Annotated in this window: 48 protein-coding genes (1 of these 48 running past the window's edge); 14 read left to right on the top strand and 34 right to left on the bottom strand. The window is 32.8% G+C overall.

The annotated features are described in order from the left end of the window. The 14 genes from ACJBCC_RS09515 to metG form a co-directional block, all read right to left on the bottom strand. Positions 1-2816: the 5' portion of a type ISP restriction/modification enzyme gene (locus tag ACJBCC_RS09515; RefSeq protein ID WP_407557058.1), read on the bottom strand. Its footprint begins 370 nt before the window's first position; only the first 2816 of its 3186 coding nucleotides appear in the window; it begins with the start codon at positions 2814-2816; its stop codon lies off the left edge, out of view. Further along, complete coding sequence (locus ACJBCC_RS09510) at positions 2813-3853, bottom strand: DNA cytosine methyltransferase (RefSeq protein WP_407557057.1); 1041 nt, start codon at positions 3851-3853, stop codon at positions 2813-2815. Before ACJBCC_RS09510 ends, ACJBCC_RS09515 begins: the two co-directional genes overlap by 4 nt. Further along, the gene (locus ACJBCC_RS09505) at positions 3850-5157 is read right to left on the bottom strand and encodes a DNA cytosine methyltransferase (protein WP_407557056.1); all 1308 of its coding nucleotides are present in this window, start codon (positions 5155-5157) and stop codon (positions 3850-3852) included. Before ACJBCC_RS09505 ends, ACJBCC_RS09510 begins: the two co-directional genes overlap by 4 nt. Further along, positions 5117-5419, bottom strand: a complete 303-nt coding sequence (locus ACJBCC_RS09500) for a helix-turn-helix domain-containing protein (RefSeq protein WP_407557055.1) — start codon at positions 5417-5419, stop codon at positions 5117-5119. The genes ACJBCC_RS09505 and ACJBCC_RS09500 overlap by 41 nt, the downstream gene beginning before the upstream one ends. A gap of 369 nt (positions 5420-5788) precedes the next feature. Beyond that, positions 5789-6793, bottom strand: a complete 1005-nt coding sequence (locus ACJBCC_RS09495; protein ID WP_407557054.1) for a restriction endonuclease — start codon at positions 6791-6793, stop codon at positions 5789-5791. A 640-nt stretch (positions 6794-7433) separates the two neighbouring features. After that, entirely contained in the window at positions 7434-7874 is a 441-nt protein-coding gene (locus ACJBCC_RS09490; protein WP_407557053.1) for a T6SS immunity protein Tdi1 domain-containing protein, read from the bottom strand. 1 nt (position 7875) lies between these two features. Next, positions 7876-8130 carry a hypothetical protein gene (locus tag ACJBCC_RS09485; protein ID WP_407557052.1) on the bottom strand — a complete coding sequence of 85 codons (255 nt, stop codon included), beginning with the start codon at positions 8128-8130 and terminating at the stop codon, positions 7876-7878. Between the two features lie 220 nt (positions 8131-8350). After that, positions 8351-8527 (bottom strand): hypothetical protein, encoded by a 177-nt coding sequence (locus tag ACJBCC_RS09480; RefSeq protein ID WP_299102545.1) that lies wholly within the window; start codon positions 8525-8527, stop codon positions 8351-8353. A gap of 83 nt (positions 8528-8610) precedes the next feature. Beyond that, positions 8611-9129, bottom strand: a complete 519-nt coding sequence (locus tag ACJBCC_RS09475; protein ID WP_299102544.1) for a ferritin — start codon at positions 9127-9129, stop codon at positions 8611-8613. A gap of 133 nt (positions 9130-9262) precedes the next feature. Beyond that, entirely contained in the window at positions 9263-11380 is a 2118-nt protein-coding gene (locus ACJBCC_RS09470) for a Tex family protein (protein WP_299102561.1), read from the bottom strand. Positions 11381-11468: 88 nt separating this feature from the next. Further along, a complete protein-coding gene (locus ACJBCC_RS09465; RefSeq protein ID WP_407557051.1) occupies positions 11469-13886 on the bottom strand; it encodes a hypothetical protein in 2418 nt (805 codons plus the stop codon). A gap of 136 nt (positions 13887-14022) precedes the next feature. After that, positions 14023-15414, bottom strand: a complete 1392-nt coding sequence (locus ACJBCC_RS09460; RefSeq protein WP_407557050.1) for a hypothetical protein — start codon at positions 15412-15414, stop codon at positions 14023-14025. Between the two features lie 112 nt (positions 15415-15526). Beyond that, positions 15527-15820 (bottom strand): hypothetical protein, encoded by a 294-nt coding sequence (locus tag ACJBCC_RS09455; RefSeq protein ID WP_407557049.1) that lies wholly within the window; start codon positions 15818-15820, stop codon positions 15527-15529. Between the two features lie 77 nt (positions 15821-15897). Further along, the gene (metG, locus tag ACJBCC_RS09450; protein ID WP_407557048.1) at positions 15898-17958 is read right to left on the bottom strand and encodes a methionine--tRNA ligase; all 2061 of its coding nucleotides are present in this window, start codon (positions 17956-17958) and stop codon (positions 15898-15900) included. Positions 17959-18108: 150 nt separating this feature from the next. On the opposite strand from metG, the gene ACJBCC_RS09445 reads away from it, so the two are divergent. Continuing rightward, positions 18109-18702, top strand: a complete 594-nt coding sequence (locus ACJBCC_RS09445) for a hypothetical protein (RefSeq protein ID WP_407557047.1) — start codon at positions 18109-18111, stop codon at positions 18700-18702. A 61-nt stretch (positions 18703-18763) separates the two neighbouring features. Here the strand turns inward: ACJBCC_RS09445 and ACJBCC_RS09440 are convergent, their stop codons facing one another. Beyond that, entirely contained in the window at positions 18764-20371 is a 1608-nt protein-coding gene (locus ACJBCC_RS09440; protein ID WP_407557046.1) for a DUF1501 domain-containing protein, read from the bottom strand. 9 nt (positions 20372-20380) lie between these two features. Further along, positions 20381-21838, bottom strand: coding sequence for a DUF1800 family protein (locus ACJBCC_RS09435; protein ID WP_407557045.1), 1458 nt, complete (start codon positions 21836-21838; stop codon positions 20381-20383). A 184-nt stretch (positions 21839-22022) separates the two neighbouring features. Between ACJBCC_RS09435 and ACJBCC_RS09430 the strand changes: the two genes are divergently transcribed. Together ACJBCC_RS09430 and ACJBCC_RS09425 are read left to right on the top strand one after the other, a co-directional pair. Next, complete coding sequence (locus ACJBCC_RS09430) at positions 22023-23048, top strand: LD-carboxypeptidase (protein ID WP_407557044.1); 1026 nt, start codon at positions 22023-22025, stop codon at positions 23046-23048. Positions 23049-23104: 56 nt separating this feature from the next. Beyond that, positions 23105-23464: a YraN family protein gene (locus ACJBCC_RS09425; protein ID WP_407557043.1), complete on the top strand. Its 360-nt coding sequence runs from the start codon at positions 23105-23107 to the stop codon at positions 23462-23464. A 29-nt stretch (positions 23465-23493) separates the two neighbouring features. On the opposite strand, the gene nadD is transcribed toward ACJBCC_RS09425, so the two are convergent. From nadD to ACJBCC_RS09410, 3 genes are read right to left on the bottom strand one after another with little or no spacing between them, the layout of a single operon-like run. Continuing rightward, positions 23494-24072, bottom strand: coding sequence for a nicotinate (nicotinamide) nucleotide adenylyltransferase (gene nadD / locus ACJBCC_RS09420; RefSeq protein ID WP_299102532.1), 579 nt, complete (start codon positions 24070-24072; stop codon positions 23494-23496). A 23-nt stretch (positions 24073-24095) separates the two neighbouring features. Continuing rightward, positions 24096-24686 (bottom strand): guanylate kinase, encoded by a 591-nt coding sequence (gmk, locus tag ACJBCC_RS09415; protein ID WP_407557042.1) that lies wholly within the window; start codon positions 24684-24686, stop codon positions 24096-24098. A 39-nt stretch (positions 24687-24725) separates the two neighbouring features. Continuing rightward, positions 24726-25583, bottom strand: coding sequence for a YicC/YloC family endoribonuclease (locus ACJBCC_RS09410; RefSeq protein ID WP_407557041.1), 858 nt, complete (start codon positions 25581-25583; stop codon positions 24726-24728). 132 nt (positions 25584-25715) lie between these two features. Here ACJBCC_RS09410 and ACJBCC_RS09405 point away from each other — a divergent pair, with 132 nt between their 5' ends. Then, on the top strand, positions 25716-26195 hold the full coding sequence (locus ACJBCC_RS09405) for an acyl-CoA thioesterase (RefSeq protein ID WP_407557119.1): 480 nt from the start codon (positions 25716-25718) through the stop codon (positions 26193-26195). A gap of 54 nt (positions 26196-26249) precedes the next feature. Here ACJBCC_RS09405 and ACJBCC_RS09400 read toward each other — a convergent pair whose 3' ends face one another. Genes ACJBCC_RS09400 through ACJBCC_RS09390 form a run of 3 tightly spaced genes read right to left on the bottom strand, consistent with a single transcriptional unit; the run spans position 26250 to position 28624 of the window. Further along, complete coding sequence (locus tag ACJBCC_RS09400) at positions 26250-27383, bottom strand: hypothetical protein (protein WP_407557040.1); 1134 nt, start codon at positions 27381-27383, stop codon at positions 26250-26252. A 1-nt stretch (position 27384) separates the two neighbouring features. Next, entirely contained in the window at positions 27385-28278 is an 894-nt protein-coding gene (locus ACJBCC_RS09395) for a DMT family transporter (RefSeq protein ID WP_407557039.1), read from the bottom strand. Continuing rightward, the gene (locus ACJBCC_RS09390; RefSeq protein WP_407557038.1) at positions 28271-28624 is read right to left on the bottom strand and encodes an arsenate reductase family protein; all 354 of its coding nucleotides are present in this window, start codon (positions 28622-28624) and stop codon (positions 28271-28273) included. Before ACJBCC_RS09390 ends, ACJBCC_RS09395 begins: the two co-directional genes overlap by 8 nt. An 83-nt stretch (positions 28625-28707) precedes the next feature. Between ACJBCC_RS09390 and ACJBCC_RS09385 the strand changes: the two genes are divergently transcribed. Further along, complete coding sequence (locus ACJBCC_RS09385; RefSeq protein WP_407557037.1) at positions 28708-29952, top strand: cation:proton antiporter; 1245 nt, start codon at positions 28708-28710, stop codon at positions 29950-29952. On the opposite strand, the gene ACJBCC_RS09380 is transcribed toward ACJBCC_RS09385, so the two are convergent. Further along, the gene (locus ACJBCC_RS09380; protein ID WP_407557036.1) at positions 29953-30672 is read right to left on the bottom strand and encodes a DUF3298 domain-containing protein; all 720 of its coding nucleotides are present in this window, start codon (positions 30670-30672) and stop codon (positions 29953-29955) included. A 117-nt stretch (positions 30673-30789) separates the two neighbouring features. Here ACJBCC_RS09380 and ACJBCC_RS09375 point away from each other — a divergent pair, with 117 nt between their 5' ends. Next, complete coding sequence (locus ACJBCC_RS09375) at positions 30790-31929, top strand: cystathionine gamma-synthase (RefSeq protein WP_407557035.1); 1140 nt, start codon at positions 30790-30792, stop codon at positions 31927-31929. A gap of 74 nt (positions 31930-32003) precedes the next feature. Here ACJBCC_RS09375 and ACJBCC_RS09370 read toward each other — a convergent pair whose 3' ends face one another. Continuing rightward, positions 32004-32807 (bottom strand): THC0290_0291 family protein, encoded by an 804-nt coding sequence (locus tag ACJBCC_RS09370; protein WP_299102518.1) that lies wholly within the window; start codon positions 32805-32807, stop codon positions 32004-32006. A gap of 314 nt (positions 32808-33121) precedes the next feature. On the opposite strand from ACJBCC_RS09370, the gene gdhA reads away from it, so the two are divergent. The 5 genes from gdhA to ACJBCC_RS09345 all read left to right on the top strand — a co-directional run bounded on the left by gdhA (position 33122) and on the right by ACJBCC_RS09345 (position 40724). Next, positions 33122-34465 (top strand): NADP-specific glutamate dehydrogenase, encoded by a 1344-nt coding sequence (gene gdhA / locus ACJBCC_RS09365; protein ID WP_407557034.1) that lies wholly within the window; start codon positions 33122-33124, stop codon positions 34463-34465. Between the two features lie 123 nt (positions 34466-34588). Then, positions 34589-36976 (top strand): ABC transporter substrate-binding protein, encoded by a 2388-nt coding sequence (locus ACJBCC_RS09360; protein ID WP_407557033.1) that lies wholly within the window; start codon positions 34589-34591, stop codon positions 36974-36976. A 3-nt stretch (positions 36977-36979) separates the two neighbouring features. Continuing rightward, complete coding sequence (gene recO / locus ACJBCC_RS09355) at positions 36980-37699, top strand: DNA repair protein RecO (RefSeq protein WP_299102515.1); 720 nt, start codon at positions 36980-36982, stop codon at positions 37697-37699. 27 nt (positions 37700-37726) lie between these two features. After that, the gene (locus tag ACJBCC_RS09350; RefSeq protein WP_407557032.1) at positions 37727-40147 is read left to right on the top strand and encodes a TonB-dependent receptor plug domain-containing protein; all 2421 of its coding nucleotides are present in this window, start codon (positions 37727-37729) and stop codon (positions 40145-40147) included. Positions 40148-40256: 109 nt separating this feature from the next. Beyond that, a complete protein-coding gene (locus ACJBCC_RS09345; RefSeq protein WP_299102512.1) occupies positions 40257-40724 on the top strand; it encodes a hypothetical protein in 468 nt (155 codons plus the stop codon). Between the two features lie 241 nt (positions 40725-40965). Here the strand turns inward: ACJBCC_RS09345 and ACJBCC_RS09340 are convergent, their stop codons facing one another. Then, positions 40966-45969 (bottom strand): choice-of-anchor D domain-containing protein, encoded by a 5004-nt coding sequence (locus ACJBCC_RS09340; protein WP_407557031.1) that lies wholly within the window; start codon positions 45967-45969, stop codon positions 40966-40968. A gap of 214 nt (positions 45970-46183) precedes the next feature. Here ACJBCC_RS09340 and ACJBCC_RS09335 point away from each other — a divergent pair, with 214 nt between their 5' ends. Continuing rightward, positions 46184-46657 (top strand): regulatory protein RecX, encoded by a 474-nt coding sequence (locus ACJBCC_RS09335; RefSeq protein WP_407557030.1) that lies wholly within the window; start codon positions 46184-46186, stop codon positions 46655-46657. Positions 46658-46712: 55 nt separating this feature from the next. On the opposite strand, the gene ACJBCC_RS09330 is transcribed toward ACJBCC_RS09335, so the two are convergent. From ACJBCC_RS09330 to ACJBCC_RS09300, 7 genes are all read right to left on the bottom strand, one after another. Then, positions 46713-47195 carry a DUF6646 family protein gene (locus ACJBCC_RS09330; RefSeq protein WP_407557029.1) on the bottom strand — a complete coding sequence of 161 codons (483 nt, stop codon included), beginning with the start codon at positions 47193-47195 and terminating at the stop codon, positions 46713-46715. A 61-nt stretch (positions 47196-47256) separates the two neighbouring features. Beyond that, complete coding sequence (locus ACJBCC_RS09325) at positions 47257-48117, bottom strand: cupin-like domain-containing protein (protein ID WP_407557028.1); 861 nt, start codon at positions 48115-48117, stop codon at positions 47257-47259. Between the two features lie 67 nt (positions 48118-48184). Further along, the gene (locus tag ACJBCC_RS09320; protein WP_407557027.1) at positions 48185-48658 is read right to left on the bottom strand and encodes a hypothetical protein; all 474 of its coding nucleotides are present in this window, start codon (positions 48656-48658) and stop codon (positions 48185-48187) included. Between the two features lie 67 nt (positions 48659-48725). Next, positions 48726-50150, bottom strand: coding sequence for a flotillin family protein (locus ACJBCC_RS09315; RefSeq protein ID WP_407557026.1), 1425 nt, complete (start codon positions 50148-50150; stop codon positions 48726-48728). Positions 50151-50177: 27 nt separating this feature from the next. After that, on the bottom strand, positions 50178-50801 hold the full coding sequence (locus ACJBCC_RS09310) for a hypothetical protein (protein WP_407557025.1): 624 nt from the start codon (positions 50799-50801) through the stop codon (positions 50178-50180). Between the two features lie 830 nt (positions 50802-51631). Further along, entirely contained in the window at positions 51632-51940 is a 309-nt protein-coding gene (locus ACJBCC_RS09305) for a GIY-YIG nuclease family protein (protein WP_299102499.1), read from the bottom strand. Positions 51941-52491: 551 nt separating this feature from the next. Continuing rightward, positions 52492-54327 (bottom strand): TonB-dependent receptor plug domain-containing protein, encoded by a 1836-nt coding sequence (locus tag ACJBCC_RS09300; protein WP_407557024.1) that lies wholly within the window; start codon positions 54325-54327, stop codon positions 52492-52494. Between the two features lie 97 nt (positions 54328-54424). Here ACJBCC_RS09300 and ACJBCC_RS09295 point away from each other — a divergent pair, with 97 nt between their 5' ends. Next, positions 54425-55921 carry a PLP-dependent aminotransferase family protein gene (locus tag ACJBCC_RS09295; protein WP_299102494.1) on the top strand — a complete coding sequence of 499 codons (1497 nt, stop codon included), beginning with the start codon at positions 54425-54427 and terminating at the stop codon, positions 55919-55921. Here the strand turns inward: ACJBCC_RS09295 and ACJBCC_RS09290 are convergent. Then, positions 55908-56327 (bottom strand): DUF2007 domain-containing protein, encoded by a 420-nt coding sequence (locus ACJBCC_RS09290; protein ID WP_407557023.1) that lies wholly within the window; start codon positions 56325-56327, stop codon positions 55908-55910. The genes ACJBCC_RS09295 and ACJBCC_RS09290 overlap by 14 nt on opposite strands. Before the next feature lie 68 nt (positions 56328-56395). Further along, complete coding sequence (locus tag ACJBCC_RS09285) at positions 56396-56944, bottom strand: hypothetical protein (protein ID WP_299102490.1); 549 nt, start codon at positions 56942-56944, stop codon at positions 56396-56398. A gap of 148 nt (positions 56945-57092) precedes the next feature. On the opposite strand from ACJBCC_RS09285, the gene ACJBCC_RS09280 reads away from it, so the two are divergent. Continuing rightward, positions 57093-57602, top strand: a complete 510-nt coding sequence (locus ACJBCC_RS09280; protein WP_299102488.1) for a hypothetical protein — start codon at positions 57093-57095, stop codon at positions 57600-57602. The last annotated feature ends 69 nt before the right edge of the window (positions 57603-57671 follow it).

The following is a 57671-nucleotide window of genomic DNA, read 5'->3' as shown; positions in this document are numbered from 1 at the left end:
TTTCCAAATCCTGAGACACTAATAAAGAGAGTCTTATCCTTTGTGATAGGAATTTTGGGCCAGTTGCCTGCTACACCAAACAAAGCTCCTTCAAAAGAGCTCAGATATAGGTTAGAACTCAATAGAGCATAAGAGTAAAATGTCAAAAGTGTAATAATTTCATCTTGAGGTAAATCAAATTCAGCGGATAATATATTAACAAGAGTTGGGTTTATATTATTTTGATTTGTACTGTTCCATTCGCCCTTTCGTTTATATTCTGGGAAAAAATTACAAAATACTCGTGCACTACCTCGTTTGCTTAAATCATTGTCAGGAAGATTCCAGCAAAAGGATGCGAATTTGTGAAGATTATCACCAAGGTCTTCAGGAGCAGGGGAAACTATAAAGCCAAAAACTCTGTCATCTGAGTAAGCTGCTCGAACTTCAGGCCGAACCCTTGTTCCACCACCACCTAATTGTTGCAGTTCAGTTAATAATTCATCATTTAGAATTACGCTTGTTTCTAAGAACGGTCTATATGAGTAATTTTCGATGTTATTCGAATTTGCAGCTAATCCAAGTTTTGATCTAATGCCCTCGGTTATTTTAGACTGATTTGGGATTTTGCGTTGGCCATTATACCATCTTGATTTAATATTTTCAAAATCGTTTTCAGCTCGAGAAATGAACTTTGATCGTCTCTTTAATTGACCTGGTGAGGCATGAACTAATAGATGTGTTGGCGCTAGTTTTAAACCTGAACAATGTCTAAGAAAGATACCTGTATTATTTGAATCTGTAATTGGCCAGAACAAATCATAGGCTTCCTTATTAAATTGCATTTTAGGTTTTAATGAATAATCATCTTGGTCTAATTCAATTTCTTCCCAATCTTCTAAGCTGATTTCTGTCTGATTAAAAAAATCAATTTTGTCTGATTTAGATAAATGAGTAATTGAATTATAATTAATTAAAGCGGGTGTAGAGTTTTCCTCCTTAAATGTGGCGGCAAGAATTAAGCGCCCTTGTTGAGTATCAAATAGATTAATGTCTTCTGTTCCTGTTCTAAGATCGCTATCAAAGTCTAAAACCCAAATCTCATTAAACTTTTCAATAAGAAATTTCCGTGCAAATTTATAAGTAGGGTGTTTCGAAAAACTGGAAGGCAGAATTAGAACGAAAATAGATGGAGTGCTTTTTAATGCTCTATCTGCAGTCCATCTTAGGAATTTTATAAATTCATTTGATAATTGCTTTTGTGTGTTCTGACGTGAGGTTCTATTATTAGCATCAGGTCTAAAATCATTGATGAGAGCTTTAATTATTTCTCCTTCATTTTGAATTTGGAAAATTGAATCTGACGAAGGAGGGTTCCCAATTATTAATGTTAAAGGAGGTGTTGCTAAATGATAAGCTTCTTCTTGTTCTTTTACAAGTATTTTACTCAAATCATCACTGTCTTCTGAATCAGGGTCAGTGTTTAATTCAAAAAGGGAGTCACTTAATGTATTTGTAAGTTTGATTTGAACGTTTCCAGGGTAAATATCATTGATGATACTCATTCTATAATGAGCCAATGCGTAAGGTGCTGGAAGAATTTCAAATCCAATTAATTCGACTTGATCGTTCGGAGTTATCACATTCAAAATTGCTTCAATGAATGTTCCTGTCCCACAACAAGGATCGATTATTTTGTTCCCAATAGTATTAAGGTCAACATTAGGGATTGATGTTTGTATTAATTTCTTCGCAAATTCTACTGTATAAAATGCTAAAACTCGCGGAGTATAGAAAGCTCCGTAATCAAAGCGAGTGATAGGGTCATACTTCGATAAAAATATTTCATAAAGCTCATGAAAATCTGGAGCCACTACTTGGCTATCTGAAAGTTGAATATGAGCTAATAATCTTCTTAAATCGTCATACCATAATCCAAGTCTACTTAAGTCAGAATTTAGTTCTGACTCAAGCCCTTTCACTAGGGTTTTAAAAGGTATTAAATTATTAGTGTATTTTTCGTCTAATACAGAAAACCAAAATTCATGAATTCTATCATATTTAATTTTAGGCGTCTCTAAATCAGAGTTGATTATTCTATGTGCATATAGTAAACCAAAAGTTAATACTTGAGAAATAAAACTTGAAAAGTTTAATTCATCACCTAAAGTTTTGTCATGATTTAGTGAAGCTGTTTCTTTTAGTTCTCTTAATAACAGAACAGTATTTAGTTCAGTTTGGTTTTCTGTTTCATCCTCTTCTAAATTTAGAAATTCGTGTATCTCAGAGGTTAAAAGTTTTGCTCTTTTAGCAACCTCTGTTACAAGCTGGTTTTCAGAGATTATACGATGACCAATTTGCCCGAAAAAAGTTAAGAAAAGTGTTTCTAATTCAGTATTTGGGATTGGGTTATTCCAATCAATTGGTTTTTGACACGCTGAATAATTTACCTCTTCACCATTTGGTTTGAAAAGAATAAAGTCTATTCCGTCAGTCAATAAGACGGGGTTTCCAAGGGTTAAATATTTTTCTACCTGATTTCGATAAGCTTCTTTGTTTATATAATTTTTACTATCAATCCCTTTGGCTTCAACATATCCATAGACACCCATAGAATCTGCGTTATGAAATCTCCAGTCTGGTCGTCCAAGTTTATTTTGGTTTTTCGGTTCAGGAATGGTTACTATTTTTGAGTCTATTGCACTAGCTGTATTTTTAAAAAAATTATCTAAACTAGTCCTGAATGATAGTTCTGCTGTCGTTTCTCCTGATTGGCTTGCTAATACTTCCTGATGGAGTTCGGATAAATAATTATTTAGGATTTGACTGAAGTTCATTTTAGAGCTTTTATTAATTCTCTACCAACTGCAACTGCTAAATTCACAGGAACAGCATTACCAATTTGTCTTGCTATATCGACTTTATTACCAACAAATTCAAAATCATTAGGAAAGGTTTGGAGGAGAGCTCCTTCTCTTAAAGATATAGTTCTATTCTGCTCTGGGTGCCCAAACATACCTCTTGTGAAGCTATCGAAACGAGCTGTTATTGTTGGAGCTACATCATCCCACTTCATTCTGCCATATACATTACGATGGCCAATTTTATCTGCACCTGCTTTATGGCAATCGGCCAGAAGATGTTCAGGTAAAAAAGCCATTCCTTGCCCTTGTTTTACATATTTAATTCTTTTGACATTGAGGTCAGATAACTTATCGCTTCTATGATGCTTAATATCTGGATGTTCTTTCCCGTTTTTTGGAGTGGCAGGCAGATGACCAATTGTATCTCGAACACTTATTTTTTTTGTGCTGGGTGTCGGGTATGAGAATTTTAATGGTGAATCTGATTTCTTTTCACCAACTATTATTACTCTTTTTCTTCTCTGAGGAACTCCATATTCTTGAGCATTTAATATGTTTTTGTGAATATGATATCCATTCTGTTCTGCATAACTTAACGCATCTTCAAGTATTTGTTTTCCTCTTTTTCCATTTAATCCAGGTACGTTTTCTAAAAGAAAGAATTTAGGGGATAACGCGATCATTTTTTCTATAAAGACAAACACGAAATTATTCCTGTCATCCTGATCCGATCCAATTCTTTGAATTGAAAAACCTTGACAAGGAGGTCCTCCAGCAAATAAGGATAATTCACCTTTTATTAGTCCTAACTCATTCATTGTTTCAATAGGATCAAATTCTCTTATATCTAGTTCCTGAATTTTATGACTAAAATATTTTTTATTACGTAACTGAGTTTCTACAGAACATCTGTCAATATCAAAACTATAAAGAAGGTCAAAGCCAGCTTTAGATAGCCCCAAACTTAAACCTCCAGCACCCGAAAACCCATCTATACATGTAAAGCTCATAATGATATCGTTTCTGAAATTGATTTGCTCGAATATGAACTTCTTACAGGTGATGTTATAGACTCAATTCCACTATCAATAGATTTTTTTTCATTAGATAAAGCTCTTATAATTTGAGAAGCTATGGCAATTGATAATAGCGGGGGAACCGATTCTCCAATTTGCTTAAAACAATGATCTAAAGAGCCCTGGAAATCATATGAATCTGGAAAGCTTTGAATTCTTGCAGCTTCTCTAATTGTTAACCCTCGGTTCTGTTCAGGATGAATAAATCTTCCACTTGCTGGGTTTCTTGAATATTGAGTTAATGTAATAGAAGGTTTGTCCCAATACAATCTACCATAAACATCAGAAAACCCATTCACTTTGTCAAGACACTTTGGACCAATACCTGTCGGTCTATTTCCTCCGTCTTTTGGTACTTGAGAGATTGTCTCTATAGTACTTAATTTATGTTTTGCACTTTTATGAAATTTATCGTTCGATGATACTTCACCAGCAGCGACTTTAGGTAAATCATATATAGCATCACGTACAGTAATGAATTGATCTTTTTCAAGAAGTGGAATTGGTAGTTCAAATTCCATTTTTGATGCAATTATTATCGCTCTGAATCTTGCTTGGGGTACCCCAAATGAAGCAGAATTATATATAGTTTGCTTTACAGTATAACCGTTTTTTTCTAAAATTTTCCTGGCTTCATCATAATGTTCCCAATATTTTTTACCCAAAATCTCAGGTACATTTTCCATTACAATAAAGTCTGGATGCAGTTTTATTGCTGTCTCAGTAAATGCGCCAATCAGAGTGTTTCTTTCATCATCTTTATCCCAGTTTTTCTTTCTATGTGCAGAAAAACCTTGGCATGGAGCACAGCCTATTATTACTAAAGGGCGAGTTTTTTTTTGCGGTAAATTAAATTCTTCTCTTATTAGTTTTACTCCATCTTCATTACATAATTCTTTTATGTCTTTATTTAATGTTTTGCATTTAAAATTGGTCTTGTAAGAATCTAATGCTTTTTGATTTATGTCCACAGCACCAATAAGATTGAACAGTTTTGATTTTCCGATAGCTGAAAACCCTAGAGACATACCTCCGCAACCGGAAAAAAAATCAATAACATCAATAGAACCTGACGGCTGTTTTTGTATTGGTTTCCATTTATTTAAGTCCTTTTTTGCCTTTTTGAATGTTTTCGTGAAGCTCGATAAATCTTGATCAGAGTACACTTTTTTTATTTCGGAATTGATATTTGCCATATTATTTTTGTGCCCTGTGGTACTTGATTTTTTGTTCAGCAACTTTTAGAATTTCATGAGTATTACTCTCTTCCATTATCTGATAAGCCACTTGATCACTTAGTAAAATTAATTTTAGCGATTTTTCAGTGACATTAAAAACCTTAGCGATTTTGGGTAATAGAGAGCTATTTGCAGATCTCTCGCCTCTTTCAATTTTGCTCAGGGTAGATTGATCAATATCCAATTCTGCTGCTACCTTTCTCAAAGGTGTGCCTTGATTTTCCCGAAGAGATTTTAGATGCTCTCCAAAAGTTTTTTGCATATTCATATTAGATTATTTACGTCTAGACAATATTTGTCCAAATATAGTAATTTTCTTTAATTAAGAGAGGGAGTTGGTGATTAAGCTCTTTTGGTTTTTCAGCGTTGGATTGTGTGACGGCAAAAACCAAATGTGCTTAATGTGCGGTTGGTTTTTCCGAATGAAACACAACGTCTAGGCTATGGTTAGTACGGGAATTAAAAGTAAAGAACTTTCGATTAAGCACTTAGCCAAAACTTTTTATTTTGTTTTATTTTTTTCTTTATAAAGCCAAATCAAAAGATTTGGTGGTCTTCATTAAAAGCTCTAAACTTTGGGTTAAGCACCAAAACCCGTATTAATTATAGCCATTGTTGTAGCCAGTTTTTCTTATAGTGTCATTCTAAAGATTGCTATCTTTCTTTTTATTATTTCTACAGGATTATTTCCATTTTTCTTTAATTGAAGCATTTCTACTAAATCTTCATCAGATAGAACTACTATCATTTTTTTATTTCCAATCCATTGCTCTTTTATTGCGTGGTCAGATGCTCCGCCACTACCCATTCTACAATCAATTATTCCAAACATCCCACATCCATAAGGTTTTAAATAATGTGTTATATCTACGATAGGACGCTTTGCTAGTTTTTTAGAATAATTTTTAGCATCAACAACTATATAATGACCTTGGTAAATTTCTCTTATGGATTTCCAGAAAGTATCTTCTGAATCATTGCCAAAGATTATATCTCTTCGATTTCTTGAATCTAAATCGGCTAATTCATAATGAGGTATTTCTAAAGGTGGACAAAAAAGGTATTCTAAGATGTCAAAAACTGTTTGTTGATATAATGACCAGTCAGTTTTTCCTGGTTTAATATTTCCTAGCGAAGAAATTAAATTATCCTCTTTAGTTTCTAATTTTGTTTTTTCTCTTAGCTGTCGAGCAACTATTTGAGTAAAATATCTAATTGCTATTTCCTGAGTTATTTTCTCTGCTAGCTCTTTTAGTCCCCAAACTTCAATTTCACGATTCTCGGCAAATACCTTAGCGCTTTTGGTTAGACTGCTTGAAGTGATTAAAAGTAATTTAGAGTTCGGAATATTTAAATAAGTCGCTTTAGAATAAAATTGGTCTATTACACCAATATTGATTAGACTTTTATATTTTTTAATTTCAATAATCCACTTTACTGGTTTATTAGCTATGTTTTTACCTTTTTCGGTAGCAATTAAATCAACTTGCCTATCTTTTATTTTTGATTCCCCTATGACTGATTCAATAGAGTCTAAAGATTCAAAAATATCAGTAACTAGTTTTTCAAAATCGTAAGGACTTAGCTTAGAAACTAATTTTTCAAATTCCTCATATGTTGAAATATTTTCAGTCATTTTTTTAATTGGCTACAACGGTTTTGTATAAGAATAGTTGCGGGTTTGCGTGCGAGGAATTTCCGTAGGAAATTCAGAAGTAGCAAAGACGCAACTACCTTTATTTAAGCACAAAATAGCAATTATTTTTATACGTTGTTGCCATTTCGTTGATTTTTCAGAGTTCAAATTATTCCGCTAAATTCCGTTTTCCGATTTTCAGCGTTTGAGTAAATTCAGTCAGTGTTTTATTCCGTAATACTTTCCATTCCGTTTGAGTGAGTAATTCCGCAACTTGCTACATTCCGATTGAGTAAAATTCTGCTTTTCAATTCAGATTTCTCCCGAAACTTCGGGACGCAAGCGAGCTAAAAAGTCAGACGTAATTCAATTCAGAGTTTGAGTGATAATTCAGTGTTTTTTCAAAATTCCGCAATATTATTTTTCGGTTTTTACTTTCTTAAAATTCAAAAAAAAATCGAAAAAAACAGCTGCGGATTTTTCCGTTCAGAGTGCGTTCCGCAATGAATGGCAACGTTGTTGTATATGGTTTGTTGCGTGTTTTAAGCACCTAATTTATCAAATACAAACCGAATAGAAAATCCGCAAGGATTTTCGTAAGTAGGCTAGAACTAGCAATAAATTATATACGTTGTTGTGCCTAGTTTTTTATATTCAGTTTTATTTTTTGTCCGTCTTTCAAATCCTTTATCTGAAACCCTAAATCTCCGCTAAAAGCAATTAATTCCGCAAAACTAATTTTTCCGAGATTCGATTTTTCATATTCTCCGCCAATAACAGCCGACATTTTTAGACAATATTTTTCGTTTTCTTTTAATTCACCAAGTTCCGATTTCGCAATTTTCACAAGGTTAGTCATTTCCCAGTCTTCTATAAATTCAGAGTCAGATGAGATTTTATTAAATTCAGATTCCGATTCCGCAATTTTTTCGCAACTAATTTCTTCGGGACAAATTCTCCAAAATTCGTTTTTGTCCGTTTTGAAAATCACGTTGCCAAAGTCATTCGTCCGAACTATTTCGGTTGTATTAAATCCTTTCCAATTCCAAGCTTTATTTATTTCAGTAATTATTTTCTCCATTTTAAAAGCTACTAACTATGATTGCTATAAGTATTATAAGAAGATAAAATAGTATACCAGCAATTCTTGCTTTTTCGGCTTGCTCAATTTTCTTTTCAAATCCATATTTTTTATAACGTTCAAATTCAATTTGATTTGCACTTTTTGGATTTAAACGCCAATTAGGATTAACAGGAACAAAGAAAAAGGCTAGCCATTCTCCTTTTGTTAAAGGTATGGTTTTACGTTTCTCTTTATTTTCTAATTCTAGGTTCAAGCTTTGGTCAAATTAGGCACAACTCCTTATATAAAAACCTTTATTGTCGATATCCCGTAAAAATAACAGGTTATCAAAAGTTTTTGTTGTTGTTATCTTGTAAAGATAATTTTTTTAGACTACAATTTTTACATGTAAATTAATTATAAACTTTAAGTCAAAAAAATAGCAACCGTAAAGGCTGCTATTATACTATATGGTAAAAGAAAGCACTTACCAATTAAGCTACTTTCTTTAATAAATCAAAACAAGGACATTTTTTGCATCGCTTGTTTTCAGATTTTTTAAATTTTTTACAACATTTAGATTTTACCTTACCTAAGGATTCTAAACCTGTAGTTTCAAGAACTTTTATTCGTTCTTTCTTTAACTTTTTATTTTTCTTCTTTTTGCCCATCTTTAGTTTATTAGCATCGTAAAATGCTCAGAGACTGGACAAAAGTAATTATTTATATTTAATCTAAATAAATATTTAACATTTTAAGCACTTGGCGTTTCTGCGGCAGAGTTAACCGTTAGTTGTTGTATGTCTCTATCAAATAAGTATAATCCTCCTTTATCATCGCCAATCATCTTTATTTTATCTAAGATAGTCCTTGCCATTGCTTCTTCTTCAATTTGTTCTGCAACGTACCATTGTAAGAAATTATGAGTCGCATAATCTTTTTCTTGTAATGAAATATGTACTAACTCATTGATGCTTTCTGATACAAAAATTTCATGCTCTAAAAGTTTTTCAAACATAAATTTGAAAGATTTAAAACTAACATTTGGTGCATTTAGTTCTGAAATATGGGCATGTCCTCCACGCTCGTTTACAAACTTTATCAGTTTTAGCATATGCATACGTTCTTCGTCAGACTGATCGTACATAAAACTAGAAATTCCTTCTAATCCTTTTACTTCTGCCCAAACGGCCATTGATAAGTAGGTTTGTGAAGATTCTGCTTCTATTCTAATTTGTTGGTTGAGTGCTGCTTCTATTGATTTTGATAACATGTCTTTCTGTTTTTATACAAAGATAAGTATACTAAAATTATAAGTGACAATTTTCACCTAAATCGATTTTTACCAGTAATATTTAGAGTTTTACAACTTAAAAAAATTGAATGTCTTAGCTAATTATTGCGTTCTACTTATGTAATTTTAGTTGAATCCGTTTTCTGGTGACATCAACCTCCAAAACCTTTACAATGATTTGTTGATGCAGATGCACGTGCTCATTAACATCTTTTACAAAACTGTCTGATAAATTAGAAACATGGATTAAGCCACTTTCTTTAATCCCAACATCTACAAAACAGCCAAAATTGGTAATGTTATTGACAATGCCTGGTAACAATTGGCCCTCGTGAAGGTCGGTAATGGTTTTTATATTTTGATTGAATGTGAATACTTTTGCTGTTTCTCTGATGTCTATACCTGGTTTTTCTAACTCTTTAATAATATCTTTAAGCGTTAATAAACCAACAGTCTCAGACACATATTTTTTTAAATCTATTTTTTGAAGAACAGCTTTGTTACCAATTAAATCTTCAAGTGAAACACCTTCATCTTTGGCCATTTGTTTTACTATGGTGTAACGTTCTGGATGCACAGCAGAATCATCCAATGGGTTTTTAGCTCCTTTTATTCTTAAAAAGGCTGCACTTTGCTCAAATGCTTTTCCGCCTAAGCGTGGCACTTTTAATATGTCTTTTCGCGATTTAAAAACACCATTTGCTGTTCTGTAATCAAAAATGTTTTCTGCTAGTTTTGGTCCAATACCAGAGACGTAACTCAATAAGGGTTTACTGGCAGAGTTGATATTAACGCCTACTGCATTTACACAATTCTCAACCACAGTATCCAATTGTTTTTGAAGTTTGGTTTGGTCCACATCGTGCTGATATTGACCAACACCAATAGATTTTGCATCAATTTTTACGAGTTCGGCCAAAGGATCTTGTAAACGTCGTCCAATAGAAACCGAACCTCTAACGGTTACATCATAATTAGGAAATTCATCGCGTGCAATTTTTGATGCCGAATAAATACTTGCACCAGCTTCACTGACTACAAAAACTTGAATCTCGTTTTTAAATTGAATTTTACGGATTAAGGTTTCTGTTTCTCGTGATGCTGTTCCGTTTCCTATAGCAATGGCTTCAATTTTATAAGCTTCTGCTAAACTCGAAATCTTTTTTATAGCGCCAATACTGTCGTTTTTTGGTGCATGCGGATAAATGGTTTCGTTATGTTTTAAATTGCCTTGTGCATCTAAACACACCACTTTACAACCAGTTCTAAAACCTGGATCTATAGCTAATACGCGTTTTTCGCCAATAGGTGAACCCAATAACAATTGTTTTAGGTTTTTAGCAAAAACAGTAATGGCAGATTCGTCTGCTTTTTCTTTAGCATTATTTAAAGCTTCGTTACTTAACGACGGAAAAAGTAATCGTTTATAAGCATCTGAAATGGCCAACTCTATTTGGTCTGCACATGCGTTTTGACTTCTTATAATTTTATTATCAATACGTTCTAAAACTCTAATCTCATCAACTTCAATTTTCACACGAATATAACCTTCGCTTTCTGCTCTTAAAATGGCTAATAAGCGATGTGATGGAATTTGTGATAAAGACTCAGACCAATCAAAGTAATCTCTAAATTTCTGGGCTTTTTCATCTGTAGATTTAGACTTTACAACTTTGGTAGTAATTTGTGCACGACGCTCTAATTCGTTTCGTAGGTTGTTTCTAATGTCAGTACGTTCATTAATCCATTCGGCAATAATATGTCTGGCACCTTCTAAAGCATCTTCTGTGGTTGAGATGTCGCCTTTTACGTATTTGTATGCAACAGATTCTATATCGTTGGCATTTTGGCTCATTATAATTTTAGCCAAAGGTTCTAAGCCATTTTTACGAGCCGTTTCTGCTTTTGTTTTTCGTTTTTTCTTAAAGGGTAAGTATAAATCTTCAAGTGTTATTAAGTCTTGAGTTTTTGAGATTTTTTGTTTTAAGTCTTCCGTTAAAATAGCTTGTTCTTCTAAGGCTTTTAAAATTGCTATTTTCCGTTTTTCTAACGCTTCAAATTGTTCTTTATATTTTACGATATCGGCAACTTGTACTTCGTCTAAATTTCCAGTGGCTTCTTTTCTGTAGCGCGAAATGAAGGGAATGGTGCAGTCTTGGTTAAGAAGTTCTACTGTGTTTTTTATACTGTCTTTTGGCAGTTTGGTGTGTTGTAAAATGTATGTTATCATCATAATAAAAGAGACCTTATAAATCATATTTTATAAGGTCTCTAAGATATTTAACTCAATTGTATTTGCCGAAAATAAATTGAAAAATTTATTGTTTTTCGCTCACAGCTATAGTTTTTGAAGTGCTAATAAAATTTCCATTTCCTGCCACACCCTCAATAAACAATATTGCATCTGCATTAGAATACGGCATATTAAAAACTAAATTACCATTGTTGTCAATTTTACCATTTGGTATCCAGTCTATTACTCCAAAATTGTTAAAAAACTCATTATCGTTTAAACTGTAGATTGGTGTATAGAATTTTTTGTTTTTAGAGAATGTTAAAGGATATTCATAAGCTCTAAATGATTCTCTTGATGCTACAGAATTGCCACCTTTTTTTGAGTATATTTTTATAACAGGTCTTGTCCCATCTAACAATCCATTACCCATTCCGTGTTTATTAATAGTAACATAATCTACCTGACTCATTTGGTAATTTACCAACATATTGGTTGTATTTAACCTAGTGTCATCAAGATAAAATACAACAGGACTACCAGTTTCGCCAGGATCTGTTAATAAACTCTGTCTTTGTCTATTAAATATCAATTCTCCAAATTGTTCATATACCGAAAACCCTCTTGTATTTAGGTAGTATATAAGGTTAACGTCTTTATAAATACTCTTGTCATCTATAACATCTACAGCAGTAAGAAATGGGCTTCCTTTTAATTGATTAATGCTATTTATTCTATCATTGTCACCAATTACTAAAACTTCTTTCAGCTCTTCACCTTTATTTAACTTTAAAGGTTGTACAGATTTTAATGAGGTATAACTTTGCTCTTTTGGATTAAGTGTCGCTGCACCATCATTATAAGTCGGAATTTTTAACGGATAAAATTGAGCATATAATTTAGGCATTTCTGAAACGCTTTCTTTTCCTATTGCTCCAATTGACAAGTTTTCATCCGTCATTGGGTATAAGCCAGTTAATTTAAATCCGTTTTGATCATTTGATAAATTTACGGTTTCTATTACATTGTTTTGATTTGGGTAGACAACAAAGTCAGATTTAGAATTATTGTTGGTCACATTAACACTAATGCCATCTTCAAAAACATAAGAGGTATTTACTTTATTATTAATAATAGAGTGCCAATCATAACTGCTCCATCCTTGAGTAATTAGTAATCGGTCTAAATCGTATTTCTTTTTATCATTGACATCGGTAAAATAATATGATGCGTTTTCTACAGGGCTTTCTAAATAAGGCTGTAAATACGTATTAGAAATAATATTTTGATGACTTAAGTAAGATTTTGTATCACTCGGTAATACAGATATACTGATATTAGTTTCATTATAAGAAGGAGCTAAACCTTCTAAGTTTATGGTCACTTGAATAGAATCTTTTTGGTTTTCGATTGCAGGATTACTTAGTTTAGGCATATTAATTCCATCGTAATTAAAATATAATCGCTCTAATATTGGGTTCTCATTCAGATCAAAAAGCGTAAATATGTTAACACCAGCGAAAAGTGATTCTGTATTCAATTGTTTTAAAACGGTTGTGTCATTAAACTGAACATCTATTGTTTTTAAAACACGACCATTATGCCAAACGAGCTTAAATGATTCATTTTTAATACGCGATAGTGTGTGGTTATTAGTATTTAACTCAATAGACAAGGTGTTTTTAAGACGTTTTATTTTTGTAGAAATACCATTGAACTTAATGTCATTGATAACATAAGTAAATGTTTCATTTAAATATTTTATTTCAACTTTATAGTTTTCATTCATTATTGGTTTTAATAGAAATGAAGATATACCTAAAGTGTTCGTTTTAAAATGCGTTAAAATGTTTTGGTCTTTATCATAAACAGTACCTTCTGCATTTGCAACGCCTAAACCTGCTTTGTTTTTAATAATAACACCAACATTAGAATTTACATTATTTATAAAATGACCACCTTCTGGTAAAAACTGAGCATCAATTTCGTTTTTAACAATACGATTTTCTACAGTGGTATTAATTTCTGGATCAATGACTTTAAATGTTTCAGTAAACGAATTTTTCTCGTCAAAATTTTTCATCCAATTGGTGTAAGCTTTAAAAGTGTAAAGCCCTGTTGTAAATGAACTGTCAATATTAAATACATTATTAGCAAACCCATTTTCTACCAGTAAAAGTTTGCTTTTAACAACCTTATTATTGCTGTCTGTTATTACACAGTAAAGGTTTTTAGTGATGGTAGAGGGTGTTTTTTTACTCTTGTTTAAAACATAACTGCTAAAGCCAAGCATTTCACCTTTAATTAAAACTGTTTTATTGAGATGCGTGTATACAACCTCTCTATACAGTTGAGTGTATTCTTCAAAAGAATTGGTAAAACTTTCTGTTTTATTTTCTTGAGCAAAAGTGCTGAAATGAATTAAAACAGTTAACGAAAACATTAATATTAAATTAATAGTTATCTTTAAATTGAGTGGAGTAATTGAGTAGTTTTTTTTCATAATATCAAAGATTTTAATTTATAGCTAATTGAGATAATTAGCATCATTTACTATACCACTTTTCCTAAAGATAGGAGGTGTTGGTGTAATTTTAATTGAAAAAAAATATATATTATTCTGATAATCAGCTGTTAAATTAAAAAATAAAATATTTATATAACGCTAAATCGGCATCAAAATAACCAAGTATAAAAGAGTCGTTGGTTTTAAAAATAGATTTAAATGCGAATTTTGTCTTTGGTTGGCTTTCGATAAATTTACTTATTATATCGAAGTTGTTTTCAGGGATTTTAGCTTGAATACTGGTCATGTCTTTATCAAATAAACACTCAATTCTTGTAGATTTGGTTTTTGTATAAGTTAAAAAAGTGGTCGTTAATATCGATGATGATATACCTACTACAATACCTCCAAGAGCACCACCATAAAAGGTCATAAAGGCAGAAGACGTCATAGTTTCACTGCATCCTAAAGTAACTATATAGTTTCCATTGTTTTTATATACACTTAAACCTGCATTAGAATTAGATACTTTTTTTAAAAATTGTTTGGTTTTATCTAACTCGCGGTAATTTTGGAAATCTCCACCTTCTAATATAATTGGTGAATTTTTAAAGGTAATAGAATCCGTATCTGTTATGACAAAGCTTTTTATGAGCGATTTAGAATTAATATCAAAAACAGAAAAATCGAGTTTTTCTTTTGACACGTACATATTATACAATCGATCGTCTAAAACAAAAGAGTTAGATTTTATGCCATGGTCCTTTTTGCTGAAAGATGGTTTGGGGAAATTATGATATTGAGAATTTTTAGTTTCTAAATCTATCGTAATTAATGTAGTTGAAATATCATCCACATCATTTGTAAGCATTAACTTATTACCATCGATATATAATTTATTTTTTTGAATAACCTTCTCTAAAGATGTAGGCTCGCCATGGTTTATCATGGATACATCAGGTATCTCATAACCACCATCCAAAACTCTATTTAGGTTCGTTTTAAATCCGTTATAAGTTTTCAATTCTATATGCGAAAAATCGAAGGTGTCTTCAGTATATTCTTCATGATTATTGAGTTGATATAACTTTAATTTTGAAGTTTTTTTTACCGTAGAAAGTAAATAAACGGTTGAATTATACTCAAATGAACCTAATAATGTTTCTGCCTTTAAAGGAATTTTTAATTTGTTTGAAAACTGAAAGCCAGAGGAATCAAAATTTAAGGTTAAGGCACTAAATTTAGTGCCATAATCATTCTGAAAAAATAGAGTGTATGAGTTACCATTAATTGTGGTCCCAAAATAATTGTTTTTGTATTTTGGAAGTACTTCAGTTCTAAAAGTGTTTATTAAAATACCTTCTTGGTTATAAATATGAGCAACAATAAAAGTAGAATATCTAAAAACCACAACGAGTTCATTAGTTTCTGGATTTACGATATTAATAACTTGTCGTAACGTTTTATCGTGAGATTGCTCTTTTGTATCAATATTAAACCATTCTGTTTGGCCATTTAATGGCATAAAGCTAAGGTTTATAACTAGTAAAAACAGATAGGTAAATCTCATCAGTTATCTATTATTGATTATGAATAATGAAATTTAATAATTAAAAAGATTTAAGAGAAAATATTTATTAATTATTAAAGTAATTTCTTATCATCATTTCATAGGATGCATATTTATTAGAAATTTCTTTTATCTGATCTAAGGCTTGTTCTATTTTATGTCGCTCGTGATAAGCTGATGCAGAACCTCCAGAAATTAAACCAATCACTAGGGTCAGTAATCCAGATTTCGTTTCAATAGCATCTAAATCTAAACTGGGAATGGTTTCGATGTACTTGAGTACAAAGTCATCATCAATATTATCAAACAAATAGGCTTTTATCTCTTCGTTATATTGAGAAAAAGCTTCAATCTCAGGCATGTTTCCTTTTGTTCTAATAAGGCGCTCTGCCTAAGCTTGTAAATCTTTAACTTTTCTTGTTATTGAAGGTTTAGACATTAACTAATCTGCAATCCGTTATTTACACCATCAATATCAGGATTCACAAACACCAAATTACCACCGTCATCTTCAGTCATTAAAATCATACCTTGACTTTCTACACCTCTTAATTTTCTTGGTGCTAAGTTCACTAAAACCGTAACGCGTTTTCCAACAACGTCTTCTGGTTTAAAGCTTTCTGCAATACCAGAAACAATGGTTCTAGTATCTATACCTGTATCTATTTTTAAGACTAAAAGTTTTTTGGTTTTAGGCATTTTTTCAGCTTCGAGAATGGTACCAACACGTAAGTCGAGTTTGGTAAAATCTTCAAACGTAATTTCTTCTTTTTGTGGTTCTGTCACTTTGTTCGCTGCTTCGTTCGCTTTTTTACTAGCTTCTAGTTTTTCCAGTTGCGCTTCTATAGTTTTGTCTTCAATTTTAGAGAATAATAATTCGCCTTTTCCAATTTTGTGGTTGGCAGGAATTAGTATGTCATTTGTAGAAACGTCTTCCCATTTAGATTCCGCATCAAGTGCGGAATGACAAAGAATTGATTTTAGTTTGTTAGACGTAAATGGTAAAAACGGTTCAGATAACACAGCTAAAGCAGATGCGATTTGTAAAGCAACAAACATGACTGTTTTAGTACGTGCTTCGTCTGTTTTAATGGTTTTCCAGGGTTCTTCGTCCGCTAAATATTTGTTTCCTAGTCGCGCTAAATTCATTAATTCTTGGCTGGCTTCTCTAAAACGGTAACGCTCAATAGAACTTGCAATTACTGCAGGATACGCTTTTACAGCAGCCAAAGTCTCTTCGTCTATTGTAGAGTAATCCGAAGGTTCAGGAATAATACCTTCATAATATTTGTTAGTTAAGACTACCACACGGTTAATGAAGTTTCCAAAAATAGCCACCAATTCATTATTGTTTCTGGCTTGGAAATCTTTCCATGTAAAATCATTATCCTTAGATTCTGGTGCATTAGCTGTTAAGGCATAACGCAACACATCTTGTTGATTAGGAAAATCTATTAAATAATCTGGCAACCAAACGGCCCAGTTTTTAGAGGTTGACAATTTCTTGCCTTCTAAATTTAAAAATTCGTTAGCTGGTACATTATCTGGTAAAATATAAGAACCTTCTGCTTTTAACATAGATGGGAAAATAATACAGTGAAATACAATATTATCTTTACCAATAAAGTGAACGAGCTTTGTGTTTTCGTCTTTCCAGTAATCTTCCCAATTTTTGCCTTCGCGCTCAGCCCATTCTTTCGTAGAAGAGATGTAACCAATTGGCGCATCAAACCAAACGTAAAGCACTTTGCCTTCGCCACCTTCTACAGGTACCGGAATTCCCCAATCTAAATCTCTAGTTACTGCCCTTGGCCTTAAACCATCATCTACCCAAGATTTTACTTGACCGTAAACATTGGGTTTCCAGTCTTTTTTATGACCTTTTAAAATCCATTCGCGTAAAAAGTCTTCATGTTTATTTAAAGGTAAAAACCAGTGTTTTGTTTCTTTTAATGTTGGAACGTTACCTGTAATCGCAGATTTAGGATTTATTAAATCTGTAGCATTTAAGCTAGATCCACAATTTTCACACTGATCTCCATAAGCTTCTTCATTGCCACATTTAGGACACGTACCTGTAACAAAACGATCGGCTAAAAATTGGTTAGCTTCTGCATCGTAAAGTTGCTCTGTCACTTCTTCTACAAATTCATTTTTGTTGTAAAGGGTTTTAAAAAACTCTTGTGCTGTATCGTGATGAATTTTTGCAGATGTACGAGAATAGTTGTCAAAAGTAATCCCAAAATCCTCAAAAGATTGCTTAATAATAGTATGATATTTATCTACAATATCTTGTGGTGTTACACCTTCTTTTTTTGCTTTTATAGTAATTGGTACACCATGCTCATCACTACCACAAATAAAGGCAACATCATTACCCGTTAAACGCATATAACGTGCATAAATATCTGCTGGTACATAAACGCCTGCTAAATGACCAATGTGTATTGGGCCGTTAGTATAAGGTAAAGCTGCTGTAATGGTATATCTTTTTGACATGATCTTTCTTTTGTTAATGCACAAAAGTAAACATTTTGTAGTGTGATTTATAATGAAAAGTGGAATCGCTTAGGCGAATAATGAAAGAAAAATCTTTGTGTTCTAATAAAATATTTTAAATTTAACCACTTAACCTATAAATCATTAACAATGAAAAACTTAAAGCAAATTATTTTATTATTAACCATTAGTGTAATGTCTTTTTCTTGCGGAAGCGATGATGATGGAAACTCTGATGGTAATGGCGTCTTAATCTATGGAGACACCGAGTACCAACTGAAAGCAGGAATGATTCAAGATTACGGAGAATACTATGATGGTCTTTATAATTTTGATATTTATTTAGTAACATCTGATATTGTAGAATCTGATGGAGAACCAATACCTGAAGACAGTGAATTCTCTGGTGTTTATTTTGAATTATTTACAAGTAACCCATCTGATTTAGCTGAAGGTACTTACGCATTTGGTGATAATGTAGAAGTAAATAGTTATACTTATGCGAATTTATTTATTGATAGCTCAATTGAAGATTATAACGGAATTTCAATCAATTCAGGTACTTTCACTGTGTTAGAAAATGGTTCTACTTATGAATTTTCATTTCAAGGAACTTCTACTGATGGAACTTCTTTTTCTGGAAGTTACACAGGTTCTTTAGGAACATATGATTATTCAGATGAGTTTGATAGATCTGCAGATGCGTCTACTGTTGAAACAAACAGAACATCTTTGAGAAAATAGAAACTACGATTTTTACCTTATTAAAAAAGACTGCTATGTAAATGGCAGTTTTTTTTTATCCTTATTTTATGATTAAAGATTTACTGTAACTCTGATTTCCAACCGATATTTTATAAATATACTGACCTATACTCAATTTTTTACCAATAGAATTTTTAACACTTATACTGTTTTCGCCAGCAAAGAGCATGGCATTTTTAAGTGTACCAATTTCTCTACCCATTATATCATACAGTTTTATAACCGTGTGTTGTGTATAAGGATTTGTTATTTTAATTATAGAATCGGTATCTGTGTATAAAACATAGTGTTTAAATCTATCGCGATTAAAGTCATCTAAAGTAAGCGCATCACAGCTAAATCCTAGATCTACTCTAGCAAAAGTAGTATTCAATAAGGCTTCATCTACCAAACCACTCTCTATACAGAGCCAATTTTCTAATATACTTGCATAGACTTCTCTAAAATCTTGAGTGAATTCTAAATTGCCTTCGCCATCACCTGTGGTTAAATTTGGATGTGTACCTACAAAACCATTACCTTCTATAGCAGGACCAAATAATAATAGTGGTGCTGCTTTGCCATGATCTGTTCCGTTAGATCCATTTTCATAAATACGACGACCAAATTCGCTGATGCTCATGGATAATACTTTATCATCAAAACCACCTTGTGCTAAATCATCATAAAATAATTTTATAGAATTTGATAAATCTTGAAGTAATGTGCTGTGGTCTACAAGTTGATTAGCGTGCGTATCAAAACCGCCTAAAGTGACCATATACACTTTGGTGCCTAAATTTCCTTTAATAAGTCTAGCAACAATAGATAATTGTTGGCCTAGCTCAGAATCCATGTACGTAACATTATTAGATCCGGCAGTATAGGCATCATGTATAGTACCTGCGTATTGATAAGTTGTATTCGTTGTGCCTCTCATAAACTCTAATTGTTCGCCATAGATACAATCGGGAAAACTCGTCATATCATGTACGGCTCCACTTTGTGCAATTGCTTCTAATTGATTAGGATTAGCAACCGAAAAGGCATAATTATTAGAGCTACCATCAAATATAAGATTACCAATGCTGCCTATTTGTACAGCAGCAGGAACAGCTGGTGGATTTAATAAATACTCAGGATATATGTCTTCAAAATGACGGCCTAACCAACCCGATTTAACAGTACTTGTAGGATCAGTTGATGCCCAAATATCTGAACCAGCAAAATGCGATTGGTTGTGGTTTTCATAACCTACACCATGTACAACTTTCATGGCACCATTATCCCAAAGATTAACGAGGTCAGACATGTAATTTGGTATCCCAAAATCTGGCGTTAATGCTGTAACATCATTTAGATTATGCTTAATGGTTGGTCTGTTAAATGCATAAGTATCATAATCATAAATTGGTACAATGGTATTAAGTCCATCATTGCCACCTTTTAATCTAATAATCACAAGGATTCTATCTGATTCTGAATTGCTAATAGCGGAAGCTAACTTTGTTGAGGAAGACGCAGAAAGTGGCATTCCGCCCAACATCATTGTTCCTGCGCTAGATAAGCCTAAGGCTTGTAAAAAGGATCGTCGGTTCCATTTTTTATGCTCCATATCATGAGCACTTGGTCCTGATTTTGTTTTGTTTTTAGATTGATCATTACACATAATACAGGCTTATTTAAGTTGAAATTCAGGAAATTTTATAAGATGAATAAGTAAGAGAACGACCTGGTATGGAACAGAGTCCCATTGTAAATTCCAGATTTGGTTTTCGTAATAATTCTCGGGTAGGTCGTGTTTAAAAACATCAGTTGCAGCTTGGTAATCTTCAATAGAAAACAATTCTAGCGGCATAAACCTATCGATTATAGTTTTTGTGACTACATAAGGATCATTACTGTTATTAGAACTTTCTACCGCTAAGGTTCTTAATTCTTCATTATAACTATTCCAAGTATGCCAAATAAACCATTGTAATATTTCCCATCGACCACCTAAAGTACTAGAGTTAATCCAATCTCTATCGCTTTGCCAACCAGCCACATCAACTGGTTCAAACATATTCTGGCCCAAAACGCCGTTATAATAAATCATGCCTTGATAAAAATCTGGCGACAAACTAAAGTTAGTGACTTTAAGATATGAAATTGTCATATCATAAGGGCTTTTAATTTGGGTTCCAATGGATTTCTGATCAAAAAAATGGTCGCTTTTAAAAAGAATTCTTAAAACATTTTCAATATTAAAATCTAAAACAAAGCTATTTGCCATTGCTGCAACGATATCTTCATTAACCGTAGGACTTACAAAATATTTATATAGTTTTTTGCATATATGTTGTGCTATTAATGGCGCTTTTTCCTGGAATAAAATATCAATAACATCATCATAACCCCAATTTCCAGTTTGACCAAAAATGGTCTTATCCGTTTCATTAAACGTACTATTGTCAAAGTTAATTGGGTAAGTCCAGTTAACTCTATGGTTGTAACCAGTTAAAGCTTTGGACGTTTCAACAATATCATTCTGTGTATAACCATTATCTACACCAAGTGTAAAAAGTTCGTAAAGTTCTCTTGCATAGTTCTCATTAGGACTATAGCTTGTGTTTTCTACACCATTAAGAAAAACTAGCATAGCACCAGTTGTACCAATGGCTCTTACAAAATCTTGAAAGTTACCAAGCGCATGAATTTCTAGTGTATTATAATACTCGTAGAGATGATTACTCACATAATAGTCTTCTAAACGTGTCACAAAATGGTTACTCCAAAACATTATAAGTCTACTTTTTAAACCTACTGTTTGCATTTGGTCTACAAGAGCAATCATAAGTTCTACTTGATTGGCTTGTGTTTGTTCATCAAAATCAAAACCTAAATTATTATAATCATCATTTGTAAATTCTGCCCAAGTTGGTGTTGGCCAATGTGGAGCATTTAAAGACGCGTCAATAAGTTGATCTATAAAAACATCTGGCGCTAAGGATAGAGCATTCGAAATTGTTGATTTATTGGCGTCGTAGCCAATTCGGCGAAAAGCATGTCTTACTCTTTCTTCGTTCCATGGGTTTTCTGTGGAGGGTACATACGGTTGTAATGTTGAAGTAATACACGATGTATAAACAGCCATATCATTGTGGTTTTTAGTTGTTACCTTTGTCGATAGTAACTTAAAAGGTATGAAAATATTGAGGGAATTATAAAATATTTACGTTAAATACTTGAATTTTAGACGTTTTTAGTTAAAATAGTATTAATAATTCATATCCCTTAGCCTTCAGAATTAACTTTTTATCTTTACAAAAACTCAATTTATGATTTTAAAAAAGCACTTTGTATTTTTTTTTATAATTCTTCTTTTAGTTGTAAATACTGATATTAGCGCTCAATCTGAATCTGATAATACTATAGACATGACTTCAAATTTAATTCAACCTCCATATCTAAAGGCTGGAGATACAGTGGCAATAGTTGCACCATCTGGAATATTAAAAAATAATGAAGATGAAGTTCAAAAAGCAACTATGCTTTTGCAAAATTGGGGTTTACATGTAGTGATTGGCAAGCATTTGTATAATAAAGCCGATCATTTTGCTGGTACAGATGATGAACGTTGTGAAGATCTTCAAAATGCTATGGATGATCCTAAAATTAGTGCGATTTGGTGTGCAAAAGGAGGTTATGGTACTGTAAGAGTTTTAGATAAATTGAATTATACAAAGTTTAAGGAAAACCCAAAATGGATTATAGGTTATTCTGATATCACAGCATTACATAATCAGTTACATAATGAAGGTTTTCAGTCCTTACATGCTTTAATGTGTATTAGTTTAACTAAGGATTTAAACGAAGTTAAAAACGCTATAGATACTTTTAAATCAGCAATTTTTGGTAATCCTACAGACTACACATTAGAAGGGTCTAACTTTAATAAAATAGGAGAAACTTCTGGAGAATTGGTTGGTGGAAATCTTACTGTTTTACATACTATGTTAGGTTCAGAGACAAGTTTAGATACTTCTGGTAAAATACTCTTTATTGAAGAAATAGGAGAGTACAAATATCATATAGACCGAATGTTGCAAAGTATGAAGCGTGCTGGTTATTTTGATAACTTAAATGGATTAGTTGTTGGCAATATGTCTAAGATGCGAAAGAATACCACACTTTGGGGGACATCTATAGAGCAATTAATCATAGATGCGTTAAAAGAATATGATTTCCCTATTGCTTTTAATATGCCTGCAGGCCATGAAAAAGACAATAGAGCATTGGTTTTAGGAAGAACTATTGATTTAAAGGTTAGTAAAACGGAGTCTTCTATTAACTTTAATAAATAAGAAATAAAATTTATTAGAATAGATTATAAAGATTTCCACTTTTGTGGGAAGTAAACATGGCAGATCATAATGAACTTGGCAAACTTGGAGAACAACTAGCAGTAGATTTGCTAATTGGAAAAGGTTATGAGATTATTACACGTAATTATGTGTTTCAAAAAGCAGAAATAGACATTATTGCCAAACATAAAGATTTTATGATTTGCGTTGAAGTGAAAACTCGAAACTCTGACTTTTTTGGAGATCCTCAAGAGTTTGTGACACCTAAAAAGATTAAATTAATGGTGAAGGCTATGGATGAATTTATAACAAGTAATAATATAGATTTAGAAACTAGATTTGATATTATTGCTGTATTAAAAAACAAAACTACCGAGCATCTCACACATTATGAAGATGCTTTTTATCACTTTTAATTCCTACAGCCGCAGAAGCCTGAAAACCATTAGCGATAAAAATTCATTTCATCAATAAACTGCCATACATTTTCTGGTAACATAGGCCTCACATTTTTCCCTTCATTGATTTCCTTTCTTATAAAGGTTGAAGATATTTCCATTATTGGCGCATTTACTTTTATAATCTTAGGATGGTCATTAAATTGGGTTTCAATTTTTCCTTCAGAAATTCTAGGATAGACGTAAATACTGTGATTTTCTAATATGAGCTCATAGTTTTTCCATTTATGAAAACTCTTTAAATTGTCTTCGCCCATAATTAATGAAAAATCATGGTCCGGATGTTTTTCAAATAAATAGGTCAACGTATCAATAGTGTAGTTAGGTTGTTTTAACCCAAATTCTATATCGCTAGGTTTTAATTTGTCGTACTCTTTTGTGGCTTGATATACCATTTCTAAACGATGATAATTATCTAGCAAACTACTTTTCTTTTTAAAAGGACTTAATGGTGTGACTACAAACCAAATTTGGTCTAAATCGCTATGCTCTGCTAAATGATTAGCAATGGTTAAATGCCCAACGTGAATAGGGTTAAATGTACCAAAATATAGACCTACTTTCATTTAGTGTAAATTTATTTCAGAATCTATTTTTTTACAAAATCTGATACTAGCTTATAAGCTTGTTCTAAAGCTTTATCTAAGTCAGAGTTAATTACAATTTCATCAAAAAGTGGCGCAGTAGCTAATTCAGCAGGTGCTTTAGATACACGCATGCTAATTTTTTCTTCACTTTCTTCTCCACGATCTTTTAAACGTCTTACGAGTTCGTTTAAATCTGGTGGTTTTACAAAAATTGCGATTGTTTGGTCTGGGAATTTTCGTTTTATACGTAAACCACCTGATACGTCAATATCAAAGATAACGTGTTTACCTTTTGCCCAAATTCGTTCAATTTCAGTTTTTAAAGTGCCATAAAAATTATCTCTATAAACTTCTTCCCACTCTAAAAACTCATCATTTTTAATTCGGTTTTTAAATTCTTTTAGAGATAAGTAATAATAATCTTTTCCATTTATTTCATTGCCACGCTTATCACGAGAGGTTGCTGAAATAGAAAATTCTAGATTTAACTCTTGTTGTTTTAGCAAATGACGAACTATAGTTGTTTTTCCAGATCCAGAAGGTGCTGAAAACACTATAAGTTTACCTTGTACTTCGTTTTTAATTTCTGACACTTTTATTGTTTTTACGATATAATTAAACTGTCAATTGAGTTAAAGGACATTAAGCATTTGTTCCTTTATTTTTTCGAGCTCATCTTTCATCTGTACTACTAACTTTTGCATAGGTGCATAATTAGATTTTGAACCAATGGTATTGATTTCTCTACCAATTTCTTGAGAGATAAAACCTAATTTTTTTCCGTTAGAATCGTCAGAATTTAAAGTTTGGGTAAAATAATCTAAGTGATTATCTAGTCTTACTTTCTCTTCAGTGATATCAAATTTTTCTATGTAGTAAACTAGTTCTTGTTCAAAACGGTTTTCATCAACTTTTTCTTTAATATCTGAAATCCCTTTTTCTAAACGTGCTCTTACGCCATCAATACGATCTGGATCCATGGCAATAACCTCGTTGAGTAAACGTCTCAAGGTCGTAATTCTATCTATAAAATCTTGCTTAAGCATTTGGCCTTCGTCTTTACGGTAGCCTACAATTTTGGAAATAGCTTCGTTAATTTCTTTGCTGATAAGCGACCATTCTTTCTCATCAATTTCTTCGCGTTCAGTAGTTACAGCATCAGGTAATCTAATCGCCATTTTAAGTAACTCAGTAGTGTCGCCATCTACAACCTCTTTAAGTTGTTTAATGTACTCGTTAACAACCGTTTTGTTGATTTTAGAACTGGTATCTTCTCCTGTGATTTCTACAAATAATGAAAAGTCTACCTTTCCTCTTCCCAGATTCTTTGCAATAAGTTTTCTTATCTCTAATTCTTTTGCTCTATACATAGAAGGCATGCGAGCGTTGAGGTCTAAACTTTTACTGTTTAGTGATTTTAATTCTATTGAGATTTTTTTTGTTGGGAGCTGTAAAACAGATTTCCCATAACCTGTCATTGATTGTATCATTAAGACTTTGCTGTTAAAGTTGGGCAAAGGTACAAAATTGAACTCTTTTAGAGTGTATTAAAATTTTTACAAACACTTATGCGTGCATAGGATACTTTCTTAACTTTGTTTTTTTAAATTTTAGATATGAAGATGTACAAAAAACAGTTTGAAATAAGATGGAGTGATGTTGATGCTAATGGCCATTTAGCCAACTCTGCATATACCAATTTTATGAGCCATGCAAGGATGTCTTTCTTTTCTGAGCAAGGGTTTTCAATGCCAGAAATCATGAAACATAATGTTGGTCCTGTGGTGTTTTATGAGCATATGTACTATTTTAAAGAATCATTTATTGGTACACCAATTACGGTAACTATAGAGGTTTCTGGTTTAAGTGAAGATGGTATGTTATTTATGTTTGAACATAACTTTTACAATCATAAAGGCGAAAATTTAGCCTATTGCGAAATGCAAGGTGGTTGGATAGATTTAAAAGCCAGAAAATTAACAGGCCTACCAAAACCGTTATTAGATTTGGCACAAACATTCCCAAAATCTGAAAGTTTTAAAGTATTGACAAAAGCAGATACGCGTAAGCATGGTGTAAAGCCAAAGCCTATGAAACTATAGGTTTAAAGTTCTATAAATAGCATAGTATTAAATTCCTGCCTTGGCAGGAATTTTTTATTTAAAAACAGAATGTTGCTTAAAAGATTTGATATGTACATTTTGTATAAATGGCTTTAATACCTGGTTTGGTAAATAGCGTTTGTGCTTGCAATAACACGTTAACGCTTTGGGTTGCGCGCCAAGTGTACTTTTTATTTCAGAAGCTGTACGTCCTAAATTAATTTGGTCTGATTTGGTTTCGATGCCAAGTCTCACATAATCATTTAATATTCTAGGATAGATGGCAAACTCTTTATTGTTATTGTAATCGATACCAATAAAATGCGCATCTAAATGTCTGCCATTTTGCATAGCAGATAAAAAACCAACTAAGGTATCATCTAAAAAATAACCCTTAACAATGAATTCAGTTTTGAAGGCTTTTTTAAGATGAATATAAGTATCTAAATTTAATATTTGAGCATTAAAATCTGAATTATCAATAGTGTTATGATACAATGCTTGAAGCTGATGTTTGTATCTTTCAATATCGGTTACAGAAAATAATTTAGCCTTTAAAGCTTTACTTTTGGCATCTGCTCTGTTGGCTTTTACACGGTATTTCGATTTTAAAGCGTTGGTATAATCTTCAAAAGAATGCCATTCTGGTTTTAAACTAATAATCATATTAGGTTCTACTTGCATGGCAGCATAATCAAAGGACTTAAGATGATTAGTAATAGGAAGTGATTCGTTTTCAAAATCTTTAACGAAAATAGCACTCAGTTTTTTCGTATTTTTCGATAATTTCTTAACGCCTTCTGCAATGGCTTTAAAGGTTTCAATTTTGTCTTCGTCTTCTTTTAAAAATGTCCCATATTCTCCACTTAAAAATACATTACCACAAAACAAAACACGTACATGGTTGTTGCAAAACATATTATTTACAATCCGTCTAATTTTATCAGACATTTTAATGTTTTTGGTAATAGTTTCTATACCAATGGTTACAATTTGAGTGTTAGCAAACGCTATAGCTTCTTCGTTTTTTAAAATAAAAATATAATTGAATTCTATATCTGTATTAGCGATTTCAAATGCCTTTAAAAACTTTGGAGAGTAGTAAATATTTGTACAACAGTTTACACTATCCCAATATGGTTGTGGAATAGCATCTATAGATGTAAAAATTTTAGATGATAAGGACAAATTAGTCGTCTTTTTTAGATTTTAAAGAGACTAAATATACACCTGAAAATATAAGAAGCATGGCAATGATTTTTAAAGTGTCTATGTTGTCGGCTCCCATAACAAGTGCAAATAAACCTGCAATTACAGGTTGTAAATAAATAAAAACACCAACGGTTGAAGCTTTAAGTTTATTTAGAGCTATTGGATTAAGGAGATAGGTTCCAAAGGTGGCTCCAACAATAACAAAGGCTAAGGAAAAATAGATATAAGGTGAAAACGAGGACCAAGACACAGCTTGTAATTCTTTATATCCGAATGGTAAGACCATGAAAAAACCAAAGAGGAATAACCATTTTATAAATGTAAATGGATGGTATTTTTTAGTTAATTGTTTAATTAAAATGACGTAAATGCTATAAAAAATAGCGTTTAAAAAAATAAAAGTATTTCCTAATACAATATTGTCAGCAGCTCTATTGGAGTCTCCAAAAAGTGTTAGAGCTAAGGCGCCAGATAACGCAATTGTTATTCCTATTATTTTTAATACCGTTACTTTTTCTTTTAAAACAAAGGCAGATAAAATTAAAATAATAACAGGTGTTATAGTCGTTATTGCGGCTGCATGTATTGGTGTGGTGAGTTCTACACCTTTTAAAAAGAAAAGCATGTTTACGCATACACCAAACAATGCGGCAATTAAAAATTTAAAAAAGTCCTTACGTTCTATTTTTTCTCTAGGTAGCCATATACTTATGAGCCAAAACAGAATAGATGCACCACCAACCCTTAAAATGGTTAAAGCAAATGGCGGAACAAAATTGCCGTTCATTACAATTTTTGCAAACGTATAATTTAGTCCATATAAAACTTGAACCATAATTAGGGCAAAAATGGCAAAGCCTCTACTATGCATGTATAGCTGTTTTTGCGGCTTCCACTGTTTTTTTAGAATTGCCTATAAATATTTGGTTATTAAAAAGTATAACAGGTCGTTTTAAAAACGTGTAATGTTCTAAAATGTAGTTTTTAAAATCGTTTTCTGAAAGGGATTTTTCTTTTAAACCCAATTCTTTATAAATTCTTGCACGTTTGCTAAATAGGTTTTCATAGCTATCTGTACGCGCGCGCATGTCTTCAATTTGTTGTTCAGTAATAGGTTCGGTTTTAATATCTTGTAACTGAAACCCTTCTGGTAAATCTAGCTCATTAATTATTCTAGTACAGGTGTTGCAAGTGCTTAAATAATATATTTTTTTCATATCAGAAATCTATATAATTTTGAAAACACAAAGTAACCGTATTTAAAAGGAATTTTAAGTACATTTAAGAAAAATAATATTTTATGGATTACTATTCAATTGCCACTATATTAATTGTGTTATCGGCAATCTTTGGCTATATAAATGTGAAGTTTTTAAAACTACCAATTACTATAGGTTTGATGGTTATTACCATAGTTTTCACAGTCGTTTTAGTAGGTGTTGCACAGTTTGATGATACGTTACTGGTTAAAGAACGAGAATTTATAGCATTAATAGATTTTGAAACAGTGCTACTAGATATTATGCTGAGTTTTTTGCTATTTGCAGGTGCTTTGCACACTAATTTTAATCAGTTGAAAGTACAGCGTTGGCCGATTATGGCTTTTGCCACTTTAGGAGTTTTAGTTTCTACCTTTTTAGTTGGTATTACTATGTTTTACGTTTTAAAATTGATGAGTTTAGAGGTCAATTTTATCTATTGTTTGTTATTTGGTGCTTTAATTTCGCCAACAGACCCAATTGCGGTTTTAGGTATTTTGAAAAAAGCAGGAGCACCTAAAAAATTAGAAACCAAAATTGTAGGCGAATCATTATTTAATGATGGTGTAGGTGTGGTTGTCTTTTTAACCATTTTTGCTATTGCTGCTAAACCAGATGCCGCTATTGAGTTGTCTGATATTGCTACACTTTTTGGTCAAGAAGTTATTGGCGGAATTGCATTAGGTCTTTTATTAGGTTGGGTTACATATCGCTTAATGAAATCTATTGATAATTACGAAATTGAAGTTATTTTAACGTTAGCGACAGTTATGGGAGGAACCATGCTAGCACACCAGTTTCATTTATCTGCACCTTTAGCTATGGTAACAGCGGGTCTTATTGTAGGTAACGATACGGTAAGAAATTCTGCTATGTCTGAGACTACAGAAGCTTATGTAGATAAATTTTGGGAACTTGTAGATGTGTTATTAAATACAATTTTGTTTGTAATGATTGGTATGGAAATGCTGGTCTTAACCGTAGAAGGTAAATTTATTTATGCAGGCTTATTGGCGATTCCGATTATCTTAATGTGTCGTTATATTTCACTATTTATACCAATTAAATTCTTTGAAAAACGATTGGATTTTGTGCCTAAAACCAATTTAATTATGACTTGGGGCGGATTACGAGGTGGAATCTCAATTGCACTAGCATTAAGCTTAACTGCCGAGATGCACAGAGAATTATTTTTAGTAATTACCTATGTGGTTGTCGTTGTTTCTATTGTAGGACAAGGTTTAACGGTTGGCCCAATTATAAAACGATTAACAAGAGTTAAATAATTATTTCATTTCTAAATACGGTTCTACGGCATCAAACGGAATTACAAATTCAAAATAACCTTGATCGTAAGACACAACTTCGTAAGGATTATACAGTAAAACGAGTCCATCGTCACTGTAACCTATGTTTTCTGGTAATTGAAATGGTTTACCAAAGAAAAAATCTTCCATTTTTAGAGAGGCCTCTTTTAATTCTGAAGCTTTTTTAAAATGGGTTTGTGCAAGGGTTTTAAAATCGTCTTTATTTTCAATAAAATCGTCAAGTTTTAAAACGTTTCCTGTTTTTGCATCAAGATTTAAAAACTTAATTTGATCATTACCATGCGCACCACCTTTAAACTCGTAAGTACTAACAACAATAGTTAAAACATTCTCAGATTGATAAACGAGTTCAGTTTCAATATCTAACTCCCAAACCGGTTCTGAGGCTTCGTCAAAGTTTTTATTAAAATCAAGAAACTCTTTATTAAAATCCTTTAAAAGTGTCTTTAAGTCGCTATGCTTTTCAGTAGTACTTAAGGTTTCCACTATGGCATTTTCAATATTTGAGTTGATTGTTTTACTGAGTTGGTCCTTTCCTTCTGCCATACTATAGGTGGCAGTTATATTGGCATCAAAGGATTCTTCAACAGAAATAGTTTTAAAAGTAGCTGGTTTTATTTCTTCCGAACAAGACGTTAAAACAATAGTAAAAATGAATAAAGAAAGAATACGTTTCATAATAAATGATGCTTATGATTTAGAAACAATAAAGGTATTATTTAGATTTAAGATAGAACGAATATTCCATTAAATTTGTTGTGATTATAATTCGAAATTTCAAATACCATAATAATTATGAAATTCAATACAAAAACCATTCATGGAGGCCAAAAACCAGATGCTGCTTATGGCGCAATAATGCCACCAATTTATCAGACATCAACGTTTGCTCAGTCTACGCCAGGTGGACATAAGGGTTATGAGTATGCACGTTCTGCTAACCCAACACGTCATGCCTTAGAAGAAGCATTTGCTAGTATTGAAAACGGAAAATTTGGTTTGGCTTTTGGCTCTGGTTTGGCAGCTATTGATGCGGTTTTAAAATTGTTGAAGCCAGGAGATGAGGTGGTTTCTACTAACGATTTGTATGGTGGTACGTATCGCTTATTTACCAAAATTTATGAGGATTTCGGTATAAGATTTAATTTCATTGGTATGCAAAATGCCAAACACATTGAAGATTACATTACTGATAAAACCAAACTGATTTGGGTAGAAACGCCAACCAACCCAATGATGAATATTATAGATATAGTAACAACCGCTAATATTGCTAAAAAGCATAAGGTGCTTTTCGCTGTCGATAATACATTTGCTACACCTTATTTGCAACAGCCTTTAGAGTTGGGTGCAGACATTGTTATGCATTCTGCAACCAAATATCTTGGAGGACATAGTGATTTGGTAATGGGAGCTTTAATTGTAAAGGATAAAGAATTGGCAGACCGTTTGTATTTTATTCAGAATGCAAGTGGTGCCATTTGTGGTCCTCAAGATGCCTTTTTAGCATTACGAGGAATAAAAACTTTACATGTAAGAATGCAACGACATTGCGAAAATGGTAGAGCAGTGGCAGAATATTTAGAAAATCATCCTAAAATTGAAAATGTATATTGGCCAGGATTTAAACATCATCCTAATCATAATATTGCTAAGGTACAAATGACTGATTTTGGAGGTATGGTATCGTTTACAACAAAAGGGAATAATTATGAGGCATCTATAAAAATTGTAGAAAACTTAAAAATATTTACGCTTGCCGAATCTCTTGGAGGTGTTGAGTCTTTAGCTGGTCATCCTGCAAGTATGACGCATGCGAGTATACCCAAAGAAGAACGCGAAAAAATAGGAGTTGTAGATTCTTTAATACGCTTGAGTGTTGGTATTGAAGATGAAGCTGATTTAATTGCCGATTTAAAACAAGCTATTGGTTAATGAGGTTTAAGACTTTAAACAAAAAAAGACCAAGTCAGAAGATTTGGTCTTTTTTGTATGATATAATTTGATTTTTAATCTAAGTAATAAATGTAACCAAAGTTAAGCCAAACCATCCAATCGTTAGCTTTGTTAGACTCTAATTGGTGGTTTAAACCATCTGTCCAATCACTAAAAAAGTATTGAAATCTAAGATCAATCATAAAATCAGATAGTACAGAAAGTTTATATCGTGTACCAACACTACTTACTATAGACCAAGTAGAACCGCTCATGTCATCAACAGAACCAGCTTCCCAAGGGGAATAAAAGTTATTAGGATCATTAGGATTTCCTACATCATTAGGATTTAATGGATCAGAACTAACATAATCAGTATAAGTTTCAGGACGATAAGATACATAATGTGCACCTAAGCTAGCAAAAGGAGCAAACTTATAGATACCTGCTGAGAACGCTCTAATGCTTCTTGGAAAAAATTCTAATTGCATACCAATATCCCAGTTTTGTGCCTGTCCACTATGACCTCTTAAACGATCTGCATTTTCGGAGTCTTTATCAGGATCTACCCATTCACCAAAATGCGTAAGATTTGTTTTGTTCCAAGATAATTCGCTACGTAATTTAAAATGGTCATTAAAGTATTTATCAGTTGTGTAACAGTTACAATCTGCTCGGTAAGCAAAATTAATGTAATGTATTAGACCCAATCCAATACCAGAATTACCAACGTTCGTTTCAAAATCAGAACGTACTCCAAAATCAGATTGGTAAATCACTGGTCCTGCAATAATGCCAATCTCATGAGAGAAGCCTAATTGTGAGTAACTTAATTGCATTGTTAAAAGGAATGCAAAAGGGATGATTAATTTTTTCATGTTTAGTATTATGTAAATCAAAAAATTGAAATGCTTACGTCGCAAATATATAAAATATCGACGAACTACCAAATAAAACGGATAAAATGCATAAAATATTATTTTAAGTTGAAAATATTATAAATGAATTTTGAAAAACAAATTGAGAATAATAAAAAAATACACACTTATTTTTATAGATAATGTATATTTGCATGCAAAATATAGAAATAGAATAATTAATCTTTAATATATTGATTATTATATAATTCCATTATTTTGTAATTGTTAGTATAAGTCAACAATTTAAACATTAAATGTAACAAATCATAAGTATGAAACAAAAGATTGAAGCTTTTTTAGATTTAGTAGAAAAACGTAATGGTCACGAGCCAGAGTTTTTACAAGCCGTAAGAGAAGTTGCAGAAACTGTAATTCCTTACATTGTTGAGCATGATATATATAGTGGAAAAAATATTCTTTTGAGAATGGTTGAACCAGAACGCCTTATTTCATTTAGAGTGAGTTGGGTAGATGATTCTGGAGAAATACAAGTAAATAGAGGCTATAGAATTCAAATGAATTCTGCTATTGGTCCTTACAAAGGTGGTTTGCGTTTTCATCCTACCGTGAATGCTAGTATTTTAAAGTTTTTGGCATTTGAGCAGGTTTTTAAAAATTCACTAACAACCTTACCAATGGGTGGAGGAAAAGGTGGATCTGATTTTGATCCAAAAGGAAAATCAGATAATGAAATTATGCGTTTTTGCCATGCATTTATGTCTGAGTTGTTTAGACATATTGGTCATAATACTGATGTACCAGCTGGTGATATTGGTGTAGGAGCAAGAGAGATTGGTTTTATGTTTGGAATGTACAAGAAATTAAAAAATTCTTTTACAGGTGTATTAACTGGTAAAGGTGCGTCTTGGGGAGGATCTTTAATTAGACCAGAAGCAACAGGATACGGAAACGTATATTTTGCTCAAAATATGCTACAAAGAAATGGCGATTCATTTGAAGGAAAAACAGTAGTGATCTCTGGTTCTGGTAACGTGGCACAATTCGCGGCAGAAAAAGCAATAGAATTAGGCGCTAAAGTATTAACCTTATCAGATTCTGGAGGATTTATTCATGATAAAGATGGAATAGATACTGAAAAGCTTGAACACGTAATGTATTTGAAAAATGAAAAACGTGGTAGAATCAGTGAGTACTTAGATAAATATCCTAATGCAGAATATACCGCAGGAGAGCGACCATGGTCTGTAAAATGTGATATTGCTTTACCATGTGCAACTCAAAATGAGTTAAATGGAGAAGAAGCAAAGCTATTAATAGAGAATGGTTGTCAATGTGTATCAGAAGGCGCAAACATGCCATCTACTCCAGAAGCAGTGCACGAATTTCAAAAAGCAAAAATATTGTTTGCCCCAGGAAAAGCATCAAATGCTGGTGGTGTAGCAACTTCTGGATTAGAAATGAGCCAAAATTCATTACGTCTTAGTTGGTCCAGAGAAGAAGTAGATTCTAGATTAAAAGACATTATGGAAGATATTCATGATTCTTGTGTAGAATATGGAAAAAACGATGATGGTTCTATTGATTACATTAAAGGCGCAAATATTGCAGGCTTCGTTAAAGTAGCAGATGCTATGTTGGCACAAGGTATTGTTTAAATAAAATAAACCGTAAATAATTAAGCTTCTGTGATTTTCATGGAAGCTTTTTTTATGACATAATATATGATATACATCTTATTTCCGTTACTATTAAATATCTTTGACCAAATTTAATTTCGAATGCGTTTTACCATTTTAAAAACTTTTATACTTCTATTTGGGTTTTCAATGTCTTGTTATAGTCAAGATTTTGCGGCATTATGGGAAGGTCATTTCTCTTACAACAGTATAATTGATGTTGTAAAAGGCGAAGACAGAATTTTTGCGGCAGGAGAAAATGCGGTATTTGAATATAATACCTTAACCAACGAAATTAAGACCATTACTACTATAGATGGTCTTTCAGGAGAAACTATAACAACCATATATTATAGTGAAGCTTATCAAACCTTACTTATAGGTTATGATTCTGGTTTAATAGAATTATATTCAGAAGACGAGGATCCGGTTTTAACTATTGTAGATATTTTAGATAAGCAAAATATTACACCTGCCAATAAACGAATTAATCATTTTTACGAACTTGATGGTTTAATTTATATTTCTACCGATTATGGTGTGTCAATATATGATTTGGATGGCTTAGAATTTGGCGACACCTATTTCTTAGGTAATGGAGGCGCTCAGGTTTCTGTTAAACAAGTATCTATTGCTAATAACGAAATATATGTGGCCTGTTTAGATGAAAACGGTATTAAAAAAGCAGATCTCAGTAATCCTAATTTAATAGATTACCAACAGTGGCAAACAGTGATTGCAGGTAACTATTATTCTATGAGTACATTAAATAATAAAATCTATTCGGTAAGATCTAACCGCGTATTGTATGAAATTGATGGTGCTTCTATAAATACATTATTTACGTTGCCATTATTACCATTAGATACAGAGGTTACAGCTTCTAATTTAATTTTTTCAATGACCAATAGTAGCGTAATTTACAATACTAACTTACAAGTAGTAAATACGTTTCAGCCTAATTCAGAATTTAGTACAAGTTTTACATCTACCACAATTGTAGAAGAAGACGTGTTTATAGGCACAACTGATTTTGGAGTACTTAAAGCAAGTATTAATACTACTGGTTTATATACAGAAATTAAACCTAATGGTCCGTTGTATAACAATGTTTTCAGGTTGAATTCTGAATCAGCAGCAGTTTGGGCAACCTATGGCGATTACTCGTCTAGTCTTAATTCTTTTCCTCTAAGAAGTAGAGGTTTAAGTTATTTTAGAAACGAAGAGTGGGAAAGCATTCCGTACGATAGTCTCTTAGGTGCAAAAAACTTATCTGAAATTACAGTAAACCCATTCAATTTAAGCCAAGTATTTGTTAGTGCTATGCACACAGGTTTATTAGAGTTTAACAACTATGAACTTACGGATTTATATGATGAAAATAATAGTGGATTAGAATCGCTCTTTGCTCCAACTAATCCAACGGCAATTAGTGTGAGAATAACAGACACTAAATTTGATAGTAATGGTTTGCTTTGGTCTGTGTCTAGTAGAATAGATAGTCCATTAAAATCATACAATCCTGCAACTGGTAATTGGCAGAGCTACAGTTTTACAAGCTTAATTGAAGATGGTTTTGACGATGAGGATGGTTTTTTTGAAATTGAAATAGACAATAATGGCACCAAATGGATTGGTTCTTATGACAATGGTTTATTAGCTTACAATGAGAGTATTACTAATAATCCGTTACGTAATATTAATTCGGCAGAGCAAAATGTACAACCTTTTACAAGATTTATAAGTCTAGCCATAGACAACAATAATCAACTTTGGGTTGGCACAACAAAGGGTTTAAGAGTACTTTATAATATATCTGGTTTTTATGACGATCCTAACCCAACACTTAGTCAAGTAATTATATTAGAAGATGGCATTGCTAAAGAATTACTAGAAGGGCAAATAATTACAGATATTGAAGTAGATGGGTCTAATAACAAATGGATTAGTACAGCAGATTCTGGTGTTTTTTATTTTACTTCAGATGGTCAGAGCACCATTTATCATTTTACAACAGATAATTCGCCTTTGCCTTCAAACACTATTAATGATGTGGCATTAGACTCTAATAATGGTATTGTTTATATAGCCACAAACAAGGGTTTATTAGGTTTTAAATCTGGAGGAACCAAAGTGCAAGAAACTTTAGAAGATGCATATGTTTATCCTAATCCTGTAAGACCAGAATACAATATTCTTGGCTTAAATGACCTTACCGATATTAACAAAGGCATAAAAGTTAATGGACTTACAGATAATGTAAATATTAAAATCACTGATATTGAAGGTAACCTTGTAGCAGAAGCACAATCTAATATTAACTTAAGGTCGTCTAACAACAGTTATAATTTTGCCATTGATGGCGGAACTGCGATTTGGAATGGTAAAAACATGGGCAATTCAGTAGTAAGAACAGGTGTTTATTTAATATTAATTTCAGATTTAGATTCGTTTGAAACCAAAGTTCTTAAAGTCCTAATAGTTAGATAAGCCATGCTTTCAAAAAATAATAGTATTGTACTTTCCAAATTAAAATATAGAGAGTATGACCTTATTGTTAAATGTTATACGCAACAAAGAGGTGTCGTTAGCTATTTGCTAAAAGGCGTTTTAAAATCTAAAAAAGGATTATCTAAAACGGTTTATTATCAAGCATTGTCACAGCTTCAAATAGAAGAATCTTATAAGCCCAACCAAACCCTTCATTTTATAAGAGAAGTAAAGTTTAATTATATATATAAAACGCTTCATACTAATATTTATAAAAGCTCTATCGTTTTATTTCTAGCCGAAATTCTTTCAAATGTTTTAAAAGAAGAAGAGAAAAATGACGATTTATATCAATTTATAGTAGCTGCGCTTCAATATTTAGATAACGAAGATGAGTTTTCTAATTTTCATCTTTTATTCCTTTTAAAACTAACGCGTTATCTTGGTTTTCAACCCGAAAACTTAAAAAATAATTATCCTTTTTTCAATTTAGAATCTGGAATATTTGAAGCACAAAACAACGGAATTTACTCGGTTTCTGGTGCAAATTTAACATTGCTAAAACAGCTATTGGGCACAAATTTTGATGGTTTAAATACTATAAAAATCAATGCTACGCAAAGACAAGAGTTTTTGAATATGCTATTGTATTATTTTGAATTACATTTGGGCAGCTTTAGAAAACCAAAATCATTACAAGTCCTAAACGACGTATTTCATTAAGTTTTTGTCAATAACGATTAATTAAAAGTGAAAAATAATTATCTATTTAGTATTATTATATTTTTAGTGCTGCAATTCAGTTATGGACAAACCGTAACGGTTCTAGAAGCAGATACTAAAACACCAATTTTGGGTGTATCGTTATATAATAATAGTAAAACAAAAACCTTAGTTACAGATATTAACGGACAAGCGCCATTAGACCGTTTTAAGAATAATGAAACTATTATTTTTAAAGACTTTTTATATCAAAAATTAGCATTAACCAAGTTACAAATAGCGCAATTTAATGATACTATTTATTTAATTCCAAAGGTAGAAGGGTTAAAGCAAATAGTTATTTCGGCATCTAAGTTTGAACAAAATAAACGCGAAATTCCCCAAACCATAGTTAGTTTAAGTGCTAATGATATTGTTTTTTCCAATCCGCAAACCAGTGCAGATCTATTAGAGAATACAGGTAATATTTACGTGCAAAAAAGCCAACTAGGTGGCGGAAGTCCTATGATTAGAGGGTTCTCTACCAACAGGTTATTAATTACTGTAGATGGTGTGCGTATGAATAATGCCATTTTTAGAGGAGGTAATCTTCAAAATGTTATATCCATAGATCCTCTTGCTATTCATAATACAGAAGTAACTTTAGGTGCAGGCTCAGTAGTTTATGGTAGTGATGCTATTGGTGGTGTTATGAGTTTTTATACCAAAAAGCCGCAATTATCTTACAAAGACAAGATGTATTTTAGTGCTAATGCAATGACGCGCTTTGCTAGTGCTAGTCATGAAAAAACAGGCCATGTAGATTTTAATTTGGGGTATAATAAATGGGCTTTTTTAACGAGTATCAGTTATACAGATTTTGAGGATTTACGTATGGGAAGTCATGGACCAGACGATTACCTGCGATTAGAATACGTAGAACAACAAAACGGCGAAGATGTGGTTGTAGAAAATCCTAATCCTAAAATTCAAAATCCAACAGGTTACAATCAGATTAATTTAATGCAAAAGGTGCGTTATGAGCCTTCAGATAATCTCGATTTTGATTTAGGATTATATTATTCCTCTACTTCAGATTACTCAAGGTACGATAGGTTGTTGCGTTATAGAGACGACACCTTGCGTTCTGCAGAATGGAGTTATGGTCCGCAACAATGGTTTATGGGAAATTTTCAGTTAACCAAACTGAGTAGTAGCTCTAGTTTTTATAATAAAATACAAACTACTCTAGCGTATCAAAATTTTAAAGAGAGTAGAAGAGATCGCGATTTTCAATCGGTTCTACGGAATGTTAACGAAGAAAATGTAGATGCTATTTCGCTTAATGTAGATTTTGAAAAACGTTTTAATTCTAAGATTTCATTGTTTTATGGTGCTGAGTACCTCTATAATTTAGTAGGTTCAGTTGGCGAAGAACAAAATATAGAAACCCAAAACAGTGTTGCTGCAGTAACGCGTTATCCAGATGGTTCTACATGGCAATCTTTTGCTGCTTATACAAGTTTAAAGTATAAACCCAATAGTAAATTTATTTTTCAGTCTGGTTTACGATATAATCAAGTGATTTCTGAATCAGATTTTACAGCGAATAATGAATTTTTAAACTTACCATTTAACGAGGCTAAAGTGAATACTGGTGCCTTAACTGGTACTGCTGGTTTTACTTGGTCACCTAGTGATATGATTCAATGGAAATTAAATGCTTCTACGGCATTTAGAGCACCAAATATAGATGATATTGGTAAGGTGTTCGATTCAGAACCTGGTGCTGTGGTTGTACCTAATAAAGATTTAAAAGCCGAATATGCCTACAGTGGAGAACTAGGCCTAAAACTAAATTTTGACGATAAAGTCGTTATAGATTTAGCGACGTATTATACATTTTTAGACAATGCCTTAATCCGAAGAGATTATGAGCTAAATGGCGAAACAGAAATTATGTACAATGGCGAGTTGAGTACAGTACAAGCCATGCAAAACGCATCGAAAGCCTGGATTTATGGGTTTGAAGTGGCTATGGATGTTAATTTTTCTAAGCATTTACAGTTGCGTACGCAATACAACATTATAGGTGGCACTGAAGATAATGAAGGCGTGGAAGAACCTACAAGACACGTGGCGCCAAATTTTGGAAAAACACATTTAAAGTTTAAAAAGAATAAACTATTAATTGATGGATTTCTGGTGTACAATAGTAAGTTTACTAATAGTCAGTTAGCACCATCAGAAACAGAGAAGGATTATATATATGCTAAGGATAGTAATGGAAATCCGTATGTGCCATCTTGGTACACACTTAATTTAAGAACCCAATATAAGTATAACGACAATTGGACCTTAACGGCTAGTTTAGAAAACATCACAGACCAACGCTACAGACCTTATTCTTCTGGAATTACAGCAGCAGGTAGAAATTTTATTTTAGCTTTAAAATATACGTTGTTGTAAACACTGAAGAGAGCGTATTTACTCAACGAAAAGACTTGTTTACTCATTCATCATTTTATTACTTCAAAATAAGAAATAGATTTGATTGCAAATTAAAACCGAAAACAATATGAGAAGACTTTTGACCATAATTCTAATTTTGACCATTATTTCGTGTGAACAAAAAGAAACAACAAAAGCGGATTTATCATTTAAACTAATAAGTTGGGGAAGTTTTTATGGAGCAGAACCTGAACAAATCGAAAAATTTGAAAAAATATTTGACAGTATAAATAAAAATCCTAACTCTAGAAAACAAGACAAAGAATTAAATGACTTTTTCTTAAGGTTAAAAGATAATGGATTATTCACTTCACCTTACATAAACCTTCGAATTGGAACTGACTCGACTTTGGTTGTTTACCTTTCGGAATCTGAATACAAAAAAGTAAAAGATTTTAATCATAACGACTTACTCAAACGGAATAAAAAAGTGGAATTAGAATTAGATATTATAAAAAAAGACATTGACATATATTATGCTGAACGAATTATAAGCGTGAATGAAGTTGATGGACAGACATATTGGAAAAAATAACTGTTTACAACACCGTATATAAAAAATCGCTAGATTAGTGCTTAAATAAAAGGCGTTGCTTTTTTACCAACTTCCGATTTTCCTTCGGAAAATCATCGCTGATAAAAACGCAACTTTCCATATACCAAACCGTAAGCTAAATTTTAAAAGTTACAAAAAGCAAAAAACTTTCTTGATATAGTCATCAAGAAAGCTTTTTTTGTAATTGATTCATTGACTATGTACAATGAATTTCATTCTATTATTTCTTTATCGCCTTTTTACTTATTACTTGACCGTTGGATAAAGTGACTTTAGCAATATACGCAGCTTGGCTTAATTGGTTGAGGTTATAAACTTCAGTAGAACTATTCCCTTTTAAGTTGTAAATACGTCTTCCTAAAACATCTAATATTTCTACATTGGTAATGATTACCTGTTTAGAGTTTGTTCTAAATTCTACATTATCGTTAGCTAACTCTACAATTGAAATTGTATTAGCATCAAGCACAGCATCATCAATAGAAAGCGCATTTGTGGTAAACACAATCTCAAAACGTTCATTGAACTCGCCAGTTTCAGATGTGAATGTATAGTCATTTGCAGAAAGATCATGATACAAGTTAAGGCTGTTATCTTTTACATATACTGTGTTGTCAGTCATAAAAGCGCCTTCAAACTGATGGATAGAAAGTGTATATAAAGTCGCAACGTCAATAGTTGTATAGAAACCTAAAGGAATCGTTTCGTTTATATCTAATCCGTTTGGATTTTTACCTTGTATTGCAAATTTATCTTCGTTAGTATCTTCTAACATGGTATAAATCATAGAATGTGCATTAGTAGATAAATTGCGCTTAGCATCATAATACATACCATCGTTAGCATCTGTTGCTCCATTAACGTATGCTATTAGCACTTGGTTTAATACACCATTATCAGAAGTTAAGTTTAACCATAGTTTATTGTTGCTATTAGTTGTTGATCTAAAAAACTGATCGTTACTACCAGTTACACGCATACTATTATTAAATACAACATCTGTTGTTCTTACACTACCACTAACCACTGCAGAAGCAACTCCATCATCCATTGATACAAAAAAGCCTTGACCAGAAGGTATATATCTATTTGGTGTAATACCATCACCACCCATTATTTCACCAGAACCATTTATGATAGCATAATCACTCTGTGCGTAATTTTGAGCTTGGTTACCATTAGTATCTGCATCTGCTGCTGTATTATGAGACCAGAAGAAAATAGCACCATTTAATGGACCTGCAGTTTGATCAATATTTGCATTTGCAGCTAAGAAAAGATCAGCATCTATAGCAGAAGGATAAGGGTTACCTATAAAGTTCCAGTTGTTATCTGCCGTTTCAGAATCATTTCTATAAATAGGGACATTATATACACCATTATTAAAAGGACCTTCAAACACATAACCAATCTGTGTTGGGAAAAGTGCAAAACTATTCTGCGTTGCTGCATAACCAACACCAGGAGCCATTATAGTGCCACCAGTAGCAAATTGCCAATCGTTACCATTATCATCTATATCATCCTGTCCTGCAATTGTGGCATTGTCATTGTTGGCTTCCATTGTGGCATCTAAATAGTTTTGACCAGAGAACGAATATACCTGGTTACCATCAGCTTCAGCTAAACCATCACTAATGGCTTCACCAGAAACAGGAGAACTCCAATAGGTGTATTCTCTATGGGAAGCGACCAATCCTGTGCGTTTTTCGACTTTAACTCTTGTTCTGTCTAACAATACATTACCTGAAACGGTTCCAATATCATTAACTTGCACAAATGATCCGTAAGGTCTTATCACCATAGTACCATCTACAATTAAATTGTTGTCAACACGTACATAATCATTATTCTCAATAATTAACTCATTCGTATCAGTAATAGTACAATTACAAGCTTCAAAACTTGTCTCGCCATTGGTAATTTCAGAAGTGTCATAGTCACCATCAATTATAGCATATCTATCTAAGGCTGGTGGTGCAGACCAATTGGTTCCATCCCAAACCGAAGCACGTACATCGAGTTTTACAGCATTAGTGGCTTCAAAACAAGTGGCTGTGTCTTCTCTTAATTGACAGTAATATTGGTAACCATCTAAGCCAGTAGTGTTAGGTATATTAAGTGTTGCAGACTGTTGTCCTGTATAATTGGTGTCCGCAGGTAATATCTCAGTCCATGTTGATGTGCCTGGCACATTATAAAACCATTGGTAAGCTAAATTTTGAGTATCTGCAGGCACTGGACCTGTGTGACCTTCTGTACCAGAAATCGTTAAGCTAGCAGATAATACACAGGTAAAAGTTGGTGCAACAGGTTGAACTGTTACCGTTGGAGGAACTCCTGTAGAAAAGTCATAATTTCCAATATCACTATAATCAACAGGTGTAAAACTATCCCAATCTGTTGCATCCCAAGTTGTACTTGGTGCAGTTATACCAGAATTCTTACGTCTATAAACATAATCTTTACTAGCAACTGTAAATACATTTCCTGCTGTGTCTCCCCATAAATCTATCCAAGTGTTAGTTGGTGTATAATACAAACGAATATTGTCGTCTTCATTAACACCACTTGCGTTATCAGAAAGATCATAGCCATGTGTTGCATAAGGATTTGTAGCGTCTGTACTTCCAAAAGCAAGTACAAATACATCATTGTTAAGCAACGTACCAGTTAAAGGAATAGTGTTAGTGGCAGTACCAGTTCCATTATTATGAATTCTTATTTCATAATTCGCTAAATTAACTGCGACTCCTGTTCCGTTAAAGATTTCTACGTAGGAATGAGAACCACTTCCATGATCTGTAATTTCACTAATAAATAAGTCTAAAGGTGGTGTACCTGTATTTCCTTCACAAGTAGATATAAGTTGATCAATAACTGTAAATAGTGCAGAACTTAAACAACCTAAATCATCATTAATTTCTAAGTTTCCGGTTGTTGCACCAGAAGGAATAGTTACTTCTATTTCAGAAGTAGAAATGACTGTAGCTATAGCAGCAATACCGTTTACAGTAACTGTTGTTGAACCGCCAAAATTATTAGCACTAGATGTTACGTTTACAATTGTGCCAACAGGTCCATTATCTGGTAAAAAAGTAAGTGTACCAGCAGCACATTCACCATTACCTTGAACGTTGAACGTATATGGATCTTCATCTGCATCATCACTTCTAATAGTGATAACGCCTGTTCTAGTTCCAACTCCTGTAGGAGAGAAAATAATTTCAAAATCTACCTCAGTACCAGCAGTGATTGTTGTTGCACCTGGATTAAGAGAAATTGTAAATTCTGCAGGATTAGATGAAACGATACTTACTAAACTAAGGTCGCCAGTACCTTCATTGCTAACATGGTATGTTTTAGGTGCTGTGGAGTTACCCATAACAGTTGAAGCAAAAATAGTATTACGACCAGTACTTGCAGCAGCTCCATTAGCAATTGAACCACCAGTATTACGCTCAATGTCTATTTCTGGAGTAGGTGTAAAACCGATACCAGTTAAATTAACTGTACACGTACCTTCGTCTAAGTCGTTATTATTTATAGTAAGCACACCTGTTCTTGTGCCATTCGCAGTAGGTGTAAATCTTACAGTTACCGTTTGAGAACCACTTGCAGCAATAGTAAAAGGCGTTGCAGGCGAAACAATAGTGTAATCTCCTGTGATACCAAAAGAAGAGATATCTAAATCAGCACCTCCAAAATTTTCAATATCAAATGTTAAGTCTGTGTTTGAAGATAATGATTGACTACCAAAATCAATAGTGTAGCCACAATTTTGATTAGTTGATGTATCATCTACAAGTTGTAATTCTGGATTTGCACCACCAGAATAACACGTCCAACTTAAATTTGAAATTGCGGTTCTATTTCCACCACTATTTCTTAATTCTACATCAATATTACCAGGAACATTTACAGTGGCTGAAAATGTGGAACTACCTGTAGCCGTAACTGCTATATTCCCACCATATTGCGTTCCATTAACGAATACCTGTAATGTTGAGTTTCCAGAAAATACGCGAGCATAATCAAAGGTAATTACACCACAACCTCCTGCTATTGAATTATCATTGGTTAATGATCCATCTCTTAATGTTATTGCTTCGTCGCCAGCCAAATCTTGATCAGATCTTGCATCAGTCGCTGTCCAATCCACACTATTATCTCCTGTCCATGACTCCGTACTGTATGCACTACTGTTACCACTATTCACAAAGGATTCACTTGCACAAGGACCCGTCAAAGTAGTGTCGTCTCCTGTCAAAGGACTTGGTGTATAATATAATGGACCACCAGAACAACCTGCACCATTATACGCAAAAACAAAAAAGTAATATTGGGTATTTTGTACTAAACCAGAGGCAGTAAATGTTGTAGATGTACCGCTTTGCACAACGGTTCCGCTACCTAAAGTAGCACCTACAGCGTAAGATGTGCCATCTACAGGAGTTGCACCTAAAGTAGCAGATGTACTTGCTACAATTAAGTAGCTATCTGCTGCTGAAGCTGTAAATGAGCCATCAATAGAAGAACTCGTAATGTTATTTAAAACTAAACTGGTTGGTTGAGCTGTTGGTGAAGTACAAGGTGCGGCAGGTATTCCTGTGATCTCTGCATCATCTATTATCCAAGTCTCGTTTCCCGAATTATTCTCAAAACGTATTCTAATTCTTAGGTTTGCAACACTAGGTAAATCTGTAATTATAATTTCATTTATTCCTGATGCACCATCTCCTCCTGAAACAGAAGTTAAATAACCACTAGCATTGTAGACATTTGATTCGGTAGAACCTTGGCCAAAATGCCATAAAGCATTATTATTACCATTAACTTCGGCTTGTTGAGTCCAATTAGTTCCTCCATCGTCACTAACTTCAACGATTACAAAATCAGAACTATCTGCACCATTTCCACTTGTTCCTCCAAAAGAAGCTAATTTAATTGAGAAGTCAACATTTGTAAATGAAGATGAATTTACATTTCCAAATAAAATTGTAGTTGCACTATTCGTGACTTTTCTACCTTGAGTTCCACTGACAAAATTATCTTGGCCTGCAGGGTAAGGACCAGTGCCTGTAGCGTTGTTTCCACCTGTATAAGTCATTGTAGGTGTAGCTGGTACAGTTTCAAAATCTTGAATGGCAATAGTTGTTTGCCCATAACCTAGGCTAACAGCAAAACATATAAAAATAAGTGGTAAAACGTAGTTTTTAATCATAAGGGATAATTAAAAAGGATTAATAGCTTACAAAATTAATTTAAAATGCTTGTAAGACAGCAACTTGTAAGTTACGTATTTATTAACAAATCATTTAGTTTAGATAGAATTTATCTATAAAAGACACGATATGTCGATGTAGTGTAAAACTCAGGTTTTAATCGTAAGAAATTTAAGATGTCTTCAAACAAAAATCTATCGTATTTTTGGCACAATGAATTCTACCAAAACTTATACTGTAACAGAAGCCAAACGAAAGTTAGAAAGTTATTGTGCCTACCAAGAACGTTGCCACAAAGAGGTTAGAACAAAGCTGAAAGATATGCGTATGATACCAGAGGCAATAGACGTTATCTTGGTGCATTTAATTGAACATAATTTTTTAAACGAAGAACGCTTTGCTCAGGCCTTTGTCCGTGGGAAATTTAGAATTAAAAAATGGGGAAAAAACCGATTGGTTAGAGAATTAAAACAGCGAGAAATTTCTAAATATAGCATTGATAATGCCCTTAAAGAAATTGACTTAGATGATTATTACCAAACCTTAGATGAATTAACTCAAAAACGTATAGCACAAGTTAAAGAAAACAATGTGTTTAAAAAGAAGAAAAAAGTTGCAGATTACTTGCTGTATCGAGGTTGGGAATCGCATTTAATCTACGAGAAACTAAATGAATATCTCAAATAAAAAGCCTTTTCAAGTTAATGAAAAGGCTTTCTAAATTATAAGAATTTATAATAGGTTACATATTAAAAACAGCACCAATATTTAATGTAAATTGGTTATGTATATCAATAGAATCTGTATCGTATTTAGCTAAAGGAAAGTTAGCTTCGCCATAAACACCAAAACCTTCAGAAAAGAAATAACGCGCACCAACATGACCACCAAAGTTTTTAAGGCTAAGGTTTAAACCTGGGTAAACATCAAGATTTTCATCAACATTAATAACATTTCCTAAGTTGGCGTTAAAACGCGCTTTTAAATCAAAACGATCACCAAAATCTAATTTTGAGATAAAGCTTGAACCACCTAATGCATAAGAAGAAGATACACCTACTGAGATGTTTTCACCTAAGCCATAATCGTAACTTAAATTAATACCTGTAGCATAATCTTGAATATTTGCACCTACTTGAAATTTTTGGTCACCTTCACCAATAAAGGCTTGAGAATTACCAAAACTAAAGGTCAGTATAGTGATAAAAAGTAAAATATTTTTCATGTTTTTTATTTTTAAATAATAGCGACAAAGATACAAATAGAATTTTAAATAGGTCAGAAAATTAACCGAATAGCTTAGTATTTGCAATTGCTTTATTGTTTTTATGGTCTATCCATTTTTGCCCTTTTAGGCGTCGCATTACATTGTCAAAATTCCGCATTATTAAAATATTATAAAATGCTTTACCTAAATTCTTAGGGTTTCTAGCAATAGCACGTAAGCTCATAGAGAATCCTGGTGTTACATAACGCATGTAATGCCAATAACCTTCTGGCATGTAGAGCACATCACCATGATTGAGTTCGCAATCCCAACCTTTTGCTTTTTTTAAGGCTGGCCATTTATTAAGATCGGGATTATTAAAATCTATATCTTCTCTAGTAATTAAAGAATGAGGGACTTTATAAAGGTATTTGGTCTGTTTTTGGTCAAATAGAATACATTGCTTTTTGCCTTCAAAATGAAAATGAAAAATGTTAGCCAAGTCAATATCATAATGCATAAAGGTGTGCGAATCTGTGCCACCAAAAAATAGCATTGGTAATTTTTTCATTAACCGAAGTCCAAAATCTGGAAACTTAAAATCTTGCTGAAGCTGTGGTACTTCTTTTAAAATATTCCATAGGAAGATGCGATATTTTGTAGGTTCGCGTTGCAAGAGATCAATGTAGTCGCTCATTTTCATTTGAGCATGCGCCTGGTTAAAGCCATCTTTATAATCTACAGGTCTATCATCATAAAGCGGCACTGTAATGTCGCCAGCTAATTCTTTTACGTACTCTAAATTCCATTTAGAATACGCAGGCCAATCTAAGATAGCATCTTCTATGACCACAGGTTTCTGTGGTTTAAAATATTGAGTAAGAAAATCTTCCTTCGTAATTGTTTTAACACGAGGAATTGCTGTAAGATTGAGTTTCAAAAATTTATAGAATTTAGGCTTCAAAATTAAAAAAAGCTTTGAAGACTAACTTTTAAAAGTTGTTAAATTACAACCAAGTTGTATCTCGTGTTGTAGCATCTAAAACATCAATATCTAAAATTGAAGCGATTTGTTTAGCTTTTGCGAATGCGTCTTCCACATCTTTTGTATCATAAATTTCAATTTTCTGATTGGTATTATAAAACAAATTTACTTTAACAATAGCACTAGATACATTTGCACTTGCACTCGCAGCCCAAACGGTAGTGGTTTCTGTGGTTTTAAAAACAGAAACATAATCTATTTCCGGAAGCGGTTGCCATTTTCCTATACTTATCCCGAATAAGGATTTAATACGTCTGTAGGTTTTTTGTTCAAAATTTATTTCAACACCATCTTGAATTAATAAATAGACACCTATAAAAAGTGGCACTAAGCCTTTAATATCATCAAAAATAATAAAGAGGCCAACGATTACTGCAAAAACGCCCAAAACAAGCTGCCAAAGTAAATTTTTTCGTTTGAATTTAAATATATCCATAGTTGACATTTAAGGTTAAAAAAAGTCCATTCTATTAAAAATGGACTTTTTTGATATTTAGTAAGTCTTAAGACTTTTCAATTTTAGCATCTTCGGCTTCAATCTCTTTTTTGTCTTTACCTTTTAAATACTCTGGTAAATCCATACCAGCCATATTAAACATGTCTTGTAAAGGTGGTACAGATTTGTACATACCAGATAAGAAATTAGCCGTAGAAGATTTGCCATCTTCATTGCTAGAACCACCATCCCAAACGGTCACTTTATCAATTTTAATATTCTTAATCGCTTCGGCTTGTGCTTGTACTAATTCTGGTAATTTGTCTGCAATTAATAATAATACAGCATCTCTACTATTGTTACCAGCCGCTTTTACAATTTGCTCCATACCAGCGGCTTGCTTGGTTAAGATTTCAAACTGACCTTGTGCTTCGGCTTGTGCTTTAAATAATATGGCATCAGCTTCACCTTTTGCTTTACGTCTAATACGCTCAGCTTCTGCTTCTGCATCAATTTCAGCCTTTTGTTTATCAATTTCAGCAGGTACAATAATATCTGCCATTTGAGATGAACGCTCACGTTCTGCTCTTGCGGTTTCTGCTTCTTGCTCTGCAGCATAAGACTCTTCTAAGGCTTTTGCAGCTTGTACTTTCTCAGACGCAATAGCCACACGTTCTGCTTCGGCTTCACGCTGACGACGTAAAGAATCTGAATTGGCAACTGCAATTTTTGCTGTGTTTTCGCCTTCTACAGCTTGTGCATTGGCAGCAGCAACTTGTGTTCTTTCATCTTGTACAGCATTAGCTTCACCAATAGAACCATCTCTAGTTTTCTCTGCAACCGATTTACGCGCTGCGTTAATAGCGTGTGCAGCAGCTTCTTTACCAAGGGCTTCAATATAACCAGACTCGTCAACAATATCTGTAATGTTTACGTTGATTAATTTTAAACCTACTTTCTTCAATTCCGTTTCAACCGACTGCGAAATGTTAGTTAAAAACTTATCGCGATCGTTGTTAATTTCTTCAATATCCATAGAAGCAACTACCAAACGTAACTGACCGAAAATAATTTCTTTCGCTAATTCTTGTACATCTTGTGCGCCTAAACCTAATAAACGTTCTGCAGCATTTTGCATTACTCCAGGTTCTGTAGACACACCAATTGTAAAACGTGAAGGTACATTAACACGAATGTTTTGTTTAGATAACGCATTAACCAAATTCACCTCAATAGAAATTGGCGTTAAATCTAAAAATTCATAATCTTGAATTACAGGAATAATAAAGGCTGCACCACCATGAATACACTTAGCCGACTGTCCGCCACCAACTTTACCATAGACTACTAAGATTCTATCCGAAGGACAACGTTTGTAGCGTTTGATTAAAATAATTAAGGTCAGTACAATAAATAAGACCACAAAAATGGCGAGCATAGGAACGCCTAAGCTGTCCACATTAAAATTTTCTTGAATGGTTAGTAATGTCATAGTTTTTAAATTTGAAGGTTTGTTTTTTTAGTTAGATATTTTCTTTTGAGTGTCGTTACTCAATAAAGGGTCAGGTTGTACTTTAGAAGCTTCAATAGGTTTTCGGGTTTGGTCCACAATTAAAATACCGTTTGAGGTTACATCAACGACTTTTATAATGGTTCCGGTTTTTAATGGTGTTAACGAATCTGTTAGTGCATCTAATTCTCTCATTGTACCTTGTACGCTAACATTTACTTTTCCCATTCTAGAACGGTCTTCGCCAATAGTTAAATAGACTTCGCCAACCGCATCAATAGCATTTTTATAATTTAAAGTACCACTATCAGTTAGTTTACTGATAAAGTAGAAGAGTGTTGCCATTATGACCATCATTAATAAACCACAAACTGTGGAAACTATAATAGTTAATGGTGTAGAAAGGCCAGCATCAATACACGCAATGCCACTCCAACCAAAAATGGTAAAGAAGCCAACAAGGTTTTTAAAGGAAATAAACTGAAATCCGGCTTCTATATCGCCATCAATATCATCAGCATCGCCTCCTGTAAATGCCATAATCATAACTACAGAAAACACAAGAGAACCAAGGATAGCCGTTAACCAATATATTTTGGAAAGTAATTCTAAATTTGAAAACCAGTCTGCCATAATTCTAGGGTTTTATTTGAGTTAATAAATATACAACCTAATAAGGTTTTAGGCTTATTAATTTGAAAGTAAATTAGACACAAAATGGCCACCAAATAAGACATATAATGTCCTGGTTATTTCTAAATCTTGGATTGGATAAGTATTTATCCAAAATTAGGAATGTAAAATTTATATGATGGTTATTTGTAGTGTGGTTGTTTTAATGCTTTTGAAGCTTCATAAAAGATTAAAATCTTAACCACTTTCAAGATATGAGTAGCAGACGAAAGAATTTTGTTACAGTTTTATTGAAAAATATTTTATTTGATTGATTTGTGGTTATTTAGAAGACATTAGTCTATAGTTACTAAAACCCTCTGTTTGTCATTCCTGCTCTTTGTCATTCCTGCTTTTTGTTATTCCTGCGCAGGCAGGAATCTACAACGACCTTTTTGTTAGTCTAGTTTTACTCTTTGCGTAATTGAATATTATAGGAATTATAGGAAATGTTGGAGCTGTGTTCTATTGTTGTGGATTCCTGCCTTCGCAGGAATGACAGTAACTTGTTTACTTGTAAGAGTGAGATTGTTCGATTAAGGATTATAAAAATAAAAAGATTATGCGGTATAATTAGGATAAAAATTTTGTTACCGCTCTTTGTCATTCCTGCGCAGGCAGGAATCTACTAATGTCCTTTTTGTTAGTCTAGTTTTACTCTTTGCGTAGTTGAAAATTATAGAAATTATAGGAAATATTGAAGATGTGTTCAGTTATTGTGGATTCCTGCCTTCGCAGGAATGACAAATTGGAATGAAAATGTATATCCTAAATGATTAAAACCTATTCAACTATTGAAAACAAGTCCAGTCTTTAGATAAATCTTTCCAGATAGGATTCTCTTCTTCAATAAGATTTATCTTCCATTGACGTTTCCATTTTTTCATATTCTTTTCTCTCTTAATAGCATCATTAACATACTGATAGGTTTCAAAATATATTAATCTATTTAGACTGTATTTTTTAGTGAAACCTTCGATTAACTTGTTCTTGTGTTCAAACATTCTGCGCTCTAAATCATTGGTAACACCAATATACAAAGTTCCATTATACTTGTTGGATAGTATGTAGAGGTAATATTGATGTACGTTTCTATGCATGATTTTATTGATGCATTGTGGATGAACTTTTTTTAAACTGAGGGTTTGTCTCTTTTTTAGAGGTAAAAGAATTTTTGATTTTAATAAAGATATGAATTGTTTTTAAGTTGAGAAATTCAGTAGGTTTTTTTCTGTAAATAGCCGCATTTTCAAACATAAGCCCTTTGTCATTCCTGCGCAGGCAGGAATCCACTCATTATCATAATTATTGTATGTGATATTACTTTCTATAATTACTCGTTGTTAGAATTATAGGAATTGTTTTAAACTAGGTTGCTTTATTGTGGATTCCTGCCTGCGCAGGAATGACATAAATTTCAAGAATGCCAATAACTTTTTGTTTTTAAGAATGATATTCCTGTTTTACTCATAGACTTCTAGTTTATTCAAACGCATTCGTGACTAATTAGTTTAATAGCTGTCCTGAAAGGTTTCAAAAACCTTGTATGTATAAAAAAATCCTGCAAAATCAAAAAAAGACTTAGCAGGATTTTTACAAGAATAATTATGTTTACTCTGTTTGTCATTCCTGCGAAGGCAGGAATCCACAATTATTTAAATTTGTAACGCATACCAAACAACACATTACTTGGTGGCATTGGTGTAAACCCAGATTCAATATAATCAGCATCAAAAATATTACTTGCTGTAATTGATAATTCCACTTGTTTTAATGCCATTACAATAGAAGCATCCCAAACGTTGTAAGTTTGTCCTATGGTACGTTCCGCGTATTTGTAAACGATATTCTGACTTATATTTTTAAATAATTTTGTGCTTAATCGTGTTGTAAAATGATGTTTTAGCGTGTTTAAGGAGTAACGCGATAATTCTGGGTTTTGGTCTAAAATATCATCTTCTAAAAAGCTATAACCAATAGCTAAAGTTTGGCTGATGTTATTCAACTTAAAATTATAAGACGCATCAAACTCAAACCCTTTTGTGTTGACTTCGGCAATATTGGTTGCTGTAAAGGATTCTTCAGTAGTATTTTGTCTTACATAATCAATAAGGTTTTTAGCATCTCTGTTAAAAGCGGCCAAGGTTACTGAGAATTTTGGCGTTATATATTTTAGTCCTAGTTCTTGAGCTAAGGCATCTTCTGGTTCTAAATCCGGATTCCCAATACTTCCGCCACCGTTGTAATACAAATCTGTGTAGGTTGGTATTCTGTAGGTATAACCAACATTTCCGTAAGCTTTTAAGTTGTTAGTAATATCAAAACCAATATCTAATCCAGGAAAGGCATTAAATTTAAAATCCGAAAAATACGTCATAGCAACACCAGGTGTAATGTCTAATCGGTTATCGGCAAGTTCAAATCTATGTTCTAAGAAAACCGTTGCCATAAAACGATTACGTTGCCCTAAATTGTTACTTTTTAAATAGGTTTTAGAAAGGTCGACACCAAAACCAGTTTCGCCTAATTCAGATTTATAGGACGCATTGGCTTCAGCACCAATTTTATTCGAAATATGAAAATTTCTAAAAAAATTAGGGTCATCACGTTGTAATAAGAACATGTCTTGATTACGTTTCCAATACACACGTGGTTGAATTTTTAGTCGTTCAGATTTAAAAGTTGTTGTAAAAGCAATTAAACTGTTTTGTGTTTCTTCATATTCATTAAAACCCCAACTCGATGGTGTATAGAAATTTTCAGCACCAAAATTCTTTTCAAAAAATGTGGCAATCATTTCAATAGGTTGTGCTTTTTTGTTGAAAACACTCTTTAAGAAATAATTCGAATTTTCATAATCTGTATTATTTCGATAACCATCAGACGTCATTTTCCCAGCATGAAAAATATGTGTTGAGTTTTCTAATTTTGATCCAACGGTTACAGAACCGTTAAGCTGACCAAAAGAACCAGCTTCAACATTTGCAGAAACAGCGTTGTTTACGTTAGATTTAGTCACAATATTAATAGCACCAGTAAAAGCATTTTGTCCAAAAACTCGAGCTGCAGGCCCTTTTATAATTTCAATACGCTCAATAACTTCTAGAGGTAAAGCGGCATTCATGGTGTGATGACCAGTTTGAGCATCGTCCATTTTTATACCATCAATTAATAGAAGTGTTTGGTCAAAACCACCACCTCTAATAAATAAATCGGCCTGACTTCCGCCTGTGCCACGTCTTCTAATATCTACACCAGCAACTTGCTGTAATAAATCTGCCATGTTGGTCGCAGAACTATTTTTAATATCAGTTGCTGTAATAATGTTTATGGTTCTAGAATTTTCTTTAAAGGGTAAATCTATTCGTGTAGACGTCACTATAACTTCACTTAAAGAATCCGTTTTAATTTCTGGTTGTTCGTTTTGTGCGCTCGATTGAAAGACACTAAAAGCTAAAACGATAAAAAGTAAGATTGATTTTTTCATCTCTATAAGTTTTGCAATACAGGTTATTGCTTGGTTTAATTTTATGTTGCAAAAGTCGTAACTTTCCGGACGATTAAACTAGTCCAGTTTTAAAACAATGAATAGTCCGGTTAACGATATTTTAAAGCAACTTGTCACGTTTAATAAGACTTTGGTTCAACCTGTTTACATTCAAGTGGCGCAGCAAGTCATAAATGCGATACAGCGTGGTTATTTAGAAAAAGGAACTAAATTACCAGGTACACGTGTGTTGAGTGAGTTATTAAATATTCACAGAAATACTGCAGTAGCTATTTATGATGAATTGGCATCACAAGGTTGGGTGGAAATTGTAGCCAATAAAGGCACGTTTGTATTAATACCAGATGCCTCAGACACCAAAATTAAAGCAGCAACGCAGCATATTCATCAAGCTTATGCATATCCAAAAGTGGCTGGTTTCCCGTTTCAGCAATCGTTTCATTTAGCATCAACAACAGAAGAAACTGTTGCAAAATATACCATTAGTGATGGTAAACCCGATTTAAGATTACATCCTGTGCATCAATTTTCAAGATGGTACAGTGCAGCCATGAAACGGAAACCGCTTATCATTAAGTGGAATAGAACGAGTGCGCTAATCCCTTCGGTTTTTAGTAAGCAACTTTGTAATTTCCTGAACGCAACACGTGGATTTCATATAAAACCCAACAATTTATTGAACACGCGAAGCACAGAAATGAGCTTATACATTGTATCTCAATTGATAATTAAACAAAACGATTTAGTCTTAGTTGGGCAGTTGAGTAATTATGCGGCAAATATGATTTTTCAGCAAGCAGGTGCAACTATAAGAACCATTCCTGTAGATGAAGAAGGTCTAAATGTTGAATATATAAAAAGCCACTTTTTAGCTGGAAGTATTCGATGTCTGTACATCTGCGCCAATAGAGATTACCCAACCACAGTAACTTTAAGTGCTAATCGTCGATTAGAATTATTGCAACTGGCTAAAAATTATGGTTTTGCCATTATAGAAGATGATTACGATTACGATTTTCAATTTACAGGTTCTGCCATGTTACCAATGGCAAGTGCAGATGTTAATGGTATGGTTATTTATTTAGGCAAATTAGGACAGTCGTTATTTCCAAGTTTTCATACAGGTTTTGTGGTGGCACCAGAAAATTTAATTTCAGAAGCTAAAAACTATCTGCAATTATTAGATAAGCAAGGTGATTTAATACAAGAACAAATGCTAGCCGAATTAATTTCTGAAGGCGAAATATACCGTTTAAAGAAAAAGAATATTGTTACTTACAAACAGCGTCTCGATAGCTTATGTCGTTTTTTAAAGCTGCATTTTGAAGCTATTATCACTTGGGAACAACCGTCAGGTGGATTAGCTATTTGGTTACAATTTATCGAAACCATATCATTAGTTAAATTGGCTGAAGAAGCTGAAAAATTAGATTTATTTCTGCCGAAAACCATTTTATATCAAGATAAAAATACCTGTGCTATTCGTTTTGGTTTTGGTCATTTAAACGAAGAAGAACTCGAAATTGTGATTCAGAAATTGAAAAATGCGTATACTAATGTTATAGCGCTTTAATTGGGAATTCAGTATTGCAATCTTCACATTTATACTTGTAACGTGTGCTAAAAGGTAAAGTGCCAGTAATAAAACCAATAAGAAAAGACATTAAAGATTTTAAATTAGTGATGGTGGTGTACATTTCAATATGTTCGCCTTTACAATTTGGGCAAACAATAGGATTACCATCGTCATCTACGGAATAGGCTTTAATGGATTGTAGAATAGCTCTCGCTTTTTCTTCGTCTTTAGCCAGTACTTTTAGTTTTACACCACCAATAGCTTGGCTCACCAAAGGATCTGTGTCTATGGTTAAATTATCTCTAAGAAAAACGTCTATGCCATCTGCTTCTAAGCGTCCTTTGGCAATTTGGGCTTCCGTAGAATAAGGGAATTTTGCTATGGTTACAAAGATGTTTTGCATTTGGTAAAGATAATGTAATGTTGTTTAGACCTAACAGGTTTCAAAAACCTGTCAGGTCTATGTTCAGGTTATTCAGTTGTTCCAGAATTCATTTTAATTTTCCAGGCCTCTTTATCAACCCATTTAAAATTATTGGGTTCTGTGGCATCTAATAAATCAATGTTTAATTGTTCTGAAAGGTCAAAACCGATGAGAAAGGCTTCTTGGTAATCGTGTTCTTCGTAGAGTTCAAAATGTTTATTGGTATCGTACCAAAGGTTGACTTCAAAAATATAATCGCCACCAATTGTTGGTTGATGAAAAACCGAAACATATTGATAGTTTTTAATGGTTTGCCAAGACCCAAATTTTATAGGACCTATATTATAAGTAGGTCTAAATCTTGAATTTTTAATATCTATATGAATGCTTTTTGTTAAGGTAAATGCAATGCCAATGGATACTAAATAAATACTTGGTTCAATGCCATATATAAATTTTATAAATCCCTTCTCATTAAATTCTATGTTGTATAATGCAAAAAGTATGATTAGTGTGGCTATAGAAAAGAATAATGCAGCTATGGGAATTTGCCAAATTGGTCGCGGACTTTCTGAAATTATGGTGTTAGGTTTCATAGATTCAAATATATGAAAAGACCTAGTAGGTTTACTTAGCACTGAACTTGTTTCATTATCTAACCTGACAGGTTTGAAAAGTGTTTTTTTGATAAATATTATTGTTTATCGATAATTTTTATATATTTGTTATCGTAAAACGATAATTATGAGTTCCACGAAAATACTTTATGTAATACTAAATGTCATTATTATTCTTATTCTAGCAAGTATAGGTTTAGGGATTTTTGTTTTATCAACGACGCTTTTAGGTATTGAACAAAATTTTGTGCTTTTCAGTGAAGATGTATTAACATATAAAACTGAAGGCATGCTTTATCGTTATATCTTTTTTAAGCTTGTAATTTATGCTGTTTTTGTTGCTGCGCTTTGGAAATTAAGAAAGGCAACAAAATTGTTATTGAATAATGATTTTCATAACGCCGAACTTATAATGGAAATGTTCTCTTCGGGAAAACTTATGGTGCTTTCTTCAGTAGCTTTGTGGGTTATTGATGAGATGAGCAATATGTTTTTTAAAAAGAAAGTTATACTTGGTTTAAGTGAAAAAACATTAGTCTATTTATTAATAATTGCAATGGGATTATTTTTAATGCTAGTGAGTACAGTGCTTAGAGATACTAAGATTATAAAGGAAGAAAATGACTTAACTATATAATTATGAAAACAATGAATATTTTAAAAAAGCTAATAACGGTATATTATTATGTTGTTGGTATAGTATTAT

The organism is Winogradskyella sp. 4-2091 (assembly GCF_045765065.1).
In the GTDB taxonomy this organism is placed as follows: domain Bacteria; phylum Bacteroidota; class Bacteroidia; order Flavobacteriales; family Flavobacteriaceae; genus Winogradskyella.
Note: the sequence above shows the minus strand (reverse complement) of the source record. Positions and strands in the feature narration are given on the sequence as shown.

Excerpts from the sequence above, each read along its gene's own strand:
- ACJBCC_RS09510 (WP_407557057.1), bottom strand. The coding sequence starts at position 3,853 with ATGAGCTTTACATGTATAGATGGGTTTTCGGGTGCTGGAGGTTTAAGT.
- ACJBCC_RS09500 (WP_407557055.1), bottom strand. The coding sequence starts at position 5,419 with ATGCAAAAAACTTTTGGAGAGCATCTAAAATCTCTTCGGGAAAATCAA.
- ACJBCC_RS09495 (WP_407557054.1), bottom strand. The coding sequence starts at position 6,793 with ATGACTGAAAATATTTCAACATATGAGGAATTTGAAAAATTAGTTTCT.
- ACJBCC_RS09490 (WP_407557053.1), bottom strand. The coding sequence starts at position 7,874 with ATGGAGAAAATAATTACTGAAATAAATAAAGCTTGGAATTGGAAAGGA.
- ACJBCC_RS09480 (WP_299102545.1), bottom strand. The coding sequence starts at position 8,527 with ATGGGCAAAAAGAAGAAAAATAAAAAGTTAAAGAAAGAACGAATAAAA.
- ACJBCC_RS09475 (WP_299102544.1), bottom strand. The coding sequence starts at position 9,129 with ATGTTATCAAAATCAATAGAAGCAGCACTCAACCAACAAATTAGAATA.
- ACJBCC_RS09470 (WP_299102561.1), bottom strand. The coding sequence starts at position 11,380 with ATGATAACATACATTTTACAACACACCAAACTGCCAAAAGACAGTATA.
- ACJBCC_RS09465 (WP_407557051.1), bottom strand. The coding sequence starts at position 13,886 with ATGAAAAAAAACTACTCAATTACTCCACTCAATTTAAAGATAACTATT.
- ACJBCC_RS09460 (WP_407557050.1), bottom strand. The coding sequence starts at position 15,414 with ATGCCATTAAATGGCCAAACAGAATGGTTTAATATTGATACAAAAGAG.
- ACJBCC_RS09455 (WP_407557049.1), bottom strand. The coding sequence starts at position 15,820 with ATGCCTGAGATTGAAGCTTTTTCTCAATATAACGAAGAGATAAAAGCC.
- metG (WP_407557048.1), bottom strand. The coding sequence starts at position 17,958 with ATGTCAAAAAGATATACCATTACAGCAGCTTTACCTTATACTAACGGC.
- ACJBCC_RS09445 (WP_407557047.1), top strand. The coding sequence starts at position 18,109 with ATGAAAAACTTAAAGCAAATTATTTTATTATTAACCATTAGTGTAATG.
- ACJBCC_RS09440 (WP_407557046.1), bottom strand. The coding sequence starts at position 20,371 with ATGTGTAATGATCAATCTAAAAACAAAACAAAATCAGGACCAAGTGCT.
- ACJBCC_RS09435 (WP_407557045.1), bottom strand. The coding sequence starts at position 21,838 with ATGGCTGTTTATACATCGTGTATTACTTCAACATTACAACCGTATGTA.
- ACJBCC_RS09430 (WP_407557044.1), top strand. The coding sequence starts at position 22,023 with ATGATTTTAAAAAAGCACTTTGTATTTTTTTTTATAATTCTTCTTTTA.
- ACJBCC_RS09425 (WP_407557043.1), top strand. The coding sequence starts at position 23,105 with ATGGCAGATCATAATGAACTTGGCAAACTTGGAGAACAACTAGCAGTA.
- nadD (WP_299102532.1), bottom strand. The coding sequence starts at position 24,072 with ATGAAAGTAGGTCTATATTTTGGTACATTTAACCCTATTCACGTTGGG.
- ACJBCC_RS09410 (WP_407557041.1), bottom strand. The coding sequence starts at position 25,583 with ATGATACAATCAATGACAGGTTATGGGAAATCTGTTTTACAGCTCCCA.
- ACJBCC_RS09405 (WP_407557119.1), top strand. The coding sequence starts at position 25,716 with ATGTACAAAAAACAGTTTGAAATAAGATGGAGTGATGTTGATGCTAAT.
- ACJBCC_RS09395 (WP_407557039.1), bottom strand. The coding sequence starts at position 28,278 with ATGCATAGTAGAGGCTTTGCCATTTTTGCCCTAATTATGGTTCAAGTT.
- ACJBCC_RS09390 (WP_407557038.1), bottom strand. The coding sequence starts at position 28,624 with ATGAAAAAAATATATTATTTAAGCACTTGCAACACCTGTACTAGAATA.
- ACJBCC_RS09385 (WP_407557037.1), top strand. The coding sequence starts at position 28,708 with ATGGATTACTATTCAATTGCCACTATATTAATTGTGTTATCGGCAATC.
- ACJBCC_RS09380 (WP_407557036.1), bottom strand. The coding sequence starts at position 30,672 with ATGAAACGTATTCTTTCTTTATTCATTTTTACTATTGTTTTAACGTCT.
- ACJBCC_RS09375 (WP_407557035.1), top strand. The coding sequence starts at position 30,790 with ATGAAATTCAATACAAAAACCATTCATGGAGGCCAAAAACCAGATGCT.
- ACJBCC_RS09370 (WP_299102518.1), bottom strand. The coding sequence starts at position 32,807 with ATGAAAAAATTAATCATCCCTTTTGCATTCCTTTTAACAATGCAATTA.
- gdhA (WP_407557034.1), top strand. The coding sequence starts at position 33,122 with ATGAAACAAAAGATTGAAGCTTTTTTAGATTTAGTAGAAAAACGTAAT.
- ACJBCC_RS09360 (WP_407557033.1), top strand. The coding sequence starts at position 34,589 with ATGCGTTTTACCATTTTAAAAACTTTTATACTTCTATTTGGGTTTTCA.
- recO (WP_299102515.1), top strand. The coding sequence starts at position 36,980 with ATGCTTTCAAAAAATAATAGTATTGTACTTTCCAAATTAAAATATAGA.
- ACJBCC_RS09345 (WP_299102512.1), top strand. The coding sequence starts at position 40,257 with ATGAGAAGACTTTTGACCATAATTCTAATTTTGACCATTATTTCGTGT.
- ACJBCC_RS09340 (WP_407557031.1), bottom strand. The coding sequence starts at position 45,969 with ATGATTAAAAACTACGTTTTACCACTTATTTTTATATGTTTTGCTGTT.
- ACJBCC_RS09335 (WP_407557030.1), top strand. The coding sequence starts at position 46,184 with ATGAATTCTACCAAAACTTATACTGTAACAGAAGCCAAACGAAAGTTA.
- ACJBCC_RS09330 (WP_407557029.1), bottom strand. The coding sequence starts at position 47,195 with ATGAAAAATATTTTACTTTTTATCACTATACTGACCTTTAGTTTTGGT.
- ACJBCC_RS09320 (WP_407557027.1), bottom strand. The coding sequence starts at position 48,658 with ATGGATATATTTAAATTCAAACGAAAAAATTTACTTTGGCAGCTTGTT.
- ACJBCC_RS09315 (WP_407557026.1), bottom strand. The coding sequence starts at position 50,150 with ATGACATTACTAACCATTCAAGAAAATTTTAATGTGGACAGCTTAGGC.
- ACJBCC_RS09310 (WP_407557025.1), bottom strand. The coding sequence starts at position 50,801 with ATGGCAGACTGGTTTTCAAATTTAGAATTACTTTCCAAAATATATTGG.
- ACJBCC_RS09305 (WP_299102499.1), bottom strand. The coding sequence starts at position 51,940 with ATGCATAGAAACGTACATCAATATTACCTCTACATACTATCCAACAAG.
- ACJBCC_RS09300 (WP_407557024.1), bottom strand. The coding sequence starts at position 54,327 with ATGAAAAAATCAATCTTACTTTTTATCGTTTTAGCTTTTAGTGTCTTT.
- ACJBCC_RS09295 (WP_299102494.1), top strand. The coding sequence starts at position 54,425 with ATGAATAGTCCGGTTAACGATATTTTAAAGCAACTTGTCACGTTTAAT.
- ACJBCC_RS09290 (WP_407557023.1), bottom strand. The coding sequence starts at position 56,327 with ATGCAAAACATCTTTGTAACCATAGCAAAATTCCCTTATTCTACGGAA.
- ACJBCC_RS09285 (WP_299102490.1), bottom strand. The coding sequence starts at position 56,944 with ATGAAACCTAACACCATAATTTCAGAAAGTCCGCGACCAATTTGGCAA.
- ACJBCC_RS09280 (WP_299102488.1), top strand. The coding sequence starts at position 57,093 with ATGAGTTCCACGAAAATACTTTATGTAATACTAAATGTCATTATTATT.